The sequence below is a fragment of the Paenibacillus sp. Soil750 genome (assembly GCF_001428045.1).
Classification (GTDB): domain Bacteria; phylum Bacillota; class Bacilli; order Paenibacillales; family NBRC-103111; genus Paenibacillus_E; species Paenibacillus_E allorhizoplanae.
The window spans coordinates 116,155-173,306 of record NZ_LMSD01000002.1 but is presented as its reverse complement, the minus strand read 5'-3'; the positions used below and the strand labels follow the sequence as shown (position 1 = coordinate 173,306).

Genomic DNA, 57,152 nt, shown 5'->3' with positions numbered 1-57,152 from the left:
CCGCATCAACCGTTCTATCCGCGTATCAAACAACCGACAGCTGGACGCAATCCGCGATTACCTGGAGCACGAAACCAACGGTTGGCAGCTCAGCGGGTAGTGTTGCCATTAATACGACAACGGTGTACAACGAGATTGATGTGACAGCTTATGTGACTGCACAAGCGGCAGGAGATGGTGTCGTTTCATTTGCACTTCAAGAAAGTGTAGGTAAATACACCACACTGAATAGTAATGAGAATGCCTCGAACAAGCCGCAGCTAGTTGTCGTTAGCGGTGGTGGCACGGGTGGGGATACCCAAGCGCCAACAGCGCCTGCTGGATTCAATGGGACGGCGGCATCCAGCAGCCAGATCAATCTCAGTTGGAGTGCATCGACAGATAATGTTGGCGTAACGGGATATGATGTGTATCGGAATGGCGCATTCCTTAAGACCGTGACGGGTACTTCCACGAGTGACACGGGTTTAGCGGCGTCTACTTCGTATAGTTACTATGTGAAAGCTAAAGATGCGGCTGGGAATGCTTCAAGCCAAAGCAACACAATGAATGTGACAACAACTGCGGGGACGCCGCCTACTGGTTGTTCAAATGCACTGACAACAACGGTTGCGATTCAAAATGCGATGAAGAATGCAGTGGCAGGGTCCGTCATTTTGCTTGCCCCTGGTAATTATGTAGGTGATCGTTCGACGAGTGGTGATCCAGGTGGGCAAGGTCTATTTTATTCGGATCAGAGTGGAACGGCTTCCAATCCGATTGTTCTGAAGAGTTGTGATGCGGCGAATCCAGCTGTACTCAAGGGCGTGAATGTGAATGATGGCTCCTATGGCATTCACTTGACAGGTAACTATTGGCAGATTCGCGATGTTGAAATTACGCAAGCACAAAAAGGCATCATTATCGACAATGGGAACAACAACTTGTTAAATAACGTAGAGGTTCACAATGTAGGTGATGAGGGTGTCCACTTCCGCGACGGCAGTTCCTATAATACATTGTCGTACTCGCTTATTTACGATACAGGGTTGTATCAAGCAGGGTATGGAGAAGGTGCTTATGTGGGTTCCGATTCCAGCTCGCCTTATGAGCATGTTGTGACAGGGAACGTGATTAGTCATACAAATTTCGATGGCGGTATTACAGCAGAACATATTGATGTGAAGGAAGGCGCGAGCGGAACGATCATCGAGTACTGCACGTTTAATGGTACGGGGATAAGTGGTGCAAACAGTGCTGACAGCTTCGTTGACGTAAAAGGTGTGAATACCATTGTCCGCTACAATCAAGGGTATCGGAATGGCAACGCGAATGTAGTCGATGCTTTCCAAGTTCGTACGCATGGTACGGACTATGCGACAGGTGTGAATAATTCTTTTAACAATAACACCGTAAATTTGGACAGTATTGCAGGATACGTCGTCTATGCAACAAGTGCGGCAACAGGAACCACTGCGGTGAATGATGTACGTACAGGTGGGGGGAATCTGTATAACTCGAATGTGAACGAATAGGGTAGTGTAGGAGTCCGAGAGGGCTCCTTTTTGCCGTGTATGACAAGCTAAATATCGACATTCTGTCGTAAGTATGGGATTATGAGGAGAAGAGTTTGGTAACTATTACGCAGGGAGTGAAAGGCATGTCACGCAAGTGGGAAAGAATGGTAAGTAAGAATACGAAAAAGGCAAACTTGACTCGCACCAAGCAAGGGAAGGCGCCTATTTCAACGGATCCTGATCGTCCGGTCGTCTTTAAAGGAAGAAGCATCCTGTTGGCTGCGTTCTTCATCGTAGTTTCGCTCTTCTTGTTATTTACGTTGACGAAAACCGAAGGGGACAAAATGTACTGGTATACAACGCTTAGCTACTTGGTAGTCGGCGTACTTATTTATTTCGTGCGGAGACCGTACTTGCGAGTGACCAAGACGAATCTCTCGAAGCGAGGTCTGGCCCGAGAATTAGTGCTTGGTGCGGAAAATATTAAAGAGATTGTACACGCACCTGGTCAAATTATCATTGAGCTTACTGGCAAGTCTCCTCGTTGGGTATATAACAAAACGTTGAACCGTTTTGATATCGCGGCGATGGCGTCTAAGCTGAAAAAATTTGCAGAAACCAATAAAATTTCCTTTGTAGATAAAACCGTATAGGTAAGAAGCCTCCAATTCCACGTGTGGGGTTGGGGGCTTTTTGCATTAAAACAATCCGGATCGCTGAATCTCTGCATAAAATTGGTTGAACTCCTCAATCGTCAGCTGCTGCTGAGCATCCGAAAGAGCTGTGGCCGGATTGGGATGGACTTCGACCATGATCCCATCCGCTCCTGCGGCCAAGGCTGCCTTGGCACAAGGAGCGAAAATGTCCTTGCGTCCCGTAGAATGGGTCACATCGACCAGGACGGGCAAATGGCTTTCTTGCTTCAGAATCGGAACTGCCGAGATGTCGAGTGTATTTCGCGTCGCCCGCTCATAGGTTCGGATGCCACGTTCAATTAACATCACCTGCGTATTTCCGCGAGATAGGATGTACTCGGCAGCATGCAGGAATTCATCGAGCGTAGCAGACAGGCCGCGCTTCAACAGTATCGGAATACGTACTTCGCCAGCCGCCTTCAGTAGTTCAAAATTGTGCATGTTCCTCGCGCCAATTTGGATCACGTCGATGTACTGTCCTGCGATCTCGATATGTGCGGGATCAACGATTTCGCTGATCGTCTGGAGTCCGAATTCATCGGCGACTTCTTTGAGAATTCGTAATCCTTCGAGTCCGAGCCCTTGGAAATCATAGGGAGATGTGCGAGGCTTGAAGGCACCTCCGCGCAGCACGGTCACACCAGCGTTTTTTAAAGCGGCAGCAACAGCGCGTACTTGCTCAACGCTCTCTACAGAGCAGGGGCCTGCGATCATGATCGGTTTACCTCCGCCGATGGCGGCAGGACCAAGTTGAATGATGGTATCTGCTAGTTGCCGTTTACGACTAACGAGCAGCTGTTTCTTGTGAACCGTTTGTTGCAGAGTCAGCGAAGCTTGGAATATTTGTTTAAAAAGGTGACGAATTGTTTCGTCATCGAATGGGCCTGTATTTCGTGCAACCAAGGTGTCTAGCATTTTCTTTTCACGTAGCGGGTCGAATTTCGGCACGCCTTGTTTTTCCTTCTCCAGCCCGATCTCTTGGGTAATGCGTGCTCTTTCGGAGAGCAGCTCCCGCAGATTCTCATTTATTTCATCAATTCGATTTCTAAGGTCATCTAACCTCGTATTCTCCATTTATGTTCACCCTTTGGCTTTAAAACATATCAGCTTTACAACTTTGACTTCTATGCGCTTAAACCAATTTATGTTACAAGGCAGCCGATGTGCAGTATCTTACAGTAAAAAAGGTGTTTATATCCATTCTACAGCTCATAACCAATGATAGGATCGAAACGGCTTATATAACGGGCATCAGACAAGGATGCCAACAGCTTATTGCGGCAGTAGATCAGAAATGGGTTCTCAAGTTGTACCATTCGTCCCATCGACCGAGACATCCGCACGATTCGGTTTGTCCGAGCCATTCGCGCATTCTCATATGCTGAAAGTGCAGCCGGAATATCAGGATTTCGGAGGCACCTTGCCAGTACGATGGCATCTTCGATTGCCTGAGCACCTCCCTGTCCCAAATTGGGCAGCATCGGGTGTGCGGCATCGCCGAGAAGCGTCATTCTGTCTGAACTCCATTTGGATAGGAGAGGGCGGTCAACGATGTTATGAGCCAGAATGGTCGTTGCCTCTGTTGCTTCAATCGCAGACACGATTGGGCTGTACCAACCGTGAAATTGACGCAGCAACTCAGATTGTCTCTCTTCTACCGGAGGTAGTTTTCCTTGTGGTGCATTAATCGCGGCAAACCAGAATACACGGCCATTGCCGAGGCTTGAGAGACCGAATCGTTTTCCCGGTCCAAGTGCCTCGAACCCGCCACCATTATTTGTGTTGCGCGCCTCCTCCTGTGTACATACGCCTCTTAAAGCAATATATCCCGAATAACGGACTGGGCTTTGACCAAATAGTCGTTCTCGTACAGCAGAGTTAAACCCATCAGATCCGATAATGACATCAGCATATTCCTGCGTACCATCTTGGAAAACAGCGGTAACTCCTCGTTCACTCTGTGTCCCATTGATCCATTGTTTATTGGTCTGAATGGTAGTTGTGGCTGTTACTGCTTGCACAAGAATCGCTTGTAAGTCAGCTCTATGAATGACATAGCTTTGCGTTCCGTATAGTGCCGCTTGTTTGGCAGCTGGGAGACTCGTAATCATCGTGCCATCCCATTTTCGAATGTCTGCTTGAATAACAGGTGCTCCCACGTTCCGGATTGTTTCTCCAATGCCAAGCAAATCGAGTGCTTTCATGGCGTTAGCTGCGAGTACGATTCCAGCCCCAGCTTCTCTCAGTGATGTTGCTTTGTCGTAAACTGCTACACGCCATCCCTGTTGCTGAAGTGACAATGCCGTACATAATCCACCGATTCCCGCTCCAATGACTATCGCTTTCCTTGACGTTACTGCATCCATGTGTATGACCTCCAGCTTCGTTAGATCGCCGCTATAATACTTAGTCTCATCATAAACAATGAGCTCCCTAATGACCACCCAAAAAGTATGCCCGAATCAAATTCGTTAAGATATAAATGGGTAATCTCTCTTCGTTGTTGTCATTTTTCTGCTAGATTCGGAATAATAGTTTAGGAGGGAGAAGAAGGGGGAGTATGCTATGCTCACACTAAAGTCATGGACGGGCTTATTTCAAAGGGGAGCAACGGATACAGATATTTACCAGACGGTTAAAGTGAGGGCACCTCGGGATTATTTTAACCGAGCAGATGCTTTTTTGGAGGATATTGTCTATACCTCGCAAGAGGAGTTAACTGGAATCAACAAAACATTCTTAGTCAAACTATTATTTGATAATTTTATGGATCATGTGCGCAAGGGCAAGGATTTATATACATACATTTTACAGCTTAGAAGCAAATTTGGAGGCATTGTTGCCTCTGCAAACACGAATGAGCGAGCGAACGGTGGAACTGTACCCGGCTTTCAATGGGGACTTTCCTTTCAGGAGGGCCATTCGGATAGTGCTGCGTATTTAACACTCAACGTCAGACTGCACCCAGCCGAAACTAATCGGATGCGTGTTTTTTTCGACGATATGAACTGGAAACATCATCAAGCGCTCAACATGGATATGAATGAGCTCTTATCCCTGCTTTTTATTGAATTTATTACGGAACTTCGGAATGGATTAACCGAGGCGACGAAGGAAGAGATTGTAGCGGCTATTGTTCATAAATGGGAAGAACAATAGCTCGCTATCTCAGAGAGGTTGTGTTGATGAGCGAACAATGAGCTCAGAAGGAAGCATGATTCTGCGAGATGCATCGCTAGCTTCTCCTTCTATGCGTTCAATGAGTAGTTGCATGCCTAATTTCCCGAATTGGTAAGCTGGTTGTGACGCAACGGTGAGAAATGGATTGATTGCACCTGCTGGTCCGAAGTCGTCGAAACAGACAACAGACATGTCTCTTGGTACTTGTAGGCCGCGAAGGCGCAGGGATTGGATGACACCAACGGCCAGCATATTATTAGCTGCGAAAATAGCGGTAGGTGGATCATCAAGTTGAAGCAGCTCATGGAGTGCAGTCTCATCGTGGAAATCGCGGTAACCTATATGGAGTACGAGTGAATCATCGGGGGTTATTCCGTTTAGTTGAAGCGCCTCATTATAGCCTATGTATCGCAATCGAGCTGTTGAAACATCCTGTGAACCGTTAACTAAAGCGATGCGTTGATGCCCCTGTGTAATCAAATGTTCAACCAGATTCCGGGCACCTTCCTTGCTGTCGCCAAGGACAACATCCGCATCAATACCGGGGATTTCACGATCCAATACAACAAATGGAATTTGATGCTTCTGCAATTGCAGTAAATTGTCATGAGAATGATCGCCTGCTGGTGCGAATAATACGCCATCTACCCGTGTGGATAGAATCATATCGACGTAATCTTTCTCTTTCTCATAGTCCTCATCACTATTGGCAAAAAGCAATCGATAGCCCGCCTTCTTCGCTGCATCCTCAGCGCCTCGGGCTAAGGTTGTATAGAACGGATTGGTAATATCCGTGATGAGAAGAGAGATGAGATTCGTCTTCTGGGAAACTAAGCTGCGTGCCAATGCATTAGGAATATAATGGAGCTCGTCCATGACTTTCCGCACTCGCTTACGCGTCTCTTCGCTGATTCGGCCCGTATTATTGATAACTCGGGAAACCGTCATCGCGGAAACACCAGCCTTCTCGGCGATGTCATAGATTGTTATCACGTGTTAATCTCCTTTGCTAGCCGGTTTATTTCATATTGTATAGAAATAAAGGATTGACAGCAAGACATAAAGTTGTTAATTTTGAGTTATCGATAACACAAGATTTTTAAGGAGATGATGAGTATGTTAAAAGGGATACCTTCTATCCTTTCGCCTGAGTTGCTCAAAGTATTAATGGAGATGGGGCATGGGGATGAAATCATCTTGGCAGACGGGAATTTCCCGGCAGCCAGTCATGCGAACCGTCTGTTACGTTGCGATGGCCATGGTGTACCAGAATTGTTGAAAGCGATCTTATCCCTGTATCCACTTGATACATACGGTAATGAGCCTGTTGCGCTTATGGCTGTCGTTCCTGGAGATCCAGTTGAAACACCGATCTGGGGCGAGTACGAGGGGATCATACGTGAACATACAACTCCTGCCATCGAGTACGTGGAACGTTTTGCTTTTTATGAGCGGGCGAAGAAAGCTTATGCCATTGTAGCGACGAGTGAAAAGGCACTGTATGCCAATATTATTTTAAGAAAAGGCGTTATTAGTGAGTAAATGAATTATCGATAACCCTGAGGTTGTTTAAACCTAATTAATACTTAATAAGAAGCGAGGTTACTTTATGTCAACTACATCCTTTTACTCGAATCGACCAATTGGTAGAACTGGCCTGTTTGTCTCTGCGCTTTGTGTTGGTGGAGCTCCGTTTGGTGATATGCCGGAAACTTTTAATTTTAGCGCACCAGAGGAAATCGCACTGGACACAATTCGCGCTGCCTTTGCTAGCCCGATTAACTTTCTCGATACAGCAGCTGCCTATGGTGAAGGCGAGAGTGAGCGCCGCATTGGCAAGGTCATAAAAGAGAACGGTGGACTCCCAGCGGGTTTTGTGCTCGCAACCAAAGCAGATCGGTGTTTACAGACTGGCGACTTCAGCGGGGAGCAAATAAAAAGATCAATTGAAGGAAGTCTTAGTCGGTTAGGACTAGATCGTCTACAATATGTCTATATCCATGACCCGGAGCATTCCACCTTTGAAAATGTTATGGGAGCAGGTGGGCCGCTTGAGGTGTTGAAAAACTTCAAGGAGCAGGGTGTCATAGATCACATTGGCATATCTGGTGGACCTATCGACATGCTTATTCGTTATGTAGAGACTGGGGAGTTTAGCGCCGTTGAGACCCATAACCGCTATACACTGCTCAATCGCTCAGCCGATCCTTTGCTTGATATTGCCAATCAATTGGGGGTTGCTGTCATTAACGCAGCACCTTATGGCAGCGGAATGTTGGCAAAAGGGCCGGATGCCTACGCACGTTATGCGTATAGTGAGGCACCTCCTTTGTTAATTGAACGTGCAAGATCCTTAATGAAAGTTTGCCAGGAATTTGATGTACCTTTAGCCGCAGCTGCGCTCCAATTCTCCATGCGTGACTCCCGAGTCGCGAGTACTGTCGTTGGAATGAGCAAGCCGGAACGAGTAGCACAGACATTGGAACTTGCCAATTATTCAATTCCTTCAGAACTTTGGCCTGCACTGGACGACATCGGATATTCGATGGATGATCCCGAATCAGAGAGATTTTCATAAAAATGTTGCGTGCATTCTCTCTTCAGACAATTCATATTTGATGAGTCATTTTCAAAAAGGAGATAGGTATCGATGAATGAAATTTACCAATTTGATGAAATTGCTAGACTGCCGTTACCTGGGGATAATTGTGCTGTTGCAACGCGCAATTTGGACGCCGGCACCGTCATTCATTATGAAGGCGAAACCATAATCATAGATTATACGGTTTTGGAAGGTCATCGTTTTGCTGTGAAGACAATTGATCCCGGTGTTGAACTGTTATCTTGGGAAATGCCGTTTGGTGTGGCTCTGCAAGTGATTCAGCCGGGTCAATATGTGATTAATGAGGCAGTGTTAGATGCACTTAGCGGGCGTCAATTGAAATTTTCACTGCCTGTTAGGCCTAATTTTACGGATAAAATTCCGCCATATGTTTTTGCTGAGGCGAATTTTAAGCCCGCACCAGCATCACCCGCGTACTCAGATATTCGCACTTTTATGGGTTATCGCCGCAGTGAACCCCGTGGCGTTGGTACTCGTAACCACATAGTTCTTTTAGGTACCACCTCGCGTACGGGCAGCTATTCGAAGCAGCTTGCCGCTCGACTACAAGGTGAACTGAAGAACTATCCCCATATCGATGGGATTGTACCTGTGGCGCATACAGAGGGCAGCACAGATAAGCTTAATAACCTGGATTTACTGCTGCGGACACTTGCCGGATTTATCGTAAATCCTAACGTGGGTGCCGTCTTAGTAGTTGATTATGACAATGAACCGGTAACCAACAAAATGGTGGAAGCGTATATACGAGAACACAGCTACCCGATCGATGATGTATTGCACAAGTTTGTGTCACTCCAAGGCGGCTTTGAACAGAATCTGGCTCAAGGCGAAGCGATTATCAGGGAGTGGCTGCCTACGGTTAATGCGATGCAACGGACGGAGGAATCGATTAGTCACCTGAAAATTGGACTGCAATGCGGTGGCTCGGACGCTTTTTCCGGTATTTCAGCGAACCCGTTGCTTGGCTGGATATCTGAAGAATTGGTGCGCTACGGCGGCGCTGCCAGCATAGCCGAAACCGATGAATTAATTGGCGCGGAACCCTATGTTCTGTCAAAGGTTCGTGACCTTGAAACCGCCAATAAATTCTTGGAACTTGTGAACCGTTTCAAGGAGCGTACGTCTTGGCACGGTGCTAGTGCAGAGGGAAATCCATCTGGCGGTAATATATTTCGCGGCCTTTATAACATTTATCTCAAATCCATTGGTGCTGCCCGTAAGAAAGATCCGATCACTCGCCTCGATTATGCCACAGAATATGGGGAGCTCATGAAAGATGGCGGATACTATTTCATGGATAGCCCCGGCAACGATCTCGAGAGTATCGCCGGACAGGTGGCTGCAGGCTGCAACATGATTTTCTTTACGACTGGTAATGGCTCAATCACCAATTTTCCTTATGTGCCGACGGTCAAGGTCGTCACTACGTCGCGCCGCTTCCAATTGCTCACGAATGATATGGATGTCAACGCTGGTAAATTTTTGGAAGGCGTGTCCATGGATGAGCTCGGCAAAGAGGTTTTCGAACTGACTATCCAAACAGCTTCTGGTCAGCGTAGTGTCGGTGAGAAGGCGGGTCATTCCCAGGTGCAGATCTGGCGCAATTGGCAGCAAAATGATGCAAGTCAGTTGGAGTTATTGCTTCATCCATATAAACCAACGGGAGAGCCTATTGAAATTATAGAAGATACAGATGCGTTGGATAGCTCGTTTCAATTTTCCTTCACACGGCATCAAAATCGCCAAGCGAGCGACAATATCGGCTTGATTCTGCCAACCAGTCTCTGTGCTGGCCAGGTAGCAAATATGATAACGCAGAAGCTGAATAAACAGGGAGTTGGGCAACCTGATGTCTCACGTTTTGTGGCTTTGGCACATACGGAGGGCTGCGGCAATTCGGGGGGGCAAGCTGAAAAGTTGTATGCCCGAACAATGATAGGTTATATCACACACCCGATGGTGAAGCACTGTTTGCTGCTGGAGCATGGCTGCGAGAAAACCCACAACGACTATATGCACCATCTGATGGAAGAGATGGGTGTTGAAACGAGCTCCCTTGGTTTTGCCAGCATTCAGCTTGACGGCGGAATTACAAAGGTGACGGAGAAGGTAGAAGCGTGGTTTGCCGATCAAGTGGCAGCAGCTGGAGTAACTGAGAAGGAGACAGTCGGTCTGGCAGGACTTCGTATTGGCCTCCTAAGCGATGGTTCCATCTCCGATGATGAAGGAGAACAGCTAGTGAAGCTGACTCAAATGGTTGTTGGCGCTGGTGGGTTAGTGGTAATTCCAGAGAACAGCGGTCTACTTTCAACGGCTTCTTATAGCCAAAATATATTGACTTCGTCCAATGTCCAGCCGTCAATTGCATATGGGGAACATGTCCGCCGCAATGGCTTCCATATCATGGAGACCCCGACGGAGCATTGGGTGGAGACGGTTACTGGCCTAGCTGCTACAGGGGTAGAGATCATTATCGCGCTAGTCGGTAATCGCCCGATGCAGACGCATCCCTTCGTTCCTATGCTGCAAATAGCATCGGAAACGGGAATGCAGCAAAACGATGACAATGATCTGGATTTACTGCTCAGTGGAGAGCCGAACGCTTGGACGAACAGTATACTCGAGCGCGTCAAGCAAGTCATTGAGCATACCTATACGCCTCGTCTCTACCAGCAAGGTAATATTGATTTCCAATTAACACGGGGCTTTTTGGGTGTTTCATTGTGAATTTAATTTGGAAAAGAATTTGAGCTACGAAAAAGCCACCCTCAACGATTTGTTGGGAGTGGCTCTTTATTGTCAACTGTCCAAGCTAGATTCTTCGATCCAATTGATCCGTTTCATAATCAGGTCAGCTAAAGTCGTATCTGCGGTTGAAAACTCTTTTTGCAACTGAGAAACGACAGGACGAATTTTATTCATTGCTGAAAGGGTTTGGCTTTGAGAATTCGTGATCCGACCTTGTACAATCCAGTCTGCAATGAGGCCATCAAACCAGTAATCAGCCATTTTCAACGTGTCGCTGATATCAATTTCAATATGAAAACTTCGATTCAAGTCAGTTAGTTCGTCACGAAAATTCAAAATCTGGTGATTAGCCTGATGAATGAGTCGTTTGGCATCATCCACATGACTATGCTTTGCATGGGTGCTTATCATGCCGCCGCCGCCCCATAAGTCCCATTTCCCCCAATTCTCTGCTTTCTCTAAGCTATTGGAGGCATCAGTTAACGAAGCTAGAACAAGCTTTCCAGCAGTCAGTGCTTCTTGTAGCTCTTTTACCAAAAGCTTCTGATCGTCGATGTTGTCGTCCATTCGTTCAAGTTCTCTAGATAATAGTGGTGCGTTTAAAAGTGCCTCTTCCTTCACTGCCATTAGCTTCTTATAGTCGTCTGCAGCACGTTGATAGTTGGCGAGGTCATCACCGACTTGAATCAAAGCATTCTGTGCATCCAGAAGTGCCTGTTTGGCCGTTTCTAACTGAAGAGCAGCGGTAAGGACTTGTTGCCGTTCCATTTCAAGTTGCTCGGATTTACTGCGGAGAATTGTGTGGAATAGATTGGTAAGTGACAATCGCGTCAATCGTTCTACATCTGCCTGCTCCGATTCAAGTTGTAACTCAAGCCGTCCTATGAGACGTTCCTGCTCATATACTCTATTCAGAAGATCTTCTCTTTTGCGTTCTGCTTTGTGCAGTCGAAACATCCGTTCTTTCGCTACCCTCAATTGAAGGTTTAGATTATCTGGCATCTTCATCCCTCGTTTCCCAGCATTTGTTAGATGGATCACTTTTTCAATACGTGCTAGTCGGTTAGGGGTTTCGGAATTTTTTTCACATACACTTTGTGACTTCCCTATGGTATAATTCTTTCTTTGTAAGTTTAGAGAGAAATAGGAGAAATCATATGATTACCAAACAACTTTCACCACTTGTTCAAACGTTAGATTTGAAACCGCACCCTGAGGGTGGATGGTACAAAGAGCTATGGAAAGCCTCATTCGAAATCCCAAAAGAAGTACTCCATGCAGCATACTCGGGTTCGCGATACGCAGCAACTTCGATCTATTTCCTGCTTCACCCAGATGAATTTTCGGAGTGGCACACCGTATTGTCCGACGAGTTATGGTTATGGCACTCTGGCAGCCCGATCGTGCTTACATTAGGAGGAACGAGTGAGCAGCCTAAAGCGACACAGGAAATTATTCTAGGTCCTGATGTGCTCAACGGTCAGCATCCACAGGCACTTGTCCCAGCACATGTATGGCAAATGGCGCGACCGCTAGGCGATGAACCCGTTCTGGTTTCCTGTGTAGTTGCACCAGGTTTCCATTATGATGATTTCAAATTAATTAAGAGATGATAGGACATAGATTTATTTTACTAGTGTCATGTAATTTGGTATCTTGAAGATAAGATTGATTTTAAGCGTAAAGCATACGCCGCTAGCTCTTTTTTGGAGCTAGCGGCGTTTTATTTTTTGGGAGGAGATGATCATAGTGTTCGAGAAGGAGTATGCAATCTTTTGGGAAGAGCAGGTTAGGCATGCAAGTGGTCAGAGGCTAGAGATGCTGCAGAGGGACCTGACAGGAACGAAGAAACTTTTGGAAGAAGCACTTCTGCCTGTTTTGGGATCGTTAGATGGATTGGTGCTTGAATATGAAATGACGAGCCTGTCAGGTGTGAAAATATATGGCGACGTGTTTCACCCTAACTTACGGACCGTTTTCGAGGAAGACAGTTTCATCACCCATGCGGAGAAAATCACGAGAGACCGTTTTTCATTTGAGAGGGCACGTGCACGTTCTGTTGCGATATTAGGTTACACTTATTTTCCATATAGTCGAGATGAGCTAGAGAAGAAGGCGAGTTTTTGCCAAAGAAACTTGTATGAATTAATCGGTCGGATTGGCAACGCGGATGGTGTCGGGTTTCTCCAGCTGCCAGTGTACGAGCGGGAAGTTTTGAGGTTCTCGTTACTAGGTAACAATCCTTTTCGTCTGACGGATGTATGTACGTGGCTACAGCTTAAAAGTGAGACTTGCCGAAACGTATTGCGAGACCTGGAAGCAAAAGGTTTGGTGTATCCCATTGGCAGAGGAACGATGAGAAGTCATAAATTCATGATTACGGAAAAAGCGATAGGTCTCTTGCATCGTAGGATGTATTGAAACTCGAAAAAATCGAGTTACGGGTGGCTACGAAGGCGAAAGGAGTTCCGTAAGTCGAAAAAATCGAGTTACAGGTGACGACCGAGGCGAATGGAGGTCTGTAAGTCGATAAAATCGAGTTACGCGAGACAACAACGGTTATTGAACTTCTGTAACTCCAAAAAATCGAGTTACACACTCCACACCCAGCTTCCACACATCCCACACAATAAACGTAATAAAACACATATTCACATCGATTGTTGTACAATAAAATGGAGTTATGGCAAGTAAATGAACGAGGTGGCAGCATGGTTAATATTTTGGTTGTAGATGATGAGCCGATGATTTGCAAGGGGGTTGCGACGATCTTAAAGCAATCTAAATTGGACATAAACGAAGTTTTCATCGCGTATAACGGGTTTGAGGCGCTGGATTTTATACATTTAGAGAAAATAGATCTGGTATTTACAGATATTCAGATGGAGAAAATGAATGGCATTGAATTGATCGAGAACATATTTTTAGAGGATCCGTCCATTCCGATTGTGATATTGTCGGCACATGGTGAGTTTGAGTATGCGCAGAAAGCGATCCGTTTTGGAGCAAAAGAGTATTTGGTTAAGCCGATTACGCCACCGCATCTCATATCCGTTGTGACCAAGCTGCTGAAGGAAAAGGAAGAGAAGGGTCAGCGCTTTGCGAATTGGGAAGGCTCGCGTACCCTGCCTGGCCATATGACGCATGAGACGAATTATTATTTAAATGAATTGGTGACGGGGACGATCCATGAGTCCGAGGTTCCTACAATAAAAGAAACACTGGATAATCGCATGAATGGCACGTATTTTAGCATGCTGACTATCAAATTATCATTAGAACGTGGCGGCATCCATGATCAGGAAATATCCACGTTGAAGGATCGCAGTTTGTTGAAATACGCAGCGTTGAACATCATGGAGGAAACCGCGAGTCAGTGGAGCCATCTTGTTTTCAATAATCACAACTCCACCTTCACCTTGCTGCTGCAAATAACAGAAGAGGAGAGCAGAGGCTCGATGCGTGTGAACCAGCTATTGATGGTGGCTCAAATGATCCATACTAATCTGCTGAAATATTTGAATGTGAAGAGTCAAATCGGCATCAGTCGCATCCGTGAGGGCATTACGCAGTGGCCGGTGATGTATAAAGAAGCGCTCGAAAGCTTAACTTGTTGTGAGACCAATAAGGGTCACTACATGTTCTATATTGAGGATAAAGACAGCATCAATCCGGATCCCGACTTAACCATAGCTAGTGTAGATGAGGCGAACAACCGAATCGTATATGAGACGAAAGTGTATATCGAGGGTCATTTCTGCGATAAAGGATTGAAGCTGCAAGATATCGCAGATGCGGTGCATTTAAGTCCGAATTATTTGAGTTATTTGTTCAAAAAAGTGATGGGCACGAACATCTGGGACTATGTCACGAAGCTGCGGATGGAAGAAGGGAAGCGTCTCATTCTGACGACAGATAAACGACGCTACGAGATTTCCGAGGAAATCGGTTACGAATCTCCGGAGCATTTTAGCAAAATTTTCAAAAAACATTTCGGAATTAATATCTCGGAAGTGAAACAAACAGGTGCGTAACATACGACATACTAAGCGTAATACGACACATCGCCCTTGCCTTGAACTCCCCTTATAATCAAAAATGTAGCAACTACAAGTGAATGCGATTCGAAAGGGGAACCAAACATGAGAGCAAAGAAAGCGTCTACAATGAGTGCGATTGCGTTAACGGTATTGATAGCGGGGTGCAGTTCAAGCAACGGAACATCAAGCACGACAAGCCCAGCTCCAGCGGCAAAAGAGTCCACACCAGCTGCTGCAACAACAGCACCTGCTGCGAAGAAAGTAACGATTACGGCTCAAAGCTTTAAAGCCGATCAAAAAGAGAAGAATGATCAGTTAGATCAGCGGATTGCTCGATTTAAAACGAAATTCCCGAATGCTGATTTCAAAAAAGACGACTGGCAGTACAATCCGCTCGAAATCGGGATCAAAATGGCTTCGAACAGTGCCCCAACGGAGTATACGACGTATGCAACAGAAGGCAAAGTGCTTGTCGATAAGAAATGGGTTGCGGATATTACCGATTCCATGAGCTCATGGGCGCATGCCAAGGATATGAATGATCTGCTTTCCAAACCTTTTGTTGTTAATGGGAAAACATACGGTGTACCGATTGATGGTTACGTCATGACGATCACGTTAAATAAAAAGCTGTTCAAAGAGAAAGGCGTAGACCTTCCGCCAATGGATTGGACATGGGACGATCTGCTAGCCGCAGCGAGAAAAATCAATGATCCAGCGAAAGGGATTGCAGGCTTTATTCCTATGGGTAAAGGGCCGGAAGCTGGTTGGAACTGGACGAATTTCCTGTATGCTGCAGGTGGCGATGTACAGAAGCTAGATAATGGTAAAGTAGTCGGCGTGTTCAATTCGGATGCTGGTTTGCAAGCGCTTGAATTCTACAAGAAACTGAAGGATGAGAACCTGATCCCGCAGAACTGGGCACTTGGTTATGGCGATGCTTTGAATGCATTTGCTCAAGGGCGTGGCGCGATGGTTATGTGTGGCAGTGGTAACGCAGCGGATACGGCGATCAACGAAGGCGGCATCAGTAAGGATGATCTCGTTGTGTATCCTATGCCTTCATTTACGAAAGGCGGTAAGCATACAGGAGTACTTGGCGGTAACTATCGCGTAATTAATCCGAAGAGCGATAAAGACCAACAAGAAATGGCGTTCAAATGGATTACAGATGAGTACTTCACTGACGATTTCTTGAACTCCACGAAGAAAGAAATCGAAGATCGTAAAGGGAAAAACCGCGTGTACATTCCACAACCGATCAACTACTGGAAAGATTCCTCTGATTTCGGTAAAAAGTATACAGATCTCTTAACGAAGTACGATAACGTGTTCAAATACGATCCACAATTGCTTGCTCTATGGGATGGTAAGCCAGAAGCGCAATACGAAGCTCAAAAATACTATACAGAAATGGCAAATGTCATTCAAAAAGTATTTACAACGAAAGATGTGGACTTGAAAAAAGCACTGTCTGAAGCCGCGACCAAAGTGCAAACGGAAACGTTTGACAAAGTGAAGGTCGAATAGGTAAGCCTAACTGACTTCTACCTGCGGCCGCTTATTCTGGAGTGGCTGTAGGTAGAGGTTTTCTCACTATAAGGAGTGTTTAGGATGGATGCAGAGCTGAGTTCACAACCGATCGTAGCAAGCCGGGTATCGAAGAAGAAAATGAACTGGTATTTATGGGGTACGCTGTTTATTTTACCGGAAGTCGTGTTATTCATTATTTTTCTATGGGTGCCTATTTTCAAAGGGATTTTCTATAGCTTCTACAACGTTGATTTCGTAGATGGCAATCATTTCACTGGCTTAGCAAATTATGTGAGTATTCTGAAGGATGATCTACTTTGGATTTCAATTAAGAATACATTGATCTATATGGCTTTGGGTATTATTCTGGGCTTCTGGATCCCGCCGTTAGTGGCCATCGCGGTTTCGGAGCTTCGTCGGTTTCAAGGGGCAGCACGGATCATCAGCTATTTACCTAGTGCGGTGCCTGCGATTGTTTTGTACGGTATGTGGATGTGGTTTTTTGATGCCGTAGGGCCAATTAACAGTTTGTTGCAGAAAATAGGCATAGACCAAGTTTCGTTTTTTAGTCCGAAATTGGCGATGGCTTCGATTGTTGTTCTAGAAACATGGCAAAGCTTTGGGGCAGCTACGTTAATCTATATTGCGGCGATCGTCGGGATCCCGAAGGATTTGTACGAAGCCGCTGAAATTGATGGCGCCAGTGTATGGCAGCGTGTTCGATATATCATTTTGCCTAGCATCAAAACCTTAATGGGATTATTGTTGGTTCTCCAACTGATCACGACCTCTCAAGGCTTCCAAGCACAACTATCCATGACGGATGGCGGTCCGAATAATGCAACGCTGACGTACTTGTTATGGCTTAACCACACGGCGTTCCGTGATTTGGAATTCGGTAAAGCGAGTGCCATGGGCAGCTTGATGTTCTTTGTGCTCATAGGAATGACCATCCTTTACAACGTCATGCAGCGTAGGAGTGAGAAAGCATGAAGCAAGGCGAACGAGGATTAATTTCTCAGCATGATTTCAAAAAAGGATCCGTCAAATTCGGTTACACCCTCATGGTGCTGCTTATCGTGGCGATTGCGGTTACGACGATCTATCCGTTTCTGAATACGTTTTTTGGCTCACTGAAAACGCGGGAAGAGTTTTTCACTTTTCCTCCCACTTTTTTTCCGAAACACTGGATTTGGAAAAATTATGACGATGCGTTTAACAGCTTCGACCTGCCATTGTTGACGTTTTTGAAAAATACCATATTCATTTATATGGGGAATGTCGTGTGCTCGTTGTTATTTATAGGGCTAGCCGCATATGCGTTATCTCATTTGAAAGTCCCGTTCAAGCGATGGATAACACTATTCTTTTTCTCTACACTGTTGATTCCGCCAGCAACGTACATTGTACCTAACTTTTTGAATTTGAAAAGCTTAGGAATGATCAATACCTACTGGGCCTTCTGGTTGCCCGCGGCGGCAAATGCTTATTTCATGCTGCTGCTCAAAAATTTCTTCGATGGCATTCACAAGGAAGTGCTGGAAGCAGCGCGTATCGATGGGGCAAGTGAATTCAAATCCTTCATTCGGATTGCAATTCCGCTGTCAATGCCGATCATTGGCACGCTGCTCATGTTGTCGTTCTCGACGACGTGGAATGATTTCTACTGGCCGAGCATTGTGATGACGGATAAAAGCATGTACCCGCTGGCCACAGGTATTTATCGTTATGTGGTGTATTCCAACTCGGTCATTCCATGGAGTGTACGCTTTGCGGTGTTGACCATGGCGATGCTGCCGCCGGTACTGTTCTTCTTGATTTTCCAGAAGTTTATGATTCGTGGCTTATCAGTATCGAGCGTGAAAGGATAGGGAGAAGCGTCCTTCAGAATGCGAATTCTGGAGGCGTTTTCTTTTGCGTTTAAAGGAGTTTCTTTCCGGCATAGCGAACGTACTGATAGCCTAACCAACAGCGGTGCTGCTTCTTCTGGTAGCTTGACGGAAAGTTTTTTGAAAGGATGGTAAGAGGGATGCGTAAAATGCTGCAAAATATGAAGCTGATGAAAAAGTTGATCCTATTGCTAATCGTCTTCGTGGTGATTCCAACGCTCATGTTGGATTTGGTTGTTGCCAAGAAGTTGGAATCCATTACGGAGGAACAAGTAGGGACAGCTCTGCTCCAATTAGTCCGGGGAAGTCATTTGACACTAGACCGCGAAAGCAGCGATTTTGAAGAAAAAACGGAAAAAATTATGATTTCGCAAGAAATCCAACAATTAGTGAGCGTCCCATCATCCTCTGAATATGAACGTTTTGAAATTTTCAAAGCGTTAGATAAATATTTGAACAATTATTCAACCAATGCGGTGAGATATTCCTTGTTTTTCTCAGATAAGGATAAGTTGTATTCGTTTGTCCCTAATTCAGACCTGTTGAATAATGGCGTGTTTTATTCGACAGATATGACGGATCTTTCGTGGTATAAAGCGGTCAGCAATGCGAAAGGCAGAGGGATTATTCGTGTCATTGATAAATTCGGATATAACCCGAACAACACGCAAACGGTAGCCTATTTAAGGCAACTAAACAGTATTTATAACGGCGAAACGGTTATCGGCTACTTGGTTGTTTCCGGCATTGAAACGCCGTTACAGTTAGATTTCGTCCCTTTTGATAAGTATAAAGATGCCCAAATACTGCTGCTAGATCCCGATAATACGGTCTTGGCGACGAATACCGAAGCCTTCGGGATTGGCTCGAAGATTGGTGTGCCCGAAGGCAAGGAAGAGGGGGTTTATAAGCAGATTGAGAACGGCAATGAGATCATGTCGGTCATTCACACAAGTGAATTTACGGGGACGAAGCTGCTGATGCGTGTTCCCGTCCAGTCGATCATTATCGATCATATCAGTGTTCAGCGCTTGGTCGATTGGATTATGTTGATTTATTTCTTTATTTTGATTTTGGCGAGTATGTATTTCATACAATCGATTTTGAAGCCAATTTCTCGACTGGCTCGAATCACGAATTCGTATCATCCAGGAAAAGCTTTGGGCATTACCATGCATGCGGAGAGTAAAAATGAGATCGTGCTGCTGAGCAATCATTTCATCCGAATGACCAATCGATTGAATCAGACGATTTATGATCAATATGAGCTTGAATTAAAGCATAAGGAAGTTGAATTGTCGATATTACATACACAAATCAATCCTCATCTTCTCTATAACACGTTGGAGTCTGTTTACTGGCATACTTTAATGGAGGGGGCAGCGGAGTCCGCGGAAATGATTAAGGATTTGTCGCTCATTATGCGAATTGGGCTAAGTAAGGGGAAGCTGCTCATTCCGGTGATGGAAGAAATCAATCATGCGGAGGCGTATGTGCGGCTGCAGCTGTTCCGCTATGAGTACGCATTCAAGGCGTATTGGGAAATCGAAGAAGAGGCTAAACGTTATCTGATGCCAAAGGTGCTCCTGCAGCCGATTATTGAGAATGCCATCCTCCACGGAATCAAGAATATGAGCCATGATGGGGAGCTTTGGATCAAGGTGAAGCATACGGAAGGTAAACTGATTATTAGTGTGGAGGACAACGGCTATCGCCCTGCGGATATCGGGATGTTGAATGCCATTTTGCAGGGGAAAGAGAGCAGTAAGGGATTCGGTATTATTAATGTGCAAAAGCGGATCCAGCTGCATTTCGGGGAAGGCTTTGGCTTGCAGTATGCGTTGCGGGAGGATCAGGGGGTACGCGCGTGGATTGAGATTCCAGCTGTGCTGGATGAGACGGATTTGAAATAGGAGCAGGGAGCTGCAAATTGCAAGTAAACCCCTTACATCCCACTCTATCAGCGAGGCCGCTGCCATTTCTTGCGATAGACCAGCGGCGTGTCACCGGTACGGTCTTTGAACAGATTGATAAAGTGGCTGACGTTATCGATGCCAATCGTGGTTGCTATTTCAGATACAGGCATATCAGAGTATTTTAAGCGTTCCTTGGCATGTGTCATTCGAATGCTAATCAAGTATTCATGAGGCGAGAAACCTGTATACTGCTTAAACCGTTTGGCCATATGGTATTTACTAACGGCATGCTCACGAGCAAGCTCGTCTAGAGAGATGGATTCCCTAAATCTGGATTCCAGGGTTTGGCATATAGCATCAATGTAATCAGGCTTGTCCGATTCGGATAAGCCTATTTGCTGCGCAGAGAGGACGATCTCTGTCAGCAGCTCAACGAGCAACTTCGATGTGAGGAACTCTGTTGATGCGTTTCGTTGTTGTTGGATCTGCAATGTTTGACGTAGCAGCTTGGATACGTGGGATTCGTTGCTTTGCTGCAAAACTGGCTCGTGTGAGGCTGCATAATGCTCATAATAGGCTGATGACGCACTCCCGTGAAAATGTACCCATAGAAGCTCAAGTGGTTCCTGGGGATGGGTTGCGTAATGATGGTAGCTATCACAGTGGATGAAAAATAACTGATGAGCTTCTAATGAATAGCTGTTATCCCGATATCTTAACTGTCCTTTACCTCGTAAAATGTAAGCAATCAAATAGGAATTAAGACCTTCACGTTCTGTGAAATACCCTGGAAGCGTATGGAAATGACCTATTTCTTGTACATAAAACAGGTTTGTTTTGGCAAATGAGGAAGGGCTGGCAATGAAACGAATCGAGTCTTCCGACCATGCAGTAGTGAAATTTTCTTTCATGAGAGAGGCGCCTCCGAGGCTTTCGCAAGATTCTATTATTATATGCCAAGATTATTGGATGTTATCTTGATTGTAAGCCATTACAATAAGTTTATAAAGCTATTATTTATGGACGAATGGAGATGTTTCGATGTCAATTTACCCAGCAATTAAGGCAAGCCTCAAGCCTCGAATTGGATTATATTCTGTTGGACTCCGAGCATATTGGGAGCAGTTTCCTGGTTTAAAAGAACGATTAGAAGAATATGGACGCTTTATTGAACACAAAATGGCCTCATGGGCTGACGTGTATTACTATGGGCTCGTTGATACGGAAGGGGAAGGGCGGAAGGCAGGCGAATGGCTGAACGAGCGACAAGTGGATCTTGTTTTCTGCCATGCAGCAACCTACTCCACAAGTTCTACAGTGCTACCGGTGCATCAAATCTGTAAAGCACCTGTTGTCTTCCTCAATTTACAGCCAACAGCGAGACTTAATTATGAGCAGTCTACGACAGGGGAATGGTTGGCGCATTGTGGAGCTTGTCCTGTGCCAGAGTTCGCCAATGTATTCAATCGAGCGGGTATCCCATTCCGAGTTGTGAATGGGATGCTGGGGCTCGACTATACGCCAGCCATTTCATTAACGAATGAAGTGACGAATGAGCGCCGTGAGGCGGTGCGTGCGTGGAAGGAAATTGAAGAGTGGGTGCGGGCAGCGGGAGTACCTAGGACCTTGCAGCATAGCCGCTTCGGTTTCTTAGGCAATACCTATAGCGGGATGCTCGATATGTATAGTGATTTTACGATGGTTTCTGCGCAGACAGGTCTGCATGTGGAAGTGCTTGAAATGTGTGATCTGGATCGCATGCTGCGAGAAGTGACGGCACAGGATATGAAACGGAAGCTGGGTGAACTGCATGACATGTTCCAGATCAGCGGCGACTCCCCTTCGGATCCGATTGCAAAGAAGCCAACAGAGGAGCAGCTGGAGTGGTCTTGTCGGGTAGCTGCCGCGCAAGAGAAGCTTGTGCGGGCCTATGATTTAGACGCCTTGTCGTACTATTACCACGGTGCACCAGGCGGTGAATACGAGAAGCTGCAAGGCGGCTTCATTGTCGGTCACTCGCTGCTTACAGCGCGTGGCATTCCTTGCTCTGGCGAAGGAGACCTGAAGACGGCTGTCGCGATGAAGATCAGCGATATTCTCGGCGTCGGCGGCTCCTTCTCGGAAATCGTCGTCGTGGATTATATCGACGAGACGATTCTGCTTGGCCATGACGGGCCGTTCCACATCGCGATTTCCGAAGGAAAGCCGATTTTGCGCGGCATGGGGCTGTATCACGGCAAGCAGGGCACTGGCGTGTCCGTCGAAGCCAAGGTGAAGACAGGCGCGATCACGACGCTGAATGTGACGCAGACTGGCGATGGTAAGCTGAAGCTGATCTCGAGCGAAGGCGAGTCGACGAACGGGCCAATTATGAAGATCGGCAACACGCAGACACCGGTGAAGTTCCGCGAGCACCCGGATGCGTACATGTCGCGATGGTTTGCAGAAGCGCCGACGCATCACTGCGCGATGTCCATTGGGCACAATGCATCCCAATTTCAGAAAGTCGCAGAGTTGCTGAAGTTGAAGCATGTGATTTTGTAGCTGCTACGATAGAGTGAGAGTGGAGTTAGTCGATGAAACCGACTAACTGCCACACAACAGAGGCAAAGAGAGTGTAATTAGTCGACAAAACCGACTAACTGCCCCACAACAGAGGCAAAGAAAGTGTAGTTAGTCGATGAAACCGACTAACTCCTGCGCAACAGAGGCAAAGAGAGTGTAGTTAGTCGACAAAACCGACTAACTCCCACCACCAAATAGAAAACGCAACAGTCCGAAAAGGACTGTTGCGTTTTTGGCATCCACGTACTTATCGCCGTAACTTTACTACGGCATTCCTTCTCACTTCACCCAGATGACAGTGTGTGCTCCAATTCATTCGTATATCCACATTCGTGGAAGTGCTTGATTAATTTTGCGGAAAGGAAGATAGATCTTCGGATGATTCAGAAATTCCTGTCACATCAATATAATGATCGATTGAATCAAGAACCTGACTTAACGGAGATTGAGTAAATATAATGCGATCCGCGTGAATAGCGTTATAGGTGCTATCATCTTTGTTAATTTTGAATCCTCTATAATTCTCGTATATGGTTTTCATGGCAATCTCTCCTTCGCTAGGATGTATATAATAAAATACCATCTTATGGATAAGTTTGGTAGAGGTGTAAAATAAGAGATTCTGTCACTTTATGAATGTTCATGTGAATTTCACATTAAAATCGTGAACTGGAGAAGATAATAGGTGGATATACGTGTTTTTTGCTATTCTGTTCTTTTTTATGTTACAGTTATGTGGAGGTGATTTCAAGTGTTAAAATTAAGTATTTTGGATCAATCGCAAATTGGAGAAGGTCGTAATGCCGCGCAGACGTTGGCCGAGACGACTGAACTTGCACAAGAAGCTGATCGAATTGGCTACAGCCGATTCTGGGTGTCAGAGCATCATGCTTCACAAGCCTTGGCGCATTCAAGTCCAGAGGTTCTAATCGCACATTTGGCAGCCAAAACAGAGCGCATCCGACTAGGCTCTGGCGGCATCATGATGCCGCATTATAGTGCATATAAAGTTGCTGAAAACTTCCGCTTGTTAGAAGCTCTTCATCCGGGGCGTATTGATGTTGGGCTTGGTCGTGCACCAGGCGGTATGCCGATATCCACGCGTGCACTGCAAGAGGGCAAATATACAGGTGTTGACCAATACCCGCAGCAAATCGCTGATTTGACGGGTTATTTATATGATTCACTTCCGGCGGGGCATAGGTTCGCCGCACTGCATGCATCACCAATTATCCCGACGGCACCCGAGATTTGGCTGCTCGGATCTTCCTACGACAGTGCAAGAATTGCTGCTGATCAAGGGGCGGCTTTCGGTTTCGCGCAATTTTTTGGAAACGCGGATTGTGAGCAGGCACTGCGAATTTATCGCGAGCATTTCACACCGTCAATCCTGAATGAGAAGCCTCACTCTCTAGCAGCTGTTTTGGTCATCTGTGCAGACACGGAAGAAGAAGCCAATCAACTGGCGCTTAGCACAGACTTGTTCTTCTTGTCTTTAGGTCGCGGCATGCTGCTTCCCTCATTCCCTTCCGTGAATACGGCGCTCAATTACCCGTATACGGAGAATGACTATGCCATGATTCGTGATGGTCGTCACAGACGAATTGTTGGTACGCCGAAGCAAGTGAAGGAAGAGATCTTGAAGTTGAATGAAGCTTATCAAGCGGATGAAATCATGGTCGTTTCGCCGATTCATAACATCGAAGCTCGCTTGCATTCGTATCGTTTGCTGGCGAAGGCGTTCGATCTGTAGAGATATGGGAGCCTGTGCTCCTATTGTCAGATGCGCTCGCCAAATTAAACGGACTTCCCGTATCGAACGGGGCTCACCTAATCAAACGGGTCATGCCCCATCATCACTCGCGCCATTAACTGGAAAAAGTACAGTTAATTTCACTGAATATCCACGAAAAATCTGAAATAACTGGATTTCATGTAGTTAATTTCAGCGATTTGGTTTGATTTCAACCAATCGGTGAAGATTAGCTGTAGGTTTTCCAGTTAATCTCTTTAATCAGCGATTTAGCGTGAAATTAGCTACATGTTTTCCATTAATTTTGCAAATCGAGTGGTAGGAGGTAGGGTGTCCGCGCATCCAACCAGCGTCATGCTGAAAACCACATTTGCGTTTTTTGGCGACTGCCATTACACTTAAACAAAAAACGGTGGAGTGGTGGCATGAGCAAGAATCGCGTATGGAACAAGGGAAAACGGAATGGTGGAGGCGGGCCTGCACCTGGAACAAGCTACAAAGAGAAGCTTGCAGCAGAGCAACCTTTTAAAGCGGAAGTGATTGATCTTTCGAATCCAATTAATCAAGTGAAGCGCATGAGCCGTGAGAACTGGGTAGAACGTCCGACCCGACCAGCTCGCGCGCAACAGCCGAGTAAGTAACTGACACGACAAAGCCTATCTAGTCTCCATTCATGGAGATGGTGAGGGCTTTTTTTTATGCCAAAATTCTCGTTAGCTAGTCACTCATGCGACTTTTTTCGCCTAAAACCTCATATAAATGGAAAAAGTGCCGAAGGTGAGATGGTTATGTGCCAAGCGGATAGGTTCGACTAAGGAGGATATGCATCATGAGAACCGTCTTGAAGCTAGAAATCGAGGAAGCGAAGGTGATGATTGCTGCTGGTATTCAAGCTGCGGAGGAGGCTCAGGCGGCAGAAACGATTTGTATCGTTGACGAAGGCGGTTATTTGTTGGCATTAGAGCGAATGAACGGTGCACGCAATACGAGCCCTGAGTTGGCAATGGCGAAAGCTTTTACGGCAAGTGGGCATAGACGTTCTACACACTTGTTTAATCAGCCTGGCGGGCCAGCGACGATCCATGGGGAAGCGTTTGGCATTCATGCCATGATGCCGGGGAAGTTTGCGATTTTCGTAGGTGGCTTTCCTATCGTGGTTAACGGTCAAGTTATTGGCGGGGTTGGCGTGAGCGGAGGGGCTGGCGAGGAGGATATTGCCGTTGGAGTGGCGACCTTGAAGGCGCTGCAACAGCACCTAGGCGAACAATTCGAAGTGCTTACCGATGCGGATATTAAAAAGTAAGAAGCGAAGCGACCGCGTTCCAATGTGTGGTGTAAAAAGAACCCCCCGAAACCTCTCTATTGAGAGATGTCGGGGGGCGATTCACTATAGCAGGCTTCTCACGTACGAGAACGTTTCTTCAATCGTATGATCTTGGAGCCGCTCTAACGAAATGTCGACTCCAGGCTTATTCGAGTGAAGCTTTGCCAAGAAAGAGGCTGTCTCGAATATCCCTTTACCGGACTCAATTTCATTCTTTCGACCATTGTCCACAACATAATCTTTCAAATGAGTCAGCACAATTCGGCTGCCAAAAGTTGCGAAGGCATGATCCAAGAAAGCTTCTTGATCTCGTGGCTCAACCACAGTTGGCGGAATCAGATTAACCGGATCGAAAACAACACCTAATGTGCTGGAAGGCACTTCAGCTAAGATTTGCGCCATTTTCTCTGTGCTAGACAAAGTATGTGTGACAACCGGCTCTAATCCGATGTGAACACCCCAACGCTCGGCCTCTTCTGCTAATTCCTCAACCGTTTGCTTCAGGATGGACCATCCTTTGGCCTCATACCCGTTAGCATCCTCTGCAAGATACGTTGTTAGATCACCTGTTTCAGTCGCCACAATGGACGTTCCGAAATCACGGGCGTAACGCAAATGCTCTTTGAATCTATCGATTTCATAACGACGCTGCTGCGGATCGGGATGAATGGGATTGATGTAGCATCCGAGCACGCCAATCCGCACGCCTGCGCGATGAAATTGCTCGCCAATATGATTGGCGAGAGCTGGGCTTAATTTCCCAAGACTTAAATCATAATCGCTAATCGCTTTACTGAGTGCTAATTGAACGAAGTCAATCCCTCGTCCGCTTAACTTCGCGGTCAATTCCTTCAAGGGCAGATGGCCGACGGTATGAGCGAGTGTCCCGATACCCATCTATCTGGCCATCCATCCGCCGTCCACGCATAGTACGTGACCGTTCATATAATCGGAAGCGCCCGAAGACAAGAATACAACAGGACCTTTCAAATCTTCAGGTGAACCCCAACGACCCGCTGGAATACGCTCCGTGATAGAAGCAGTACGTTTCTCATCTTTGAGAATTGGAGCTGTGTTATTCGTCGTCATATAGCCTGGTGCGATGGCATTGATTTGGATGCCTTTTCCAGCCCATTCGTTCGCTAATGCTTTCGTCACACCTGCAATCGCATGCTTACTAGCTGTGTAACCTGGCACGTTAATTCCGCCTTGATACGTCAACATGGAAGCAATGTTCACGATTTTACCGCTGCCGCGCTCGATCATATGACGACCAATCAGCTGGCATAGGAAGAATGCCGAGTTCAAGTTCAGGTCAATAACATCGTGCCAATCTTGACGCGCATGGTCAACAGCTGGAGTACGACGGATAATACCCGCGTTATTTACTAGGATATCGATGCTGCCGTAAATGCCAATCGCTCTAGCGACGACATCCTCAAGGATGTTTTCATTGCTTAGATCTGCAGCGATAAGCTCGGCTTTACCGCCTAATGCGCGGATTGCTTCAACAGTTTGAACGCTTTCAGAAGAGGAAACCGCGATGACGTTTGCGCCTGCTTCTGCAAGTCCGATCGCCATAGCTTGGCCTAGGCCGCCTGAAGCGCCTGTAACGAATGCTGTTTTTCCCGATAGATTAAAAAGTGTCATAACGTACTCCTTTTCTAAAAAAGAAATGATAGGTTTCAACCTTGCAACTTGCTCTTAACGTGTTTCAATCTGGATGCCTGTTTCGCGGAACTGCTGAGCCGTTTCTTCTGTCAACCCGCTATCGGTTAGAATCATAGCAACCTCAGAAAGGGATGCGAAAGTTCGTAACGCACATTGCCCGAATTTGAAATGATCGATAACCCCATAGACGGTTGCGCTGGAGCTGATTAATGCACGTTTATACTCGACAAGATCATTTGTATAAATCGTAAAGCCATGCTGCAGGTGCACCCCAGTGGCAGAAATAAACGATTTCTGAATGTTGAGGCCGCGTACATAGTCTACGGCTTCGGGGCCGGCAAGCATGTTGCGCAGTCGATAGCCACCTGGCACGACAAGCCGAATTTCATCCTTGTGGACAAGTTCAGAAATAATGTAAAGATCGTTAGTTACAACGGTAAGCGCCTGATTATCCAGCCGCCTAGCAATTTCAAGCGTTGTCGAGCCACCATCCAGTGCGATAATATCGCGAGGTTGGATGTATCGGAGTGCGAGAGAAGCAATCTCCGATTTCTTGTCCGCATGTTTAATATTCGGTTCTTTCGCAGAGAGAATGCCTAATTGGTCACTTTGAGCTAGCAAAGCACCGCCATGAATGCGGATAAGCAGCCCCTTTTCTTCCAGTTTGGCTAAATCTTCGCGAATGGTTTTTCCTGTTACTTGTAGACGTTCACTCAGCTCATTCACAGTGACTTCTTTCTGAGCGAGTAAAACTTCCATGATCGTTTCATATCTACGTAATGGATTCATCGGGATTCATCCGTTCTTCTAATGGGAGTACCGATTATTTCAAATCTTGCATAGCAACTGCGTCCATATCGTTGAACATTTGATTTTCGCCAGCCATACCCCAAATGAATGTGTAGTTGTTCGTACCAACACCGCTGTGGATGGACCAGCTTGGTGAGATGACAGCTTGCTCATTGCGCATAACAACGTGACGAGTTTGTTGTGGCTCACCCATCATGTGGAAGACAACTGCATCTTCTGGCATGTCAAAATAGAAATAAACCTCGGAACGACGGTTGTGTGTATGAGTCGGCATTGTATTCCACATGTTGCCTGGCTTCAATAATGTCATACCCATAACAAGTTGACAGCTTTGAATACCGTCCAAGTGGATGTATTTATAAATCGTACGCTCATTGGAAGTATTGATGCTGCCGAGGTGAGCAGGTGTCGCTTCGCTAATCGCTACTTTCACAGTTGGGTACGTTGTGTGAGCTGGTGTGGAGTTGAAGTAGAACTTCGCTGGGTTCGCTGCGTCATCGCTTGCGAAAGAAATTTCTTTGGAACCAAGTCCGATGTAAATACAGTCTTTGGAATCCATTGTGTACGCTGTACCATCAACAGTGATTGTACCTCTTGCTCCAACATTGATAATACCGATTTCGCGGCGCTCTAAGAAGTAGTCAGCAGCCATTTCTTTCGTGTCAGCTTCTAATTTAAGCGTTTCAGTTGTAGGCAAAACTCCGCCAATAATAAAACGGTCAACGTGGGAGTAAACTAATGTCACTTGGTTTTCTGTAAATAAGGATTGAATTTGAAATTCAGCTTGTAAACGTTCAGTATCAAATTGTTTAACTTCATTCGGGTGTGATGCATAGCGGATATCCATGGATTAATCTCTCCTTGAGTTGGTTTATTTGTGTTGATATACGTTCATATAGGTTTAATTTACTTCATATCAACCATTTAGGCAAGGAGATCTTGTGTGCGATTTGTAGAAATTAGGGAAGTTGTGAATAAAGTGAGCGGAAAGTGTACAAAACAAGCAAACGGGCACAGCTATTAGGAAATTAATAAGGAGGAGGCATACATCGATGGACAAAAGTCACTATTTCGACCACGTTTGCAATGATACAATTCCGACACTGCCAGAAGAAGAAGATACAACTCCGACTGATATGTTAAGTGATGCCGTTGCGGAAATTATGGATAATTTAAGTCATCCATTTTCAGATGATGATTATACAGATCGAGACTAAAGGATGCAGTTGAATCCCTTCCATTGGAAGGGATTTTCTTTTTGAAGGCAGGGGAGTACAATGACCATATGAACGGATGGAAAGGAGCCCCTGATGCCACAATCGACAAGATTATTTCCTGGTTTGTTACCGAATCACCCCTGTCATCCACAGGTGGTTGCTTATTATTTTAAACAATGGCAAGGCTTCCATATGCCCTTTCACCGACATGATGCGACTGAGATCATGTATACCATACAAGGCTTTTGTGAGATAGAGATACAGCTTTCACCAACACGAACTGAACGAGTTAGATTGAAAAAAGGGGAGTTCATTCTTCTCAATGCCAATATTGCTCATCGACTTATTGTTGAAGATGATGAGCCGTGTCGGATGCTTAATGTGGAATTTCGGTTTACTCCGCATCAGGGCGTGATGCCCTCCTTACAACAGCTTGCCGCGGAAGAGAAACAGCTGAACTCTTTATTAGAAATTCAGACCGCTTATTTAGTGCTGCGTGATCCAGATGAAGTATATCATGTGATGAAAAGTTTGGTGCTTGAGCTGGATAAGCCGGCTGACAAGAGCGAGTCCATGATTCAACTGTTGTTTGCGCAACTGCTGATCCGAATCGCCCGTTTACGGCGTGAATCCGCAAGCAGTAGTTTGGTACAAAGTGAATGGTATGTGAAGAAAAGCATGGATTATATGCATCAAAATTACGATCGCGAGATTCAAGTGAAAGAAATAGCAGGGGCTGTGAATTTGCATCCAGGCTACTTACAGCGCATTTTCAAAGCGGTGACTGGACAAACCTTAATGGCGTACTTAACGGAAATCAGAATGGAAAAAGCACAAATGCTGCTGCTCGAAACAGACATTCCGATTGCGGATATTTCTGATTATATCGGGGTGGGTAGCCGTCAGTATTTTCATCTGTTATTCAAGGCGCACACGAACTTAACTCCTACGGATTATCGCAAATCGATGAACACGCACAAACATATGTATCCTGAAGGAAGTTAGGATTTTTGACAATTGATATGTGAATTAGTTAGGAATTTGATAACGTTTTCTCTCTTTGCTTGGTACAATGTGAAGCATAGACGAAGTGATAGAGAGGGCGATAAATATGGCATTTAAGGTAGTATTCATTGGCGCAGGCAGTATTGGTTTCACTCGTGGACTACTTAGAGATTTATTAGCTGTACCAGAATTTCATAATATCCAAGTGGCTTTTACAGACATTAATCCACACAATTTAGAGATGGTGACGGAGCTATGCCAACGTGATATCCATGAGAATGGCTTATCGATTCAGATCCAAGCGACGACAGATCGCAGGGAAGCGTTAGAAGGCGCCAAATACGTACTTTGTACAATTCGTGTAGGCGGTTTAGAGGCTTTTGCAACGGATGTGGACATTCCTTTGAAATATGGTGTGGATCAATGCGTAGGTGATACATTGTGTGCGGGTGGCATCATGTACGGTCAACGTGGCATATCTGAAATGCTTCGTATCTGCCAAGATATTCGCGAGGTTGCAGCGCCTGATGTCACATTGTTGAATTATGCAAACCCAATGGCCATGTTGACTTGGGCTTGTAATAAGTATGGCGGCGTTCGTACGATTGGCCTTTGCCATGGTGTACAACATGGACATCATCAAATCGCAAATGTTTATGGCTTGGATAAGAAAGACGTTGACATTATATGCGCAGGCATTAATCATCAAACATGGTATATCCAAGCTTCCCATGAGGGGAAGGATTTGACAGCAGGCTTATTAGAAGCATTTGAAAATCATGCCGTGTATGCACGAACAGAGAAAGTTCGCATTGATATGCTGCGCCGCTTTGGCTACTATAGCACGGAGTCCAATGGACATTTGAGTGAATATGTTCCTTGGTATCGGAAACGGGCAAGTGAAATTGGGGATTGGATTGATATGGGGTCTTGGATTAATGGTGAAACAGGCGGTTACTTACGTGTGTGCACGGAGGGACGACGTTGGTTCGAAACCGATTTCCCGAACTGGATGAAGGATCCCGCATTCGTCTATGCGAGCGAGAAGCGCAGCGAAGAGCATGGTTCCTACATTATTGAGGGACTAGAAACAGGGCGCGTATATCGTGGTCATTTTAACTTAGTGAATAAAGGTGTGATTTCGAATTTACCTGATGATGCGATTATTGAAGCACCAGGCTATGTCGATCGCAACGGCATCTCGATGCCGCATGTCGGTGAGCTGCCATTGGGCCCAGCGGCGATATGTAATGTCAGTATCTCCGTTCAGCGCTTAGCTGTAGAAGCAGCAGTTCATGGAGATGATAAGCTGCTGCGTCAAGCGTTTATGATGGATCCGCTCGTTGGAGCTGTTTGCAATCCGAAGGAAATTTGGCAAATGGTAGACGAAATGTTGGTTGCACAAGAGGCATGGCTGCCGCAATATGGTGCGGCAATTGCTGAAGCCAAACAGCGTCTTGCAGCAGGGAACCTCATTCCGACGCGTGACTATGAAGGGGCTGCTCGTGTGAAGGTGAAAACGGTCGCTGATATGCAGCAAGATCGTGAGGCCGCCAACAAGAACGCAGGGGAAGCTGACAAAGGGAAGGATCGCGCGACGACAACGGCGTGAGGTTCGTTTCTTTTCAAGTATGTTCATTTGGGTTCTTTTCGGGTATAATTAGTGAGTAAGTGAAGGGCCGCTTGCGGTCCTTCTTTTTCATTTCAGGATGGAAGCGTTTTATAACGAAAGGGGAAAGTCAGATGTCTAATATTGGCGTATGGGAAGCTGCAGAACCAGGCGTGACTCGTTGTATTTTGAAAGCAGAGGTAGGTTTAATGATGATGGAGGTTCACTTTGAACCTGGGGCGATTGGCTATCAGCATAGTCATGTTCACGAACAAATGTCGTATTGCTTGAAAGGTAAAATCGAATTCACAATCGATGGCGTTGTTACGGTTATTGAACAGGGCCAAACGGTTTATATACCAAGTGGAGCTAAACATGGTGTTACCGCGTTGGAAGACTCTGCACTCTTAGATGTATTTACACCGATTCGCGAAGATTTGGTGAAAAGATAACCAGTTGCTCCCGCAACTGGTTTTACTTTGAGTACGAATATTGAATGCGTTTACATTTGTTAAATGGAGGCAGACTATGCGAAAAAGGGGACGTAAAGCGTGGAATTGGTTTCACCGCAGCTTATTTTTACGTGATCGTCCACTGACTGTTAAATTGCTCGTATATTCAGCCATGCTAGTTGTGATTCCGCTATGTGTTGTTGGATTCATCTCCTATCAGAAATCGTCCGAGGTGCTTCGGGAAGAAGCGAATCTAAGTAATGCACAAATTATTGAGCAGGTTAAGCTCCATATCGAGTACTACATACGCGATTTCGAAATTGACTCGATCCGCATGCAAAACCACCCAGCCATGCAGCAATTCCTACGGATGACGAGTGAGCAAGAAGTGAAGGAATCCGGCATCCGCGAACCCTTGCTGCAATTATTTCACGATACCGCGTACTCTCGATCGGATATTTCACGCATCCTGCTAGTTATGGAGGATAAAGCAGTTCTGGATACAAGCTTCAACAAGAACGTAACTCCAGCCATAGAATTAATTCAAGAACCGTGGTTTTCAAGTGTTCCTAACAATAGTGATATTCGACTTATTATTCGTCCGCCCTCACCACGCTATGAGCTCGAATATGTGCCTGTGCTCTCCATTGTGAAAAGGCTAGTGAGTCAGAATACATTGGAACCGGTTGCAACCTTGATCATGGAAGTGAATTTCAAACGTATTCAAGAAATTGCTGATCGCGTAACGATTGGACGCACGGGATATCTCTCGATCATCGACTCCGCGGGTCACTATATATTTTCCCCAGCCAATGAGGAGATTGGTCAGTTGTCTGAGCTTGAGCAATTACCGATTATTCTCACGCAAGATAGCGGCTCTTACCAAGCATCAACAGGAGATAAACCGTTCTATACGTGGAGTAAATCGTCCTATCTGAATTGGCGATTAGTCACAATGATTCCGGAATCCGAATTGACGCATGGTACGCAGTATATTAGGCAAACCATTTGGTGGACTGTTGTCTTTACGCTGCTTATCGCCTATTTAATCGGCATTGGTTTCGCGACTAGCATTGTTCGACCGATACGATCACTTCAGTTTTTTATGAAAAGAGTGAAAGCAGGGGATTTCCAGTCCCGCGTGGATATAGAGTCCAAAGATGAGATCGGTCAGTTAACGAATGATTTTAATAAAATGGTTGAGAAGCTGCAAGTGCTTTTAGATGAAATTTACTATTCAGAGCTGCGCGAGAAAGATCTTCAGCTTCGCCAGAAAGAGACGGAACTGAAAGTGCTGCAATCCCAAGTGAACCCGCACTTTTTGATGAATGCGTTAGAAACGGTCCGAGGTATGGCATTGGAAAAGGATATGACGGATATTTCTGTATTGGTTGCTTCATTGGCTCGACTACTTCGCTACAATTTGAATCATGCAGGCGCAACGATTTCCGTGCAACAAGAAGTTCATATCTGTGACATGTATTTGCGGATTCAGCAATATAGGTTCCAAGAGAGACTCACGTATTCGTTTCAGATTCCATCATGGGCAGAGACGCAGTTGATAGCCAAGTTTGCTCTCCAGCCACTTGTTGAGAATTGTGTCATTCATGGCTTAGAGACGAGTGCTTTGCCCGTGCATATTGATATTTCTGCAAAACGTTATGACGAGAAGCATTTTGTAATAGAAATAAAAGATACTGGAACCGGAATACCAGTTGATAGACTGAGGTCCTTACAGCTCGATTTGCGTCAAAAAGATATGGTGACTGCTGTCTCACAGATTGGCATAGTCAATGTACATCGGCGAATTTCGTACTTATTTGAGGAGGATTCTGGCCTTGAACTGGAAAGTAGCGTTGGTGCTGGAACCACAGTTAGGATTAAGCTGCCATTGAAGCTACATGGAGAGGGAGGGGCTAGTTGTGTATAAAATCATACTAGTGGATGATGAGAAATGGGTCCGTGTTGTGTTGCGGAAAGCTGTTGAGCAGACCAAGCTGCCTGTAGCTATTATGCAGGAATGTGGAAATGGGTTAGAGGCACTCGACGCGCTTCAGCATCATCAAGCAGATCTCGTGATATCTGACATTAAGATGCCGGTTATGGATGGAATTGGATTAGCGGAGCAACTGGCACTTAAATCAGTGAATGTCATTTTAGTCAGTGGGTATGATGATTTTCAACTAGCCCAGAAAGCCATTCGGTATGGTGTGAAGGATTTTTTGTTAAAGCCTGTTGAAACGGAAGCCATGGCGGATTGTTTGCGCAGATGGATTCAAGAACGTGAGTCGCGGGAAGAAGCCTTACGTACTGATATTTCCGTAATAAATTCAGATGAACTATCCGCTATTGCACGCGTTCAGCAATTCGTAATGGCGAATGTGCATAAAGAAATTTCTTTGACTGATGCAGCGACACTGGTACATCTCAATCCAAGTTATTTAAGCCAGCTTTTTAAGCAGCAAACCGGGGGTAAGTTCGTTGATTTCGTTATTGAAATGCGAATGGATGAGGCGAAGCGACTGCTTGTAAAAACATCCCTGCGTGTTTCGGAAATCGCGGAAAGACTTGGATATGCGGATATTTCTTACTTCAGTAGTACGTTTAAGAAGATCACCACATACTCCCCGCTAGAATACCGCAAAAGTGGCGGAATGCCAAAAGAAAAAGGACACATGTGAGGCGCCTTTCACCTGCATGTATCCTTTTTTTCAATTCTGGCTTACTTTTTCGCTTTCTCAATCGCTTCCAGGGTTTCTTTATATTCACTGCGATATTTCTCGATAACAGGCTTCACAGCATCTTGCCAAGGCTTAAGGTCGGAAACATCTGTAATCGTGACGCCAGCTGCCTTTACTTTAGCTTCTGAATCCTTCTCGAATTTATCCCATTCGGCTTTTTGCGTTTTGACGGACTCCTGAGCTGCTTTCTTAATTAAATCCTTATCTTCGTTTGAAAGCTTATCCCAAGCTACTTTGGAAATCAGTAAAACTTCAGGTACACGTTGATGTTGGTCTAGAATGAGATTCTTAGCCTGTTGGAAATGGTTGGAAGAGAAATAGCTTGGATAGTTGTTTTCTGCGGCATCAATGATTCCGGTTTGTAATGCATTGAAGACATCACCGTAGGGCATGGGAGTTGCATTTGCGCCAAGTGCAGCCATGAGATCGATATTGACTTTATTTTGAATAACACGTATTTTGAGTCCCTTAAGATCGGCTAAAGTTTTAATCGGTTTCTTTGAGTAGAAATGTCGTGCACCAGAGCTATAGTAGGCAAGACCCTTCATGCGGGAGGTCTCCAGGCTATCCAGAAGCTTCGTCCCTTGCTCACTCTCTAGAAACTTCCATTGATGAGCGTCATTGTCGAAAATATAAGGCAAGCTGAACACTTCATATTGCTTGTTGAATCCGCCTAGAGCACCTGTGCTGACGCGGGTAAATTCGATGGCGCCGAGCTGGACTTGCTCGATAACAGCCTTCTCTTCACCTAACTGGGATGCGGGGAATACATCGATTTTGATACGACCATCTGATGCTTGATTGACCAACTCAGCGAATTTCTTATCGCCAATTGTTGTCGGGTAATCAGCCGGGTGCGTTTCAGCTAAACGGAAATTTAATTTAGGTCCATCACTTTTTTTCGTTGCTGAAGCGGGTGTAGTTGTTCCGGGTGCTGAAGTTGAGCTGTTCGTAGGCGTGCTGCCGCAAGCTGAAAGTAACAAACTTGTACCAATGACTGTGCTGAGGATAGCGAAATATTTTTTATTTATATGCATGTCGATTATCACCCTTTGTCCGAAAGTTTGGTAGATCTTTTAACTATTTGAGAAGATTAGGCAGCCACATGACGAGGCCTGGAATATAGGTCAGGATCATTAGGACGATACACATGACATAGAAGAATGGCATCATCGCCTTCGTACCTTCAGAAATCGAAATATTGCCTATCGCGGATCCAACAAACAAGACGGTCCCGACAGGTGGGGTCAGTAGTCCAATGCCTAAGTTTAACATCATAATGATGCCGAAGTGAACAGGATCCATGCCAAGGGCCGTTACGACGGGCAATAAGATTGGCGTCATAATTAAGATTAGCGGTGCCATATCCATAGGTGCGCCTAGTACTAACAAAAGTACATTGATAATTAACAAAATAATAATGGGATTGTCGGTAACCCCTAACATCCAGTCCGTTAACATGCCAGGAACCTTGAGGAAGGCAAGCACATAGCTGAAGGTAGCCGAGGCTGCAATTAAGAATAGGACCATGGATACGGTTCGAAAGGTACGCTTCAGTATGATCCACATACGGCTGATTGGAATATCCCGATAGACGAGAAACGTAAGGATGAAAGCATATAAACAAGCGAGCGCGCCGCTTTCCGTTGCTGTAAACCATCCAGTGAATATGCCGCCCAAAATAATGACCGCAGTTAGAAGTGACAGAAGCCCGTCACGAACGATTTTTGGAATTTCACGTAACGGAACCGTTTCACTCTTAGTATAACCGCGTTTAATTGCAATGATATAGCTTGTAACCATGAGGGATACACAGAGAATTAGACCAGGGACTATGCCTGCGAGGAACAAAGAAGCAATGGAGATGCCGCCGCCTGCTGCAAGGGAATAAAGGACAAGGTTGTGACTCGGTGGAACAACAACGCCTTGAATGGCGGCAGAAACTGTGACGCCTACGGCGTAGTCCGTGTCATATCCTTTCTTTTTCATCATGGGAATCATGACAGAGCCAATAGAAGAAACATCAGCTATCGCGGAGCCTGAGATATTACCGAAAAACATACATGCCACACAATTCACCATGGCAAGCCCACCGCGAATCCCACCAACAAGAACCTGAGCGAGATTGATAAGTCGAAGAGCCATTTGTCCTTCACTCATGATCTGGCCAGCAAGGATGAAGAAGGGGATCGTCAGCAAGGAGTAAGAATTCATACCTTGAATCATGGTTTGGCCTACGGTTGCAAGTGGAACCTTCAAGTAAACAAGGGTAAGCAGTGATGAGCCTGCCAACGCTAAAGAGATCGGAAAACGCAGGACGATCAGACCAACGAAGGTGACACATAAGATGAGAATGGCAATGGTCGAGTCCATTAGTGGGTTCCTCCTTCCTTTAAATTGACATGCCGTTTCGTTTCAATCCCAAATAGCTGCAAAAGTGCATAAGCACAAGTCATGACGCCAGTAATCGGCATAATGACATACAACGTACTGTTGGGTAGACCTGTTGCTGGCAGTTCGGATTCGTGCATCATGACAGTGAAATCCCAGCCGTATAGCACAAGATAGGTACCAAATGCGAGAATCGTGATTTCAATGAGCTTATCAAGCGCTTTATTGAATGAAGCTGGAAGCTTGTGTGTGAAGGAATCAATGCCAAGATGAAGCTTCTCTCGAAAACCAATCGCGATTCCCATGAATGAAAACCAGACAAGCAGTAACATAGTGACTTCTTCGGACCAGAAAAAAACGAAATTGAATAACTTACGCGTCATGACCTGAGCGGTGACGATGATAATCATACTCAGTAAACCGATAAGAGACGCCGACTCAATAAAGGTATCGATACCAAGAGCTATTTTTCTGAACAATCGCATCGTGAAATGGACCTCCTTTCTCTATTTGTAAGTGCTTCCATTTGCAATGTCTTTAGTATAGCCGTCGGTTTCTTGGGCAGGTACGCCATAGTTTTTAGTTTTTTTTGTAATATTTTTAGAATCGTTGAAAGTGAAGATCAGTATTGACTGGTGATTGTCGGCAAAGTAAAGTTGAAATTATGAAATCTACCATATGTGACAAAGGAAGGGTTGAGCCTTATGCAAAATAGCGGTAAATTTGCTTGGACATGGACGATTCGCGAAGAAGATCTTGAGGAATATGTGGAGATGCACTTAGCTCCTTGGCCAGAGATTATGGAGGAACATAGTAAAGCGGGTATCCGAGATTACTCCATTTTTCAAAATGGTGCGCAATTTTTCTATGTATTCTTGTGCGATGATATAGATGCTGCTTTCGCCTATCTGGCAGAGAGTGATGCCTGTAATCGGTGGAATGCCATTACATCCAAAATGGTTGTAGGCTCATTCGATTTCCGTGAAGCCGTTCCGATTACGCCGATGCGTGAGGTTTTCTATCTGAAATAAGTTATTTTGGAAGAAGGATGACTAGAGATTATTCTAGCATCCTTTTCTCATTTTCCGACTATTGACAGAGATGGCATACCGTGGTTTTAGGGGAATTGAAACCTACTTGAAGTACTACTAGGATTGGGATAGTATGAATAGCAGAGCAATTTTTGTTGAAAGGGACGTGAAAAATGAATAACCTCAACTTAAGTTTATTATTAAAAGCATCACGATTTCGGGTTATTCCAGTCATGGTTATTCCTGTCGTTTTAGGTGGATTAGGAGCAATCGTATGGAACGATACATTTCATCCAATCTTATTTGTGCTAACTTTCATTGGGTCAATTGCTGCGCACTTATTCTCGAATATGATTAATGACTTATGGGATTTTCGTAATGGCATTGATACGGCAGCCAGGGAAACAGCCTCAACCATTTCGACCAATTCAGGTTTTCTAGCCAATGGCACCATTGCAGAGCGAACGTTTAGTTTTCTGACATGGTCATTATTTGCTGTAGCACTTATTTGTGGTCTTATCTTAAGCATAAGCAGCGGCTGGCTCGTACTCGTTTTCGGTGGTTTAGGTGCTTTGATTGCCTATTTCTATGTGGCACCGCCTATTAAATTTGGTTATCGCGGCAAAGGATATAGCGAGATTGCTATTTTGCTGTCATTCGGCATTCTGCCTACTTTAGGCAGCTATTATGTGCAGACTATGCAAGTCGATTATCGACCGATTTTGCTATCTTTGCCGATCGGCCTGTTGACTACATTAATTCTATTTAATCATCATTTCCTTCACTGGCAATCAGATCAAAGTGCGGGTAAGCGAACGCTAGTTGTTGTATGGGGCGAGAAGAGAGCGCTCGTATTCTCCAAATGTTTATTCGTACTCTCTTATTTAGCCTTGATTTTGTGTGTGATAGTAGACGTTTTCCCTTACTATGCCCTGCTTGCTTTAGTGACAGCCATACCATTTTATCGGGTATATGGTGATTTGAAGTCAGAGAATCCTTCTCCGGCCTATCTGCCATTAATGGGTGCTTCACTAAAAGCAACAACCAGAGGCGGCTTGATTATGATGCTGGCTTTGGTCGTCCAAGCTATTTTTCAATGAGAATTTTACAACAAAGTGAGGTCATAAGCGATGAGCAAGCAATTTACAATAGGTGATTTCCACACCATTTTATCTGAAGGCGAAGTTTGGAAAATAGGTGGGTTCCCGATGCCAGATGGGTCCTTCTGGGAATTTAGAGAGCCGAATGCGACGATTATTGTTCGAAATGGCATTCTATATGCACGTGCGCCGCTTAGCCGCAAAAATGACTATGTACAATTTCTAGATAACGCAAAGCATATGTATTATTCAGCTCAAGATGTTGAGGTGCCCGAAGAAGGAGAAATTTCCTTCGAGCTTCAAATCCGTGCTCGCACGCAGAACACAGAGCCGAACGATTTATATGATGGCTTCGTCTCCTTGAATTTGCTTGATTTCACGACAGGCGCTGCGCTAGATTTCTTTGCAGGGAATGATAAGTATGCGAGTGTATATGCCGTACTTCCTTTCCCGGGTGTACAAGTTCCTGAGACGGACAAAACGCGCTTCTTCTGTATTTTCAAAGAGGAAACGAATTTCCAACCACGTGAATTCAATACGTACAAAATTACGTATCACCGCGGCAATGACGAAGTCATTTTCTATGTGAATGGTGTCGAAGTGCGACGTGAGAAAAATGTACCGATCAAATTCAATCGATTCACAGTTGCCCTAGGTATGATGACGGAGAAGGATTTGACACCACAAGGCAGTGTCTCCTTGCATGGACAGACGATTATCGGCGAGTGGTCACCTGTAACAGTTACAATAACGGAATAAGAAGAAATACATGAAAGAGCTCGAACTTCGTTTCTGAAGTAGGGCTCTTTTTTGCACGCTCCTGCCTATGGGTGAATACACTGGAGTACTCAGTGATTAGGCTTCTTAGGAGGTACAGGTATGCGGAAATATACCGTCAAACAGGACCCTCGCGATTTTCGTGATTTCACATACAGGAGTGTCAATTATATTCGGGAATCTCAGTTGCCGGGGCAAATCGATTTACGGGGCAAACTCACTCCGATTGTCAACCAAGGTTCTTTAGGATCATGCACATCAAATGCAATTGTAAGTGGATTGCGAGAGTATTGGCTGCGATCTGAAGAAGAGAACCCAACGCGGCTATCTCGCCTTTATCATTACTGGCATGAACGTGAGTTAGAAAATACGGTGAATCGTGATGCAGGGGCGACAATCCGTGACGGCATGAAAGTGTTGCATAAAACAGGCGTTTGTCCAGAGGAAGTATGGCCGTATAAGATTGCAAATTTTAAAGAAACACCGAATTATCAAGCGGAGTCTCTTGCTAGATATTATCGTATTGAAGGCTATCATCGCATCCATGATTTAGCAGGGATGAAGGCTGCGCTCGCGGATGGCTCGCCTGTTGTATTTGGAATATGGCTGTATGATTCATTTGAGAATAAGAAAGCTTCCAGTACTGGGAAAATCCCATATCCCAATCGGAAAAAGGAAAAACTTCTTGGCGGTCATGCGCTACTTGCGGTTGGCTATAAGGATGGAAAGGAAAAAGGAAAAGGCGTTATTATTGCACGAAACTCTTGGGGAACCGCATGGGGAGACGCAGGATACTGCTATATTCCTTATTCTTTTTTCAGAAATAAATCACTGACCTTTGATTACTGGACTGGTAAATAAATTTGTCTAAATAGAGGAGGCCTATTTCGATGATGAGTGTGGAAGATGCGAACAAGATCATAGCTTTCTTATCAGCAGCCTATTTCGCGACCTCAGATCCGGAAGCACAGAAGGAATTTAATCGGTTAGCCAATGAAGTGAGGAAAGCTTCGGGACAGCCGCCACAATGAGTATCGGAAGGAATTTCAACGAAACGAGGGACGGCACTCATGCCAAAGGACCAACTGAAATTGCTCATTCTCATTTTATTTGTATTGCTAATTCTACTTCTTAGTTTGTTAATTTGAAAAAAGAACAAACAGCCGCTGCGTTTTTCGCGCAGCGGCTGTTTGGCGTTTAAAAGCCTTTATATTGCGGCTCTTCATTTTCTAACTGCTGGACGCGACTGGCAACTTGATCAACGATTTGCTGGGTCGATTGGGCCGCTGTCTCATATAATTGCTTGGCCTCTTGATTTTGTGTGCTTAGGGCGAAGGTTTCAAGACTGGCTTGGGCACTTTTTAAGGATGCCAAGGTGGTTTTAACGTCTGATGCTACTGTCATGTCGTATACACTCCTCAATTTTGATAATGGATGAGAACAAATCAATGCCATATGTGCTCACTTGTTTGCGGTTGTTAATATGCCCCCAATGTAAGTGATACATGTTAACAAATAAATCCAATTTAGAGCAATAATAGTTAGGGGGCAAATGACACATAATGTAGATATTGAAAGTTGAAGAAGGGGGAGGAATGATGTGCCGGACTGGATACTTATTGCGATTCGAGCATTAAGTACCTTGATGTTTCTGTTTGTATTGACGCGGATTCTAGGTAAAAAACAAATTTCTCAGCTCACTTTCTTTGAATATGTGATAGGAATAACGCTCGGGGATCTAGCTGGGAACATTTCGACTGACGTTGAAGCAAATTATTTTCATGGTGTAATTGCGATTCTAATATGGGTGCTTGTGCCATTAGTGCTGGAATTACTAACGTTAAAGAGCAAGATCCTTCGACTTTGGTTTGAAGGCAATGGCAGAGTTCTCATTAAGGATGGCAAGATTCTAGAAGGTAATTTAAAAAAGGAACGTTATACAGGGGATGAATTACTCGAACAGCTGCGTACAAAAGGTGTATTTCGGGTCGCGGATGTGGAATTTGCGATGCTGGAGTCCAGCGGTGATTTGAGTATTCTACTAAAGAGTGAGAACCAACCACTAACGCCAAACCATTTAGGGCTAAAGCTTCCTATAGAGAAACCAACTCAAGCCGTTATGATGGATGGTGTTATTCAAAATGAGCCCTTAGCTGCAGCGGGTAAAAGTAGAGGCTGGCTGCAATCTGAACTTGAAAAGATGAGTGTGGCCAAAGAAAATGTATTTCTTGGACAGGTCGATACGCATGGTGAATTATCTGTTGACCTTTTTGATGACCAAATAGTCCTACCGGTATCTACAGAACGACCTGCCGTACTTGCGTGCTTGAAGAAATGTGAAGCAGATCTAGAGTTGTACTCTTTAACGACGAACAATTCTGAAGCTAAACAGATGTATGAAACATGTTCCATGCAGTTAACTCAAATTATCCAGCAGGTACATACGATTCTCAGAGCTTAGGTTTTGAGGGAATAGGAGTAAGTCATGCCTAACAACAAGAAGAAAAACTTAACGATGACACAACAGGAGTACCAAAAATTAGCTAAGCAGCAAGAACCTAAAAGACCTGTACTTAAAAATTGCGGTAGAGCCTTTCTGGTAGGTGGGACAATCTGCTTGATCGGTGAGTGCTTTATGCATTTGTTCATAAATTGCTTTGGTTTTACGGAGAAGACCGCCGGCAACCCCACAGTTGCTGTCATGATAATTATCTCGGTTATCTTAACAAGCTTGGGTATTTACGACAAAATCGCACAGTGGGCAGGTGGCGGAAGCTCTGTCCCAGTTACTGGATTTGCGAACTCACTATGTTCCGCAGCAATTGAGCATCGTGCTGAGGGGCTTGTGCTCGGTGTTGGCGGCAATATGTTTAAATTAGCGGGTTCTGTCATCGTTTTTGGAACAGTGGCGGCCTTTTTTGTAGGGATTGCACATCTGATCTTCACGGGGGGCTGACGAGATGCTGAAGGGACACCAAAGCTGGCTATTTGAAAATCGGCCTGTCATTCTTTCAACAGGCACTGTTGTTGGTCCTGATGAAGGGAAAGGACCGCTCAATGAAGATTTTGATATCGTCCACGGCGATTTGACTGTTGGTCAAAAAACGTGGGAAAAAGCTGAGAAAGCGTTGCTAGAGGAAGCTGCTCAGCTTGCACTGACGAAAGCCGGCCTTACCGACGGCCAAATCCAGTTCTATGTTGGGGGAGATCTGATGAATCAGATCATCTCCAACACGTTCGCTGCGCGGACACTGAATATCCCTTATCTAGGGATATTCGGTGCTTGCTCCACGTCGATGGAAGGGCTGGCGCTAGCTGCTCAACTAGTAGACTCTGGTGCAGCCAATTATGTCATGGCTGGCACGTGCAGCCATAATTGCACGGCGGAGAAGCAATTCCGTTATCCTACAGAATATGGGTCTCAGAAGCCGCCGACGGCGCAGTACACCGTCACTGGCGCAGGGGTAGCCGTACTTGGGAAGACTGGTGACGGCCCTGTCGTCACCGCGGCCACGATCGGACGAGTCGTGGATATGGGGATCACGGATCCGTTTAATATGGGCGCTGCCATGGCGCCTGCCGCTGTCGACACGATCCAAACACATTGCCGCGAGTTGAATCGTGACCCTTCCTATTACGATCTCATCGTGACGGGGGACCTCGCATCGGTGGGGATCAGCATTGCACGTGAGCTCTTTCACAAGCATCAATTCCCTATCGAGCAGACAACCTATAGCGATTGTGGATTAATGATCTTTGATCGAGAAACGCAAACGGTTCAAGCTGGGGGGAGTGGTTGCGGTTGCTCTGCTACAGTGACCTATGGGCACTTATTAAAGCGTATGGCAAAAGGAGAATTGAAGCGAATCCTCGTTGTCGCAACAGGTGCCTTACTTTCACCAATTTCATTCCAACAAGGTGAAAGTATTCCCTGTATCGCACATGCTGTTTCCATAGAGTCTGGAGGTTTATACGTATGAGTTTTTTCTGGGCATTTGTTGTTGGAGGAGCCATCTGTGTACTGGGTCAGCTGATGATGGACGTTGGGAAATTAACACCAGCTCACACCATGAGCACGTTGGTTGTACTTGGTGCCATCGCCGATGGCTGTAATTTATATGAACCGTTGATTGCCTTTGCTGGCGCTGGTGCGACAGTGCCGATCACGAGTTTCGGGAATGCACTCGTTCATGGGGCTCTGGAAGAACTGCATAAGGAAGGCTATATAGGCATTATTACAGGTATTTTCAAGGTGACCAGTGCAGGGATTTCCGCCGCGATCATCTTCTCCTTTTTAGCTGCTTTGTTTGTGAAACCCAAGGGTTGAAGCAGGCTGATGCGGAAGGCTAAACATAATGTAAAAAAGGCGCCGGGAGGCGTCTTTTTTTGCATTTATGTATGGTTTGCGGTGGTGGGCTTTTGGAATTGTTTTGGTAAGTCGTCTAAGGCTCATTTACGTGGTTAATTTTAACAAATAACTTTAGAGGATTTACAAGTATACGGAAGAAAAACTTTCCTGTAAACTAGATTTACGTACATTTTGTTTGTTTTCTGAGCGAAACAGAAGATGAAGCAGGTTCGTACAAAAAAGCGATGTTTACGCATATAAGCTTTCGACGAAAACTCAGTAGTGCTTACGAAGCAAGTTTTGCAAGCAAAACTCTAAGGAGGATCAACACATGGAAACTGCCACCCAGCATCATGTAGAAGTACTAGCTAGGCTGAAAGCAAATTTAGAATCATGTATTCTTGGCAAAAGTGCCGAAATTGAATTGTTGCTTACTGCGATGTTGGCAGGTGGTCATGTTCTGCTTGAGGATGTCCCAGGGACAGGAAAAACTGTACTTATTAAAGCGCTGGCGAAATCTATTAGTGGGCAATTTCGCCGTATTCAATGTAACCCGGACTTATTGCCAACGGATATAACTGGCGTATCTATATATCACCCTAAAGAAGAGAAGTTTCTTTTCCGATCAGGGCCGATTATGACTAATATTTTACTCGTCGATGAGATTAACCGTGCGACGACCAAAACGCAATCAGCTCTGCTTGAAGCGATGGAAGAACAACATATTACGGTAGATGGTGATTTGCATGAACTCCCATCCCCGTTCCTTATGCTAGCCACTCAGAATCCAATTGATTTTGAGGGAACGTATACATTGCCAGAGGCACAATTAGATCGATTTATGATCAAGTTGAGCTTAGGCTACCCGAGTGAAGCTGCCGAGAAAATGATGATAGCTTCCCAAAGCAAGGTACATCCGATGGAAGCGCTGCATGCCATTGTGGATACGAAGCAAGTTCTTGAAATTCAAGAGCAGGTTCGCCTGGTACATTTGGATGAAGCCGTGGCTGATTACTTAGTTACCATTTCGAGAAAAACACGGGAACATCACGCGGTCTTCCTCGGTGCGAGTCCAAGGGCTACGCTATCGTTGGTATTAGCCTCTAAAGCCTATGCCTTCTTACATGGTCGCGATTATGTCATCCCAGATGATATTAAATATTTAGCTCCTTTTGTACTGGGTCACCGTATGATCCTTCAAATGGAAGCGCGTATGGATGGTGTCAGTATTGCCTCTGTGCTCGCGACGATTTTTGAGCAAGTACGGGTTCCGGTTAGATTGGAGAAGTGAGCCTATGAAACGACCCGTATTCAAACGATTCGGGGAACTCACCCGGCTTCCGGCACCTTTTTGGCTACTTGTAACTTGCTTGTTGGCTAGCTTGTTATTCATGCTTTTTCAAGGTGGCAAGCTGGCTTCCATGCTGTTCATAACGATGACTTTTTTAACGATCTATTTACTCTCAGGGAACTGGAGCGGCATCAGACGTGTGCAAGGGACTCGGAAGCTTACAAATACAAGCGTAGAAGCCAAACTGGAGGCAGGACAATCTTTACAAATTCAGCTCGGCGTCCAATTACCAGGCTATTGGCCAGTTCCTTACGTGATGATTAAAGATCAGCTTATACGTCAGAATGGGGACGAATCTGTTTTCGAAGGATCTATCGTTCCAGACTGGAAGCGTCGGGGTGAATTCACGTACAGCACGCCGCCTCTTCGGAGAGGGTATTATCGGTTTGGAGAAACGGAATGCTTGACCGAAGATATTTTCGGATTTTTTCAGCATAAAGGTCGATTAGATCTGCAACAACCAATTACTGTGTACCCCCAAACCGTTACGATTCGCGAATGGGCGCAATTTCATCAAATGCTCAAAGGTATGCAGCATCACTCAACGGCGACGAGCGCACACCGGGAAACGACTCAAATCAATGGTGTTCGTGAGTACATTTATGGTGATCGCCTTTCACGTATTCACTGGAATGCAACGGCGAAGACAGGGACTTGGAAGTCGAAGGAGTTCGAGCGAGAATCCTTGCCGAAAACCATCGTTTTATTGGACCGAACTGCTCGAGCATACCGAGATGCGGCCGAATTTGAGCTAGCAGTGTCTGTTGCAGCATCTCTATTCCGATATGGAACTGGACGCGAAATGGCACTTGGCTTACTGTCGATTGGCAAGGAATTTACTTATTTTGAACCGAAGCACAGTCAGCATCATTACAAGGAGATTGTTAAACATCTCGTTGGTGTTGATGCGGATGGTTTTCAATCGTTAGGCCAGATTTTGAAGGAACGTTCACAGGATTGGCCTGCAGGTAGTTTAATTGTGCTCATTTCTCCTCAAAAAGGTAGTGCAATGCTGCAGATGTTTCAGCAAATGGCACTGCTTCAAATGAAGCCATGTCATATTTGGGTTCATGGCCAAGCAGATCAAGCTCTCAGCCCACAGGGTGTGGAGCATATTTCCGCACATGAGGATTATATTAAGGCCATTCGCTCACAAGGCTATATGGGGTATGAAGTAAGTCAATTGACGGACTTGCCTAACCTCTTGGGAGGGGCGAAACGGTATGCCTAACACATGGTGGAGCAGAATTCTTCTCAAGGATTGGGCATTGCGCGTATCTGCGATATTCGTGGGGATATTCCTTTACCAATTTCTGATTTGGATTATGAAGGAAGATGGTTTGTGGCTTCCAGAGACGGTTTCGTTCGTTACCTGGACCTTAGTTCTTACTACAGCGACCTACTGTATTCCCAAAATAAAAGACGGTTGGCGGGGGTTTCTTCAATTCGTTCTTATCATCTGGTTCCATGGTTTGGGCATGGGCTATCATTGGGTAGCCGTACATATTACAACATGGAAAGAGGCGCTTCGTTTCATTGGACTTAACGCGGGGCAGCTTGAACCGTATATTTGGTTTAGTTTGGGAGCATGGATCATTTATTTATTCGCCATGTGGTCCGTTCAATCAAGGTTCCGTATTGTTGTCCTTATTTTTGTTAGCATTTTGTTTTTTGCTGTTCGTGATTCCTTTAGTATGATTTTCCTTTGGCCGCAAGTGGCGATGATTATGCTTTGTGGATTTCTGCTTTTAATTGTGAGACATTTCTCCCAATTGAAGAAAAAAGCGCCTGACGTTTGGGAAACGATTTCCGATTACCCGTCATCATTTGTTGTTCCTATTTGCATCTTAATTGGTGTAATTGCGTTAGCAGGGGTGTTTGCTCCAACCGTAAATCCGATTCTGACGGATCCTTACACAGCTTGGAAAGTAAGTCGCGGTGAAGAAGTGCCGTTGCTTGGAAAAGGTGTGAGTATAGCGGCATCAACAGCTGATGCCTCATCCGGCTATAGCCGAGATGACAGCCGTCTGGGTGGCGGATTTCGATTTGATTACACGCCGGTGATGACTGTTGAATCTACGAAACGAACCTACTTCCGTGGGGAAACCCGATCGATGTATAACGGTAAAGGATGGGAGCTTGGACCGACGGAGAAGAGATTGCCTGCGTATCGGGTGAATTTGAATCCGTTACCGCTAGACCCACGTTTTGATGTATCACAATTGAAAACACAAGAAGTTACTCAAAGTGTTGTGATGGATCGAGATGAGACGTTCCCGGTCTTATTCGGGGGCTATGCCATTCAGAAAATAGTGGAAATCAATCAAGGTGAGAATCCGTTCCAACGCATCATTTGGACACCGCGACAATCGGAACTTCGATTTACGGGACGGACTAATTATCCGAAAGACTACTCGATCGTTGTCCAAGAGCCGATTCTAGAGGAAGATCTACTGCGGCAAACGCAGCAAGATTTTACCAACAAACCGGAGTGGGCAGAATACCTGCAAGTTCCTGTAGATTTACCTGAGCGAGTGAAGCAGTTAGCGCTTGATATTACGAAATCCGCGACTAATCCTTATGATAAAGCGAAATTGATTGAGAAGTATTTATCCGAGCATTATCCTTATACGAATACGCCTGATGAAACAAAAGGGAAGAGCAAGGATTTCGTGGATCGTTTCTTATTCGAAGTGAAACAGGGATATTGTGACTACTACTCGACTGCAATGGCTGTCCTCACACGATCACTTGGATTACCTACTCGTTGGGTGAAAGGATACTCCTCAGGCGCTTCTTCGATTGCTGACGACATTCGCGAGCAGGGTATCTTGAGCCAGTTAGGAGCAACGCTTGATTTAGACGGTGCTGGCACTTATACGGTTCGCAACTCAGATGCGCATTCTTGGGTAGAAGTTTACTTTGAAGGCTTTGGCTGGATCTCTTTCGAGCCAACCTCCGGCTTTGCGTTGCCTAATGTGTTCCCTGAAGCAGCACCTGTTGTAGAAGATTTACCCACAGACACTGAAACTAGCACATTGCCTGAAGAAACGACAGAAGCAGCAAGTTTCACATGGCTCTGGCTGACATTAAGTGGTGTAGTTGTCGCAGCACTTCTTGCTGTTGCTGTATTCTTCTTAGTAAGAAGCGAGGCGTGGCATAGTTGGCGTGCTCGCAGGAAACAGCTGCAAGTCGTGAATTTTAATCAGAAAATCATCGTTGAATTTGAAAGAATGCTCCGTGCTTGTCGTCGTAAAGGATACACGCGATATGAGTATGAAACGGTACGCGAAGCAACAACCAGATGGTCAACGCAGAGCAAATGGATGAAGAAAGAATTGGACGCATTAATTGAGCTGTTCGAACGTGCAAAATACAGTCAATTAGCTGTGTCTGAAGTTGAATATCAACAAGCGAACCAATTAATTATCCGTGTGAAAGAACAAATTAAATGATGAGCCGAAGCCACTCTCCCATCTAGGAGGGTGGCTTCCTATGAGAGGAGATTTATTCAGATGGCGTTTATCGATTGTCATTTTCATTCAGAATCCCTTGGTGTCGCAGCTTCCATGCATGTCATATTACCTCAAGTTGCCAAAAGTCAGATTGGACTAGCCTCACATGCTTTTGGTGGAAAGCACCCTACCCTCTTTTTGTTGCATGGATTGTCCGACGACCATACCATATGGATGCGTAGAACATCCATTGAGCGCTATGCTTCTCAGCATGGAATTGCTGTGATTATGCCAGCTGTAAACCGCAGCTTTTATGCAGATATGGCGTCAGGTCCAAAGTATTGGGAGTTCATTAGTGAAGAATTACCTGTATTAGCAAGATCATTCTTTCCTTTAGCCGAAGAACGAGAGCTGAATTACGTGGCCGGACTGTCTATGGGGGGTTATGGCGCGATGAAGTTGGCACTTTCGCATCCGAATCGGTATGCAGCGGGAGCGAGTTTGTCAGGAGCCGTAGATATTGTTGAGCGCGCTAATGCATTTCCGAATGATTTTCAATTAATTTATGGCGATGTGACGACGATAAAAAATACCCCAAATGATTTATTCTATCTCGCCAATCAGCTTGTTGCTAGTAAACAAGAGCAACCTAAGCTCTATCAATGTTGTGGTACTGAGGATTTTCTATATGAAGATAACGTTCGATTCAGGGATTATTGCCTTGCACAAGGGCTGGAAATTACCTATGAAGAAGAGTCCGCCACCCATGAATGGGGATATTGGGATCGCAAAATTCAACGCGTTTTAGAGTGGTTGCCTTTGCCAACAAGAGACTAGTGAGAAAAACTTCTATCGAAGTCGTTCGAGGATGATCGACCGCGTTTTAATGTTGTTTTTATCGCCAATAAGAATTTGTTCTCCGTGTATCGGAAACTTATAAATTCTTATGTGGAAGGAAAATATGTTCTTTTCTTTTTGCAACAAACGAGGCACTATGATATAGTTTCACGTATATGTCAAGGAAGCAGTTGGAGGGAATTTGTTTGCTGAAAAAGCTTGTACCCAGACAGTCTGTTCATACAATTTATGATATTGATGCCAATCACCTGTGGGGATTCGGTATTCGCGGAATTATAACCGATCTTGATAATACACTTGTCGGTGCACGTGATCCACATGCGACACCTGAGTTAATAGAATGGCTGAATCATTTGCAGCAGATCGGCTTCAAAGTTGTTATTGTGTCGAACAACCACCATAACAGAGTTTCGACCTTTGCTAAGCCACTGGGCATTCCGTTTATTCACCGTGCCAAAAAACCGACAAATGCTTCCTTCCATAAAGCGATGAAGGTGCTTGGAACGAATGCGCGACAGACGACTGTTATCGGGGATCAAATGCTGACAGATGTGCTTGGCGGCAATCGAATGGGGTTATACACGATCCTGGTTCAACCTATCTCAAGAGAAGATGAAGGCTTCTTCACGAAAGTGAATCGGCAGATTGAGAAATGGGCTCTAGCAAGGATGAAGAAATAGGGAGGTTTCATGAGTACAGAAACAATACAACATTGTGCGGGTTGCGGCATTGGGCTGCAAACAGAAGACAAAAGTAAGCTGGGCTTTATTCCAGAGGCTGCTTTGCAGAAGGAACCTTTGATTTGCCAGCGCTGTTATCGGATTAAGCATTATAATGAGTCTTCGAGTATTACCCTTCAACAAGACGACTTCCTGAAATTATTAGGACATGTTGGTCAAACGAAGGCGTTAGTCGTGAAGATCGTGGATATTTTTGATTTTGAAGGCAGTATGATTAGCTCACTTGCCCGATTTATTGGGAATAATCCCGTTCTACTCGTAGTTAACAAAATTGATTTACTTCCGAAAGTGACGAATGCCAACAAAATCATTAACTGGGTGCAGCGCAGAGTCAAGGAAGAGAACCTTAAGGTTGTTGATATCGTGCTTTGCAGCGCGAAGAAAAACATCGGTTTTGATCGTGTTATTTCGGCTGTACAAGAATATCGTGGCAACATGGACGTGTACGTGGTTGGTGCTACGAACGTAGGGAAATCGACGCTCATTAATCGTCTGATCAGTGATTATAGTGATCTGGAAGCCGAATTAACGACGTCACAATATCCGGGAACTACACTTGATCTAGTCAAAATCCCTCTGGATGACGGGAAATTCATTATTGATACACCTGGGATTGTGTACAAGCATCGTCTTACGGAGGTAGTGAAGAAGCGTGATTTAACGCCGCTCATGCCGGACAAACCGCTGAAACCAATGGTATTTCAACTTAATGAGGGACAAACCTTATTCTTCGGTGCATTAGTTCGTTTTGATTTTATCCAAGGTGAGCATCAATCCTTCACCATATATACGTCAAATGCCATTCAGATTCATCGTACGAAGCTAGAGCGAGCGGATCAGTTATATGAAGAACATAAGGGTGTTATGCTGACTCCTCCGGCGCAGGCGGATCTTGAAGAGCTTCCGAAGTTGGTCAAACATCCGTTGCACATTCCGAAGGGAAAACAGATGGATGTGCTGATCTCTGGTTTGGGATGGATTAAAGTGAACAGCCTTGCTGGTGCTCAGCTTGCTGTGCATGCACCGAAAGGTATTAAAGTCATTACACGGGAGTCGTTGATTTAGGAGAGAACATGGGGGAAATCATGGAGAAACTAGTGACGCCTATCGATAGTCATACAGTTTTATACGGGGTTTTTGGGGATCCGATCAGGCATTCTCGTTCTCCGATTATGTTGAATCGTGCTTTTCAGGAAGCGGGCATCAATGGCGTATATGCAGCTTTTCACGTGAAGCCAGAAGCTCTTGGCGAGGCAGTTCGGGGAATTAGGGCACTTGGTTATCGTGGAGTGAATGTGACGATTCCGCATAAAGTTGATGTCATGAACTACCTCGATGAGATCGATGAAGGGGCTTTAATCGTTGGCGCAGTCAATACCATTGTGAATGAGAATGGTAAGCTCAAAGGCTTTAATACCGATGGGATCGGGTATGTTCGTTCTTTGAAGGAAGAGACGGGAATCGAGCTCAAAGGTAAACGAGTTCTTGTACTTGGTGCTGGCGGCGCGGCGAGAGGTGTCGCTTATGCACTTGCGAAAGAAGGTGCGAGCCGCATTTATATCGCGAATCGTACCAAGGAGCGTGCAATCGAATTGGCAGCCACAATTGGTGCTTTCACCGAAACCGTTGGTTTAGGGATGGACGAGCTGGAGAACGTTGTGGACAATGTGGAATTCGTGCTGAATACGACTTCCGCTGGTATGCATCCTAATGTTGATGAGCTCCCCTTACCGCTTCACTTGCTTCGACCGCATCACCTCGTTAGTGATCTTATTTATAACCCGCGAATCACGAGATTTCTTCGTGAAGCGGAAGCCGTTGGGTCTCGCATTCATGGCGGGCTCGGCATGTTTATTTATCAAGGCGCGTATGCCTTCGAGTATTGGACGGGTACACCTGCGCCGGTTGCGGCGATGAGACAGGTGGTAGAACAGTCGTTAACTGAATAAGAATGAATAGAGGGACATCAATGTTATCAGGCAAACAAAAAAGATATTTGCGCTCTTTGGCGCACCATGTAGATCCAATTTTTCAAGTAGGTAAAGGTGGCGTGAATGAGCATTTGATTCGTCACATCAATGAAGCAATTGAAGTTCGTGAATTGATCAAAATTACGGTTCTCAACAACAGTGGAGAAGATCGTCAAGAGGTCGGAGCTGAATTATCCGAGAAATCTGGCGCAGAGCTTGTTCAGGTTATTGGGAAAATCGTCGTGCTTTACAAAGAATCGCGTGACAATAAGAAGATTGAACTGCCGCGCTAATGAGGTGGACGTATGCTTGTCGGAATTATGGGAGGTACGTTCGATCCCATTCATACCGGTCATTTAATCGCAGCTGAACGTGCGAGGGTGGAAGGGGGCTTGGACGAGGTTTGGCTCATGCCAGCGAACGTCCCGCCGCATAAACCTAATGCCCCGAAAGGAACGAGCCAGCAGCGTTGGGAGATGGTTTGCCTTGCTGCAGAAGGCAATCCTTTTTTTCGTCCTATCGATATCGAAATTAACAAAGGCGGCGTATCCTATAGTATCGATACGATTGAGCTGTTGAAATCGCAATATCCGGACATCGCGTTCACTTACATTATTGGCGCGGATATGGTTCAGTATTTGCCGCAGTGGCATCGTATCGATGACATCGTGCGGCATATTCATTTTATTGGATTAGCCAGACCTGGTTATGAGCTGGACTTGAAGCAGCTTCCCGAACATATACGAAACCGAGTGAAGCTTGTTCCGATGCCCCTCGTTGAAATTTCATCGACAGCTATTCGGGCGTTGAGACTGAAGAGGGATCCTGTCAGGTATCTTGTGCCAGATAAGGTTGGGCAATTCATGGAGGTGAATGACTTATATGAAACGTGAAGACCTCATGGCAGCTGTGAAAGAGCAAATGCCGGAGCGGCGTTGGCAGCATACGCTTGGTGTGATGGAAACGAGCGTTATGCTGGCTGAGCGATTTGGCGGGGATGCGGTCAAAGCGGATGTTGCAGCGATTTTGCACGATTATTGCAAGTATTGGCCTACTGGGGAGCAAGCTAAGATTATTCGTGAGAACGATTTACCGCAAGATTTGTTAGTTTTCGATAAAGAGTTATGGCATTCACATGCAGGGGCTTTCATCGCGAAGACGCAATTCGGAATCGACGACGAAGGAATTTTAGATGCGATTCGGTATCATACGTCTGGTCGAGAACAGATGACGCTGCTCGACAAAATTGTTTGCTTGGCGGATTATATGGAGCCAGGTCGTGATTTTCCAGGAGTCGAAACTATTCGTGAACTGGCAAAAACGAGTCTTGAACGCGCGTTGATTGCTGGTTTCGACTCCACGATCAACTTCTTGATTTCCAAAGGAAAGCGCATTTATCCGTTAACAATTCTGACACGGAATGATTTATTGGAACAAATACAACTACACACCTAATGACATGGAGGATGATTGCATGAGTAAAAACCCAGAAGAAATATTAGCATTCGTTGTTGAGGCAGCGGAAGACAAGAAAGCGGCAGATATCGTTAGCTTGAATTTGAAAGGCGTATCCTTAATCGCTGATTATTTCGTTATTTGTCATGGGAATTCTGAAACACAAGTTCAAGCGATTGCAGGCGAGGCTCGTAAAAAAGCACACGAACATGGTGTTCATATTCGAGGATTTGAAGGCGTTGATACCGCAAGATGGGTACTGCTTGATTTAGGGGATGTTGTTCTCCACGTTTTCCATCGTGATGACCGTGAATACTATAACATCGAAAGACTTTGGTCCGATGCTAAAGTTGTGGAGCGCGTATGAGAATGGAAGCAGGATCCCTTGTTACCTTAGAGGTAGCAAGGGAAGTTCCACCAAACGGCTTCTTCCTGAGCGATGGTTATCAGGATTTTCTGCTCCCTTACGCAGAAATCGTAGGTAATCGAATTAGTCCGGGAGATAAAGTGGAAGTTTTCTTATTCCACGATACGCAGGATCGAATCATGGCCACTATGAAACGTCCACTACTGACCATGGGTCAGGTGGGACTTTTAGAGGTTGTTGATATTCATCCGCGTTTTGGCTATTTCTTAGAAATGGGTCTAGGGCGTCATCTGCTTTTGCCTTATCGGCATGTGCCTGAATTTGAGGATCTTCGTCCTCAAGTAGGTGACAAAGTATTTGCTACGCTTGCGCATGATCGACAAGGCCGATTAATCGCGAAGTTGGCACTTGAAGAAGATTTGGCTCCACTTTGTGTACGAGCACCTTCAAGTTGGACGAACCAATGGGTGAAAGCACGCGTGTATCGCCCTCTGCAAATGGGTACTTTCGTCATCTGTGAAGCAGGTGTCCTTGGATATGGCGTCATTGGGCTTATCATTCCACAAGAGCGAACACGTTTACTTCGCGTAGGTGAGCAAGTGGATGTAAGGATTGCCTTCGTCCGTGAAGAAGATGGACGAGTTAATCTATCCATGAGGCTTCCTAAGGAAAAAGGACGCGATGAAGATGCAGAGCGTATCCTTGAAGTGCTGCGTGAACGTCCAGGAAATGCGATGCCATTTTCGGATAAAACACAAGCTGATGTTATTAAAGATAAATTCGGACTAAGTAAGGCAGCCTTCAAACGTGCCTTAGGTAAACTTATGAAAGATGGGCTCATCTATCAGGAAGCAGATTGGACCTATCTGAAACAAGAGGAGACGCAAGGCTGAGATGAGTTACGAAAAATTCGCCTACACGTACGATCGCTTGATGAGCAGCATGCCTTATGAAGACTGGCTTCGATTTGTGAAGGAAAGTTTCGTGCGATTTGGTGCAAAGCCTGCAACGCTCGTTGATTTAGGTTGCGGAACAGGTAATTTGTCGATTCCATTGGCTGCTGAAGGTATTCTGGTGACTGGCATAGATCTGTCCGAGGATATGTTGGCTGTCGCTGAGCAGAAGTATAGCGAACAACCCAGTCAGCTTCGCGGCGGTGGCATTCGTTGGATTCAGCAGGATATACGCGAATGGGAACTTGGCGAGGAAGTGGATATCGCGATCTCGTTTTGTGACAGCCTCAACTATTTACTAGAGGAAGAAGACATTGTAGATGCTTTCCGTCAAACATGGGCGGGACTTAAGCCAGGTGGGTTATTCCTCTTTGATGTACATCCGCCACAGCAATTGTTCGCATATGCAGAATCGCAGCCCTTTTTTCTAAACGAAGACGATGTTGCTTACATATGGACAAGCGAATTAGATGAGGAACGTGTTCAGATTGAACATGATTTAACGATCTTCGTCAAGGACATCGGCCAACTGGAAACCTTCCGTCGCATTGATGAGACGCATGAACAAAGAGCATATCCCTTGCAGTGGCTGGAACAAATGCTGATCGAGGTAGGTTTTCGTGAGGTACATCAAGCAGCTGACTTTACATGGGAGCAACCAACTGAGAAGACAGAGCGCGCTTTCTTTATTGCGAAAAAATAATGCTGACGGGAATTTGCCATCGGCTTGACAGTGCGGCATTATTTTACATATAATCAAAGCTAATCAGTTGTATGGAAAGCTTAGATGAGGAATAGTACCTTGTACAGCATCTTTCAGAGAGTCGGAGCTAGGGTGTGAGCCGGCAGATGTTAGTCTTGAGAACTCGCCTCGGAGCTAGAAGGTGAACCGCCTGATCCTGGATCAGATGCGCTAGCTGGATCGTCTCACCCGCGTTAAGGGGCAGAGTGAACACAGGTGAAGAACGCCTTGTGTTAACTAGGGTGGTACCACGGGAATTATACCTCTCGTCCCTAGCGATATCCGCTAGCGATGTGAGGTTTTTTTGTGCGTATTTGCATACATGAGTAGCGAGCAACTTAAGG

General features: G+C 45.4%; 59 protein-coding genes and 1 other annotated feature (1 of these 60 running past the window's edge). Of the genes, 45 read left to right on the top strand and 14 right to left on the bottom strand.

Going from position 1 to position 57,152, the window contains the following annotated elements; all coding sequences use genetic code 11:
- Together ASL11_RS04020 and ASL11_RS04015 are read left to right on the top strand one after the other, a co-directional pair.
- Positions 1-1,514, top strand: partial view of a CBM96 family carbohydrate-binding protein gene (locus ASL11_RS04020; RefSeq protein ID WP_157256815.1) — the 3' portion only. 289 nt of this gene lie to the left of the window's left edge; the window shows 1,514 of its 1,803 coding nt (coding positions 290-1,803); its start codon lies off the left edge, out of view; its stop codon occupies positions 1,512-1,514.
- Between the two features lie 125 nt (positions 1,515-1,639).
- Complete coding sequence (locus ASL11_RS04015) at positions 1,640-2,149, top strand: hypothetical protein (RefSeq protein ID WP_157256814.1); 510 nt, start codon at positions 1,640-1,642, stop codon at positions 2,147-2,149.
- Between the two features lie 45 nt (positions 2,150-2,194).
- Here ASL11_RS04015 and ASL11_RS04010 read toward each other — a convergent pair whose 3' ends face one another.
- Both ASL11_RS04010 and ASL11_RS04005 read right to left on the bottom strand, forming a co-directional pair.
- Complete coding sequence (locus tag ASL11_RS04010) at positions 2,195-3,265, bottom strand: bifunctional 3-deoxy-7-phosphoheptulonate synthase/chorismate mutase (protein ID WP_056609941.1); 1,071 nt, start codon at positions 3,263-3,265, stop codon at positions 2,195-2,197.
- A 128-nt stretch (positions 3,266-3,393) separates the two neighbouring features.
- The gene (locus ASL11_RS04005) at positions 3,394-4,557 is read right to left on the bottom strand and encodes an FAD-dependent oxidoreductase (RefSeq protein ID WP_056609939.1); all 1,164 of its coding nucleotides are present in this window, start codon (positions 4,555-4,557) and stop codon (positions 3,394-3,396) included.
- A gap of 199 nt (positions 4,558-4,756) precedes the next feature.
- Between ASL11_RS04005 and ASL11_RS04000 the strand changes: the two genes are divergently transcribed.
- Positions 4,757-5,350 (top strand): hypothetical protein, encoded by a 594-nt coding sequence (locus ASL11_RS04000; protein WP_056609937.1) that lies wholly within the window; start codon positions 4,757-4,759, stop codon positions 5,348-5,350.
- Between the two features lie 9 nt (positions 5,351-5,359).
- Here ASL11_RS04000 and ASL11_RS03995 read toward each other — a convergent pair whose 3' ends face one another.
- On the bottom strand, positions 5,360-6,364 hold the full coding sequence (locus ASL11_RS03995) for a LacI family DNA-binding transcriptional regulator (RefSeq protein WP_056609934.1): 1,005 nt from the start codon (positions 6,362-6,364) through the stop codon (positions 5,360-5,362).
- Between the two features lie 123 nt (positions 6,365-6,487).
- On the opposite strand from ASL11_RS03995, the gene fucU reads away from it, so the two are divergent.
- The 3 genes from fucU to ASL11_RS03980 all read left to right on the top strand — a co-directional run bounded on the left by fucU (position 6,488) and on the right by ASL11_RS03980 (position 10,724).
- Entirely contained in the window at positions 6,488-6,913 is a 426-nt protein-coding gene (gene fucU, locus ASL11_RS03990; RefSeq protein WP_056609931.1) for an L-fucose mutarotase, read from the top strand.
- Between the two features lie 67 nt (positions 6,914-6,980).
- Entirely contained in the window at positions 6,981-7,949 is a 969-nt protein-coding gene (locus ASL11_RS03985; RefSeq protein WP_056609922.1) for an aldo/keto reductase, read from the top strand.
- A gap of 72 nt (positions 7,950-8,021) precedes the next feature.
- Complete coding sequence (locus ASL11_RS03980) at positions 8,022-10,724, top strand: UxaA family hydrolase (RefSeq protein ID WP_056609919.1); 2,703 nt, start codon at positions 8,022-8,024, stop codon at positions 10,722-10,724.
- A gap of 72 nt (positions 10,725-10,796) precedes the next feature.
- On the opposite strand, the gene ASL11_RS03975 is transcribed toward ASL11_RS03980, so the two are convergent.
- A complete protein-coding gene (locus ASL11_RS03975) occupies positions 10,797-11,747 on the bottom strand; it encodes a hypothetical protein (RefSeq protein ID WP_056609916.1) in 951 nt (316 codons plus the stop codon).
- Between the two features lie 158 nt (positions 11,748-11,905).
- Between ASL11_RS03975 and ASL11_RS03970 the strand changes: the two genes are divergently transcribed.
- The 7 genes from ASL11_RS03970 to ASL11_RS03940 all read left to right on the top strand — a co-directional run bounded on the left by ASL11_RS03970 (position 11,906) and on the right by ASL11_RS03940 (position 20,120).
- Positions 11,906-12,358, top strand: a complete 453-nt coding sequence (locus ASL11_RS03970) for a cupin domain-containing protein (protein WP_056610156.1) — start codon at positions 11,906-11,908, stop codon at positions 12,356-12,358.
- 136 nt (positions 12,359-12,494) lie between these two features.
- Complete coding sequence (locus ASL11_RS03965; RefSeq protein WP_056609913.1) at positions 12,495-13,166, top strand: hypothetical protein; 672 nt, start codon at positions 12,495-12,497, stop codon at positions 13,164-13,166.
- Between the two features lie 290 nt (positions 13,167-13,456).
- Positions 13,457-14,779: a response regulator gene (locus ASL11_RS03960; RefSeq protein ID WP_056609907.1), complete on the top strand. Its 1,323-nt coding sequence runs from the start codon at positions 13,457-13,459 to the stop codon at positions 14,777-14,779.
- A 108-nt stretch (positions 14,780-14,887) separates the two neighbouring features.
- Entirely contained in the window at positions 14,888-16,315 is a 1,428-nt protein-coding gene (locus ASL11_RS03955; protein ID WP_056609904.1) for an ABC transporter substrate-binding protein, read from the top strand.
- Between the two features lie 84 nt (positions 16,316-16,399).
- Complete coding sequence (locus ASL11_RS03950) at positions 16,400-17,311, top strand: carbohydrate ABC transporter permease (RefSeq protein ID WP_056609901.1); 912 nt, start codon at positions 16,400-16,402, stop codon at positions 17,309-17,311.
- Positions 17,308-18,189, top strand: a complete 882-nt coding sequence (locus tag ASL11_RS03945; RefSeq protein ID WP_056609900.1) for a carbohydrate ABC transporter permease — start codon at positions 17,308-17,310, stop codon at positions 18,187-18,189. Before ASL11_RS03950 ends, ASL11_RS03945 begins: the two co-directional genes overlap by 4 nt.
- A gap of 158 nt (positions 18,190-18,347) precedes the next feature.
- Positions 18,348-20,120 (top strand): sensor histidine kinase, encoded by a 1,773-nt coding sequence (locus tag ASL11_RS03940; protein WP_162261622.1) that lies wholly within the window; start codon positions 18,348-18,350, stop codon positions 20,118-20,120.
- A 47-nt stretch (positions 20,121-20,167) separates the two neighbouring features.
- Here the strand turns inward: ASL11_RS03940 and ASL11_RS03935 are convergent, their stop codons facing one another.
- Positions 20,168-21,034, bottom strand: a complete 867-nt coding sequence (locus ASL11_RS03935; protein WP_056609896.1) for a helix-turn-helix domain-containing protein — start codon at positions 21,032-21,034, stop codon at positions 20,168-20,170.
- A 130-nt stretch (positions 21,035-21,164) separates the two neighbouring features.
- Here ASL11_RS03935 and ASL11_RS03930 point away from each other — a divergent pair, with 130 nt between their 5' ends.
- Complete coding sequence (locus ASL11_RS03930) at positions 21,165-22,667, top strand: L-fucose/L-arabinose isomerase family protein (protein WP_056609894.1); 1,503 nt, start codon at positions 21,165-21,167, stop codon at positions 22,665-22,667.
- Positions 22,668-23,034: 367 nt separating this feature from the next.
- Here the strand turns inward: ASL11_RS03930 and ASL11_RS03925 are convergent, their stop codons facing one another.
- Positions 23,035-23,229: a hypothetical protein gene (locus tag ASL11_RS03925; protein WP_056609892.1), complete on the bottom strand. Its 195-nt coding sequence runs from the start codon at positions 23,227-23,229 to the stop codon at positions 23,035-23,037.
- A 210-nt stretch (positions 23,230-23,439) separates the two neighbouring features.
- Between ASL11_RS03925 and ASL11_RS03920 the strand changes: the two genes are divergently transcribed.
- The 3 genes from ASL11_RS03920 to ASL11_RS03910 all read left to right on the top strand — a co-directional run bounded on the left by ASL11_RS03920 (position 23,440) and on the right by ASL11_RS03910 (position 25,744).
- The gene (locus ASL11_RS03920; protein WP_056609889.1) at positions 23,440-24,441 is read left to right on the top strand and encodes an LLM class flavin-dependent oxidoreductase; all 1,002 of its coding nucleotides are present in this window, start codon (positions 23,440-23,442) and stop codon (positions 24,439-24,441) included.
- A 425-nt stretch (positions 24,442-24,866) separates the two neighbouring features.
- Complete coding sequence (locus ASL11_RS03915; protein WP_056609886.1) at positions 24,867-25,082, top strand: hypothetical protein; 216 nt, start codon at positions 24,867-24,869, stop codon at positions 25,080-25,082.
- Positions 25,083-25,270: 188 nt separating this feature from the next.
- Complete coding sequence (locus tag ASL11_RS03910; RefSeq protein WP_056609883.1) at positions 25,271-25,744, top strand: GlcG/HbpS family heme-binding protein; 474 nt, start codon at positions 25,271-25,273, stop codon at positions 25,742-25,744.
- Positions 25,745-25,828: 84 nt separating this feature from the next.
- On the opposite strand, the gene ASL11_RS03905 is transcribed toward ASL11_RS03910, so the two are convergent.
- From ASL11_RS03905 to kduI, 4 genes are read right to left on the bottom strand one after another with little or no spacing between them, the layout of a single operon-like run.
- Positions 25,829-26,662, bottom strand: coding sequence for a sugar phosphate isomerase/epimerase family protein (locus ASL11_RS03905; RefSeq protein WP_056609881.1), 834 nt, complete (start codon positions 26,660-26,662; stop codon positions 25,829-25,831).
- A complete protein-coding gene (gene kduD / locus ASL11_RS03900; RefSeq protein WP_056609873.1) occupies positions 26,663-27,415 on the bottom strand; it encodes a 2-dehydro-3-deoxy-D-gluconate 5-dehydrogenase KduD in 753 nt (250 codons plus the stop codon). It lies immediately after the preceding gene.
- Between the two features lie 54 nt (positions 27,416-27,469).
- Positions 27,470-28,225 carry a DeoR/GlpR family DNA-binding transcription regulator gene (locus tag ASL11_RS03895; protein ID WP_056609870.1) on the bottom strand — a complete coding sequence of 252 codons (756 nt, stop codon included), beginning with the start codon at positions 28,223-28,225 and terminating at the stop codon, positions 27,470-27,472.
- Positions 28,226-28,259: 34 nt separating this feature from the next.
- The gene (gene kduI / locus ASL11_RS03890) at positions 28,260-29,093 is read right to left on the bottom strand and encodes a 5-dehydro-4-deoxy-D-glucuronate isomerase (RefSeq protein WP_056609867.1); all 834 of its coding nucleotides are present in this window, start codon (positions 29,091-29,093) and stop codon (positions 28,260-28,262) included.
- Positions 29,094-29,298: 205 nt separating this feature from the next.
- Here kduI and ASL11_RS36275 point away from each other — a divergent pair, with 205 nt between their 5' ends.
- From ASL11_RS36275 to ASL11_RS03865, 6 genes are all read left to right on the top strand, one after another.
- Positions 29,299-29,463 (top strand): hypothetical protein, encoded by a 165-nt coding sequence (locus ASL11_RS36275; RefSeq protein ID WP_157256813.1) that lies wholly within the window; start codon positions 29,299-29,301, stop codon positions 29,461-29,463.
- Between the two features lie 93 nt (positions 29,464-29,556).
- Positions 29,557-30,468, top strand: coding sequence for an AraC family transcriptional regulator (locus ASL11_RS03885; protein WP_056609865.1), 912 nt, complete (start codon positions 29,557-29,559; stop codon positions 30,466-30,468).
- 106 nt (positions 30,469-30,574) lie between these two features.
- A complete protein-coding gene (locus ASL11_RS03880) occupies positions 30,575-32,080 on the top strand; it encodes an alpha-glucosidase/alpha-galactosidase (RefSeq protein WP_056609863.1) in 1,506 nt (501 codons plus the stop codon).
- A 131-nt stretch (positions 32,081-32,211) separates the two neighbouring features.
- Positions 32,212-32,529: a cupin domain-containing protein gene (locus tag ASL11_RS03875; RefSeq protein ID WP_056609861.1), complete on the top strand. Its 318-nt coding sequence runs from the start codon at positions 32,212-32,214 to the stop codon at positions 32,527-32,529.
- A 76-nt stretch (positions 32,530-32,605) separates the two neighbouring features.
- Positions 32,606-34,459 (top strand): sensor histidine kinase, encoded by a 1,854-nt coding sequence (locus tag ASL11_RS03870; RefSeq protein ID WP_056609859.1) that lies wholly within the window; start codon positions 32,606-32,608, stop codon positions 34,457-34,459.
- Entirely contained in the window at positions 34,452-35,210 is a 759-nt protein-coding gene (locus ASL11_RS03865; protein WP_056609858.1) for a response regulator transcription factor, read from the top strand. Before ASL11_RS03870 ends, ASL11_RS03865 begins: the two co-directional genes overlap by 8 nt.
- 41 nt (positions 35,211-35,251) lie before the next feature.
- On the opposite strand, the gene ASL11_RS03860 is transcribed toward ASL11_RS03865, so the two are convergent.
- Genes ASL11_RS03860 through ASL11_RS03850 form a run of 3 tightly spaced genes read right to left on the bottom strand, consistent with a single transcriptional unit; the run spans position 35,252 to position 38,146 of the window.
- Positions 35,252-36,307, bottom strand: a complete 1,056-nt coding sequence (locus tag ASL11_RS03860) for a TRAP transporter substrate-binding protein (protein WP_056609857.1) — start codon at positions 36,305-36,307, stop codon at positions 35,252-35,254.
- Positions 36,308-36,350: 43 nt separating this feature from the next.
- The gene (locus tag ASL11_RS03855) at positions 36,351-37,643 is read right to left on the bottom strand and encodes a TRAP transporter large permease (RefSeq protein WP_056609856.1); all 1,293 of its coding nucleotides are present in this window, start codon (positions 37,641-37,643) and stop codon (positions 36,351-36,353) included.
- Positions 37,643-38,146 carry a TRAP transporter small permease gene (locus ASL11_RS03850; protein WP_056609855.1) on the bottom strand — a complete coding sequence of 168 codons (504 nt, stop codon included), beginning with the start codon at positions 38,144-38,146 and terminating at the stop codon, positions 37,643-37,645. Before ASL11_RS03850 ends, ASL11_RS03855 begins: the two co-directional genes overlap by 1 nt.
- Before the next feature lie 219 nt (positions 38,147-38,365).
- Here ASL11_RS03850 and ASL11_RS03845 point away from each other — a divergent pair, with 219 nt between their 5' ends.
- From ASL11_RS03845 to ASL11_RS03825, 5 genes are all read left to right on the top strand, one after another.
- Positions 38,366-38,692 (top strand): L-rhamnose mutarotase, encoded by a 327-nt coding sequence (locus ASL11_RS03845; RefSeq protein WP_056609854.1) that lies wholly within the window; start codon positions 38,366-38,368, stop codon positions 38,690-38,692.
- A gap of 173 nt (positions 38,693-38,865) precedes the next feature.
- Positions 38,866-39,792, top strand: a complete 927-nt coding sequence (locus ASL11_RS03840) for a prenyltransferase (protein WP_056609853.1) — start codon at positions 38,866-38,868, stop codon at positions 39,790-39,792.
- A 30-nt stretch (positions 39,793-39,822) separates the two neighbouring features.
- A complete protein-coding gene (locus tag ASL11_RS03835) occupies positions 39,823-40,551 on the top strand; it encodes a DUF6081 family protein (RefSeq protein ID WP_056609851.1) in 729 nt (242 codons plus the stop codon).
- A 120-nt stretch (positions 40,552-40,671) separates the two neighbouring features.
- Positions 40,672-41,430, top strand: a complete 759-nt coding sequence (locus ASL11_RS03830) for a C1 family peptidase (protein WP_056609850.1) — start codon at positions 40,672-40,674, stop codon at positions 41,428-41,430.
- A gap of 29 nt (positions 41,431-41,459) precedes the next feature.
- Complete coding sequence (locus ASL11_RS03825) at positions 41,460-41,600, top strand: hypothetical protein (protein WP_056609849.1); 141 nt, start codon at positions 41,460-41,462, stop codon at positions 41,598-41,600.
- A gap of 166 nt (positions 41,601-41,766) precedes the next feature.
- On the opposite strand, the gene ASL11_RS03820 is transcribed toward ASL11_RS03825, so the two are convergent.
- Entirely contained in the window at positions 41,767-41,973 is a 207-nt protein-coding gene (locus tag ASL11_RS03820) for a DUF1657 domain-containing protein (protein ID WP_056609848.1), read from the bottom strand.
- A gap of 196 nt (positions 41,974-42,169) precedes the next feature.
- Here ASL11_RS03820 and ASL11_RS03815 point away from each other — a divergent pair, with 196 nt between their 5' ends.
- The 17 genes from ASL11_RS03815 (at position 42,170) to ASL11_RS03735 (ending at position 56,769) form a co-directional block, all read left to right on the top strand.
- Complete coding sequence (locus tag ASL11_RS03815) at positions 42,170-43,030, top strand: DUF421 domain-containing protein (RefSeq protein ID WP_327205082.1); 861 nt, start codon at positions 42,170-42,172, stop codon at positions 43,028-43,030.
- Positions 43,031-43,054: 24 nt separating this feature from the next.
- Positions 43,055-43,525 carry a stage V sporulation protein AC gene (gene spoVAC, locus ASL11_RS03810; RefSeq protein WP_056609847.1) on the top strand — a complete coding sequence of 157 codons (471 nt, stop codon included), beginning with the start codon at positions 43,055-43,057 and terminating at the stop codon, positions 43,523-43,525.
- 4 nt (positions 43,526-43,529) lie between these two features.
- The gene (gene spoVAD / locus ASL11_RS03805; RefSeq protein WP_056609846.1) at positions 43,530-44,549 is read left to right on the top strand and encodes a stage V sporulation protein AD; all 1,020 of its coding nucleotides are present in this window, start codon (positions 43,530-43,532) and stop codon (positions 44,547-44,549) included.
- Entirely contained in the window at positions 44,546-44,896 is a 351-nt protein-coding gene (gene spoVAE / locus ASL11_RS03800; protein ID WP_056609845.1) for a stage V sporulation protein AE, read from the top strand. Before spoVAD ends, spoVAE begins: the two co-directional genes overlap by 4 nt.
- A gap of 352 nt (positions 44,897-45,248) precedes the next feature.
- Entirely contained in the window at positions 45,249-46,208 is a 960-nt protein-coding gene (locus ASL11_RS03795; RefSeq protein WP_056609842.1) for an AAA family ATPase, read from the top strand.
- 4 nt (positions 46,209-46,212) lie between these two features.
- A complete protein-coding gene (locus tag ASL11_RS03790) occupies positions 46,213-47,499 on the top strand; it encodes a DUF58 domain-containing protein (RefSeq protein WP_056609840.1) in 1,287 nt (428 codons plus the stop codon).
- Positions 47,492-49,723, top strand: a complete 2,232-nt coding sequence (locus ASL11_RS03785; RefSeq protein WP_056609838.1) for a DUF4129 domain-containing transglutaminase family protein — start codon at positions 47,492-47,494, stop codon at positions 49,721-49,723. The genes ASL11_RS03790 and ASL11_RS03785 overlap by 8 nt, the downstream gene beginning before the upstream one ends.
- Positions 49,724-49,783: 60 nt before the next feature.
- The gene (locus ASL11_RS03780) at positions 49,784-50,560 is read left to right on the top strand and encodes an alpha/beta hydrolase (protein ID WP_056609836.1); all 777 of its coding nucleotides are present in this window, start codon (positions 49,784-49,786) and stop codon (positions 50,558-50,560) included.
- Between the two features lie 206 nt (positions 50,561-50,766).
- Entirely contained in the window at positions 50,767-51,261 is a 495-nt protein-coding gene (locus ASL11_RS03775) for a YqeG family HAD IIIA-type phosphatase (protein WP_200962406.1), read from the top strand.
- A gap of 9 nt (positions 51,262-51,270) precedes the next feature.
- The gene (yqeH, locus tag ASL11_RS03770; protein WP_056609833.1) at positions 51,271-52,386 is read left to right on the top strand and encodes a ribosome biogenesis GTPase YqeH; all 1,116 of its coding nucleotides are present in this window, start codon (positions 51,271-51,273) and stop codon (positions 52,384-52,386) included.
- Between the two features lie 20 nt (positions 52,387-52,406).
- Positions 52,407-53,270 carry a shikimate dehydrogenase gene (gene aroE, locus ASL11_RS03765; protein WP_056610146.1) on the top strand — a complete coding sequence of 288 codons (864 nt, stop codon included), beginning with the start codon at positions 52,407-52,409 and terminating at the stop codon, positions 53,268-53,270.
- 20 nt (positions 53,271-53,290) lie between these two features.
- A complete protein-coding gene (gene yhbY, locus ASL11_RS03760; RefSeq protein WP_056609831.1) occupies positions 53,291-53,584 on the top strand; it encodes a ribosome assembly RNA-binding protein YhbY in 294 nt (97 codons plus the stop codon).
- Positions 53,585-53,596: 12 nt separating this feature from the next.
- Positions 53,597-54,184, top strand: a complete 588-nt coding sequence (nadD, locus tag ASL11_RS03755; protein ID WP_056609829.1) for a nicotinate-nucleotide adenylyltransferase — start codon at positions 53,597-53,599, stop codon at positions 54,182-54,184.
- Positions 54,174-54,746, top strand: a complete 573-nt coding sequence (gene yqeK / locus ASL11_RS03750) for a bis(5'-nucleosyl)-tetraphosphatase (symmetrical) YqeK (RefSeq protein WP_056609827.1) — start codon at positions 54,174-54,176, stop codon at positions 54,744-54,746. Before nadD ends, yqeK begins: the two co-directional genes overlap by 11 nt.
- 19 nt (positions 54,747-54,765) lie before the next feature.
- Positions 54,766-55,113, top strand: a complete 348-nt coding sequence (gene rsfS / locus ASL11_RS03745; RefSeq protein WP_028557974.1) for a ribosome silencing factor — start codon at positions 54,766-54,768, stop codon at positions 55,111-55,113.
- Entirely contained in the window at positions 55,110-56,006 is an 897-nt protein-coding gene (locus tag ASL11_RS03740; RefSeq protein ID WP_056609825.1) for a CvfB family protein, read from the top strand. Before rsfS ends, ASL11_RS03740 begins: the two co-directional genes overlap by 4 nt.
- A gap of 1 nt (position 56,007) precedes the next feature.
- Complete coding sequence (locus ASL11_RS03735) at positions 56,008-56,769, top strand: class I SAM-dependent DNA methyltransferase (protein WP_056609823.1); 762 nt, start codon at positions 56,008-56,010, stop codon at positions 56,767-56,769.
- 72 nt (positions 56,770-56,841) lie between these two features.
- Positions 56,842-57,085 (top strand) — a binding site (T-box leader).
- Positions 57,086-57,152 lie beyond the last annotated feature (67 nt).

Excerpts from the sequence above, each read along its gene's own strand:
- ASL11_RS04015 (WP_157256814.1), top strand. The coding sequence starts at position 1,640 with ATGTCACGCAAGTGGGAAAGAATGGTAAGTAAGAATACGAAAAAGGCA.
- ASL11_RS04010 (WP_056609941.1), bottom strand. The coding sequence starts at position 3,265 with ATGGAGAATACGAGGTTAGATGACCTTAGAAATCGAATTGATGAAATA.
- ASL11_RS04005 (WP_056609939.1), bottom strand. The coding sequence starts at position 4,557 with ATGGATGCAGTAACGTCAAGGAAAGCGATAGTCATTGGAGCGGGAATC.
- ASL11_RS04000 (WP_056609937.1), top strand. The coding sequence starts at position 4,757 with ATGCTCACACTAAAGTCATGGACGGGCTTATTTCAAAGGGGAGCAACG.
- fucU (WP_056609931.1), top strand. The coding sequence starts at position 6,488 with ATGTTAAAAGGGATACCTTCTATCCTTTCGCCTGAGTTGCTCAAAGTA.
- ASL11_RS03985 (WP_056609922.1), top strand. The coding sequence starts at position 6,981 with ATGTCAACTACATCCTTTTACTCGAATCGACCAATTGGTAGAACTGGC.
- ASL11_RS03980 (WP_056609919.1), top strand. The coding sequence starts at position 8,022 with ATGAATGAAATTTACCAATTTGATGAAATTGCTAGACTGCCGTTACCT.
- ASL11_RS03975 (WP_056609916.1), bottom strand. The coding sequence starts at position 11,747 with ATGCCAGATAATCTAAACCTTCAATTGAGGGTAGCGAAAGAACGGATG.
- ASL11_RS03960 (WP_056609907.1), top strand. The coding sequence starts at position 13,457 with ATGGTTAATATTTTGGTTGTAGATGATGAGCCGATGATTTGCAAGGGG.
- ASL11_RS03955 (WP_056609904.1), top strand. The coding sequence starts at position 14,888 with ATGAGAGCAAAGAAAGCGTCTACAATGAGTGCGATTGCGTTAACGGTA.
- ASL11_RS03950 (WP_056609901.1), top strand. The coding sequence starts at position 16,400 with ATGGATGCAGAGCTGAGTTCACAACCGATCGTAGCAAGCCGGGTATCG.
- ASL11_RS03945 (WP_056609900.1), top strand. The coding sequence starts at position 17,308 with ATGAAGCAAGGCGAACGAGGATTAATTTCTCAGCATGATTTCAAAAAA.
- ASL11_RS03940 (WP_162261622.1), top strand. The coding sequence starts at position 18,348 with ATGCGTAAAATGCTGCAAAATATGAAGCTGATGAAAAAGTTGATCCTA.
- ASL11_RS03935 (WP_056609896.1), bottom strand. The coding sequence starts at position 21,034 with ATGAAAGAAAATTTCACTACTGCATGGTCGGAAGACTCGATTCGTTTC.
- ASL11_RS03930 (WP_056609894.1), top strand. The coding sequence starts at position 21,165 with ATGTCAATTTACCCAGCAATTAAGGCAAGCCTCAAGCCTCGAATTGGA.
- ASL11_RS03925 (WP_056609892.1), bottom strand. The coding sequence starts at position 23,229 with ATGAAAACCATATACGAGAATTATAGAGGATTCAAAATTAACAAAGAT.
- ASL11_RS03915 (WP_056609886.1), top strand. The coding sequence starts at position 24,867 with ATGAGCAAGAATCGCGTATGGAACAAGGGAAAACGGAATGGTGGAGGC.
- ASL11_RS03910 (WP_056609883.1), top strand. The coding sequence starts at position 25,271 with ATGAGAACCGTCTTGAAGCTAGAAATCGAGGAAGCGAAGGTGATGATT.
- ASL11_RS03905 (WP_056609881.1), bottom strand. The coding sequence starts at position 26,662 with ATGGGTATCGGGACACTCGCTCATACCGTCGGCCATCTGCCCTTGAAG.
- kduD (WP_056609873.1), bottom strand. The coding sequence starts at position 27,415 with ATGACACTTTTTAATCTATCGGGAAAAACAGCATTCGTTACAGGCGCT.
- ASL11_RS03895 (WP_056609870.1), bottom strand. The coding sequence starts at position 28,225 with ATGAATCCATTACGTAGATATGAAACGATCATGGAAGTTTTACTCGCT.
- kduI (WP_056609867.1), bottom strand. The coding sequence starts at position 29,093 with ATGGATATCCGCTATGCATCACACCCGAATGAAGTTAAACAATTTGAT.
- ASL11_RS36275 (WP_157256813.1), top strand. The coding sequence starts at position 29,299 with ATGGACAAAAGTCACTATTTCGACCACGTTTGCAATGATACAATTCCG.
- ASL11_RS03885 (WP_056609865.1), top strand. The coding sequence starts at position 29,557 with ATGCCACAATCGACAAGATTATTTCCTGGTTTGTTACCGAATCACCCC.
- ASL11_RS03880 (WP_056609863.1), top strand. The coding sequence starts at position 30,575 with ATGGCATTTAAGGTAGTATTCATTGGCGCAGGCAGTATTGGTTTCACT.
- ASL11_RS03875 (WP_056609861.1), top strand. The coding sequence starts at position 32,212 with ATGTCTAATATTGGCGTATGGGAAGCTGCAGAACCAGGCGTGACTCGT.
- ASL11_RS03870 (WP_056609859.1), top strand. The coding sequence starts at position 32,606 with ATGCGAAAAAGGGGACGTAAAGCGTGGAATTGGTTTCACCGCAGCTTA.
- ASL11_RS03860 (WP_056609857.1), bottom strand. The coding sequence starts at position 36,307 with ATGCATATAAATAAAAAATATTTCGCTATCCTCAGCACAGTCATTGGT.
- ASL11_RS03855 (WP_056609856.1), bottom strand. The coding sequence starts at position 37,643 with ATGGACTCGACCATTGCCATTCTCATCTTATGTGTCACCTTCGTTGGT.
- ASL11_RS03850 (WP_056609855.1), bottom strand. The coding sequence starts at position 38,146 with ATGCGATTGTTCAGAAAAATAGCTCTTGGTATCGATACCTTTATTGAG.
- ASL11_RS03845 (WP_056609854.1), top strand. The coding sequence starts at position 38,366 with ATGCAAAATAGCGGTAAATTTGCTTGGACATGGACGATTCGCGAAGAA.
- ASL11_RS03840 (WP_056609853.1), top strand. The coding sequence starts at position 38,866 with ATGAATAACCTCAACTTAAGTTTATTATTAAAAGCATCACGATTTCGG.
- ASL11_RS03835 (WP_056609851.1), top strand. The coding sequence starts at position 39,823 with ATGAGCAAGCAATTTACAATAGGTGATTTCCACACCATTTTATCTGAA.
- ASL11_RS03830 (WP_056609850.1), top strand. The coding sequence starts at position 40,672 with ATGCGGAAATATACCGTCAAACAGGACCCTCGCGATTTTCGTGATTTC.
- ASL11_RS03825 (WP_056609849.1), top strand. The coding sequence starts at position 41,460 with ATGATGAGTGTGGAAGATGCGAACAAGATCATAGCTTTCTTATCAGCA.
- ASL11_RS03820 (WP_056609848.1), bottom strand. The coding sequence starts at position 41,973 with ATGACAGTAGCATCAGACGTTAAAACCACCTTGGCATCCTTAAAAAGT.
- spoVAC (WP_056609847.1), top strand. The coding sequence starts at position 43,055 with ATGCCTAACAACAAGAAGAAAAACTTAACGATGACACAACAGGAGTAC.
- spoVAD (WP_056609846.1), top strand. The coding sequence starts at position 43,530 with ATGCTGAAGGGACACCAAAGCTGGCTATTTGAAAATCGGCCTGTCATT.
- spoVAE (WP_056609845.1), top strand. The coding sequence starts at position 44,546 with ATGAGTTTTTTCTGGGCATTTGTTGTTGGAGGAGCCATCTGTGTACTG.
- ASL11_RS03795 (WP_056609842.1), top strand. The coding sequence starts at position 45,249 with ATGGAAACTGCCACCCAGCATCATGTAGAAGTACTAGCTAGGCTGAAA.
- ASL11_RS03790 (WP_056609840.1), top strand. The coding sequence starts at position 46,213 with ATGAAACGACCCGTATTCAAACGATTCGGGGAACTCACCCGGCTTCCG.
- ASL11_RS03785 (WP_056609838.1), top strand. The coding sequence starts at position 47,492 with ATGCCTAACACATGGTGGAGCAGAATTCTTCTCAAGGATTGGGCATTG.
- ASL11_RS03780 (WP_056609836.1), top strand. The coding sequence starts at position 49,784 with ATGGCGTTTATCGATTGTCATTTTCATTCAGAATCCCTTGGTGTCGCA.
- yqeH (WP_056609833.1), top strand. The coding sequence starts at position 51,271 with ATGAGTACAGAAACAATACAACATTGTGCGGGTTGCGGCATTGGGCTG.
- aroE (WP_056610146.1), top strand. The coding sequence starts at position 52,407 with ATGGAGAAACTAGTGACGCCTATCGATAGTCATACAGTTTTATACGGG.
- yhbY (WP_056609831.1), top strand. The coding sequence starts at position 53,291 with ATGTTATCAGGCAAACAAAAAAGATATTTGCGCTCTTTGGCGCACCAT.
- nadD (WP_056609829.1), top strand. The coding sequence starts at position 53,597 with ATGCTTGTCGGAATTATGGGAGGTACGTTCGATCCCATTCATACCGGT.
- yqeK (WP_056609827.1), top strand. The coding sequence starts at position 54,174 with ATGAAACGTGAAGACCTCATGGCAGCTGTGAAAGAGCAAATGCCGGAG.
- rsfS (WP_028557974.1), top strand. The coding sequence starts at position 54,766 with ATGAGTAAAAACCCAGAAGAAATATTAGCATTCGTTGTTGAGGCAGCG.
- ASL11_RS03740 (WP_056609825.1), top strand. The coding sequence starts at position 55,110 with ATGAGAATGGAAGCAGGATCCCTTGTTACCTTAGAGGTAGCAAGGGAA.
- ASL11_RS03735 (WP_056609823.1), top strand. The coding sequence starts at position 56,008 with ATGAGTTACGAAAAATTCGCCTACACGTACGATCGCTTGATGAGCAGC.